Source organism: Paenibacillus sp. FSL H3-0302 (assembly GCF_037982245.1).
Lineage (GTDB): Bacteria > Bacillota > Bacilli > Paenibacillales > Paenibacillaceae > Paenibacillus_AQ > Paenibacillus_AQ odorifer.
The window spans coordinates 288,358-346,028 of record NZ_CP150284.1; the positions used below are offsets into that span (position 1 = coordinate 288,358).

The 57,671-nt window shown below is 45.7% G+C and carries 45 protein-coding genes and 1 pseudogene (2 of these 46 only partly in view); 30 read left to right on the top strand and 16 right to left on the bottom strand.

The features are described from left to right. The 4 genes in view from MHH50_RS01325 to MHH50_RS01340 are tightly spaced (at most 19 nt apart) and all read right to left on the bottom strand, a layout consistent with a single transcriptional unit that may run on beyond the window. Positions 1-502, bottom strand: the 5' end (the start) of a protein-coding gene (locus MHH50_RS01325; protein ID WP_076126977.1) for a glycosyltransferase family A protein. The gene continues 815 nt to the left of window position 1, outside the view; 502 of the gene's 1,317 nt are visible here — the first part of the coding sequence; the start codon lies at positions 500-502; its stop codon lies beyond the left edge, outside the window. 19 nt (positions 503-521) lie between these two features. Further along, positions 522-2,069 (bottom strand): sugar isomerase, encoded by a 1,548-nt coding sequence (locus tag MHH50_RS01330; protein ID WP_076126979.1) that lies wholly within the window; start codon positions 2,067-2,069, stop codon positions 522-524. Next, complete coding sequence (locus tag MHH50_RS01335; protein ID WP_076126981.1) at positions 2,044-3,171, bottom strand: polysaccharide pyruvyl transferase family protein; 1,128 nt, start codon at positions 3,169-3,171, stop codon at positions 2,044-2,046. The genes MHH50_RS01330 and MHH50_RS01335 overlap by 26 nt, the downstream gene beginning before the upstream one ends. Further along, the gene (locus MHH50_RS01340) at positions 3,168-4,226 is read right to left on the bottom strand and encodes a glycosyltransferase family A protein (protein ID WP_076126983.1); all 1,059 of its coding nucleotides are present in this window, start codon (positions 4,224-4,226) and stop codon (positions 3,168-3,170) included. Before MHH50_RS01340 ends, MHH50_RS01335 begins: the two co-directional genes overlap by 4 nt. A gap of 220 nt (positions 4,227-4,446) precedes the next feature. On the opposite strand from MHH50_RS01340, the gene MHH50_RS01345 reads away from it, so the two are divergent. The 4 genes from MHH50_RS01345 (at position 4,447) to MHH50_RS01360 (ending at position 9,871) form a co-directional block, all read left to right on the top strand. Then, the gene (locus MHH50_RS01345) at positions 4,447-5,673 is read left to right on the top strand and encodes a Zn-dependent hydrolase (RefSeq protein WP_340033867.1); all 1,227 of its coding nucleotides are present in this window, start codon (positions 4,447-4,449) and stop codon (positions 5,671-5,673) included. A gap of 281 nt (positions 5,674-5,954) precedes the next feature. After that, complete coding sequence (gene ald / locus MHH50_RS01350) at positions 5,955-7,088, top strand: alanine dehydrogenase (RefSeq protein ID WP_076282656.1); 1,134 nt, start codon at positions 5,955-5,957, stop codon at positions 7,086-7,088. Between the two features lie 716 nt (positions 7,089-7,804). Next, positions 7,805-9,067 (top strand): helix-turn-helix domain-containing protein, encoded by a 1,263-nt coding sequence (locus tag MHH50_RS01355; protein WP_076275928.1) that lies wholly within the window; start codon positions 7,805-7,807, stop codon positions 9,065-9,067. Between the two features lie 75 nt (positions 9,068-9,142). Beyond that, entirely contained in the window at positions 9,143-9,871 is a 729-nt protein-coding gene (locus MHH50_RS01360) for a protein-glutamine gamma-glutamyltransferase (protein WP_312150747.1), read from the top strand. Positions 9,872-10,027: 156 nt separating this feature from the next. Here MHH50_RS01360 and hflX read toward each other — a convergent pair whose 3' ends face one another. Beyond that, complete coding sequence (gene hflX / locus MHH50_RS01365; RefSeq protein ID WP_076282395.1) at positions 10,028-11,293, bottom strand: GTPase HflX; 1,266 nt, start codon at positions 11,291-11,293, stop codon at positions 10,028-10,030. Between the two features lie 527 nt (positions 11,294-11,820). On the opposite strand from hflX, the gene MHH50_RS01370 reads away from it, so the two are divergent. Continuing rightward, positions 11,821-12,621: a hypothetical protein gene (locus MHH50_RS01370; RefSeq protein WP_076303188.1), complete on the top strand. Its 801-nt coding sequence runs from the start codon at positions 11,821-11,823 to the stop codon at positions 12,619-12,621. Between the two features lie 50 nt (positions 12,622-12,671). Here MHH50_RS01370 and MHH50_RS01375 read toward each other — a convergent pair whose 3' ends face one another. After that, on the bottom strand, positions 12,672-15,692 hold the full coding sequence (locus MHH50_RS01375; RefSeq protein WP_076306811.1) for a DEAD/DEAH box helicase: 3,021 nt from the start codon (positions 15,690-15,692) through the stop codon (positions 12,672-12,674). Then, positions 15,689-17,335: an SWIM zinc finger family protein gene (locus MHH50_RS01380; RefSeq protein ID WP_340033868.1), complete on the bottom strand. Its 1,647-nt coding sequence runs from the start codon at positions 17,333-17,335 to the stop codon at positions 15,689-15,691. Before MHH50_RS01380 ends, MHH50_RS01375 begins: the two co-directional genes overlap by 4 nt. Positions 17,336-17,744: 409 nt before the next feature. Here MHH50_RS01380 and MHH50_RS01385 point away from each other — a divergent pair, with 409 nt between their 5' ends. From MHH50_RS01385 to clpB, 4 genes are all read left to right on the top strand, one after another. Continuing rightward, a complete protein-coding gene (locus MHH50_RS01385) occupies positions 17,745-18,218 on the top strand; it encodes an Hsp20/alpha crystallin family protein (RefSeq protein WP_340033869.1) in 474 nt (157 codons plus the stop codon). 175 nt (positions 18,219-18,393) lie between these two features. After that, on the top strand, positions 18,394-19,392 hold the full coding sequence (locus MHH50_RS01390; RefSeq protein WP_175618984.1) for a DnaJ C-terminal domain-containing protein: 999 nt from the start codon (positions 18,394-18,396) through the stop codon (positions 19,390-19,392). A gap of 220 nt (positions 19,393-19,612) precedes the next feature. Next, on the top strand, positions 19,613-19,921 hold the full coding sequence (locus MHH50_RS01395) for a hypothetical protein (RefSeq protein WP_340033870.1): 309 nt from the start codon (positions 19,613-19,615) through the stop codon (positions 19,919-19,921). Between the two features lie 607 nt (positions 19,922-20,528). Further along, the gene (gene clpB, locus MHH50_RS01400) at positions 20,529-23,183 is read left to right on the top strand and encodes an ATP-dependent chaperone ClpB (protein WP_340033871.1); all 2,655 of its coding nucleotides are present in this window, start codon (positions 20,529-20,531) and stop codon (positions 23,181-23,183) included. Between the two features lie 56 nt (positions 23,184-23,239). On the opposite strand, the gene MHH50_RS01405 is transcribed toward clpB, so the two are convergent. Further along, positions 23,240-24,817 carry a glycosyltransferase gene (locus MHH50_RS01405; protein ID WP_076302286.1) on the bottom strand — a complete coding sequence of 526 codons (1,578 nt, stop codon included), beginning with the start codon at positions 24,815-24,817 and terminating at the stop codon, positions 23,240-23,242. 435 nt (positions 24,818-25,252) lie between these two features. Here MHH50_RS01405 and MHH50_RS01410 point away from each other — a divergent pair. The 7 genes and pseudogenes from MHH50_RS01410 to MHH50_RS01440 all read left to right on the top strand — a co-directional run. Next, positions 25,253-25,366, top strand: a pseudogene (locus tag MHH50_RS01410) (peptidylprolyl isomerase); the annotation flags it as partial. 82 nt (positions 25,367-25,448) lie between these two features. After that, positions 25,449-27,065, top strand: a complete 1,617-nt coding sequence (locus tag MHH50_RS01415) for an ABC transporter substrate-binding protein (RefSeq protein WP_076282388.1) — start codon at positions 25,449-25,451, stop codon at positions 27,063-27,065. Between the two features lie 69 nt (positions 27,066-27,134). Further along, the gene (locus MHH50_RS01420; protein ID WP_076127007.1) at positions 27,135-28,085 is read left to right on the top strand and encodes an ABC transporter permease; all 951 of its coding nucleotides are present in this window, start codon (positions 27,135-27,137) and stop codon (positions 28,083-28,085) included. A 4-nt stretch (positions 28,086-28,089) separates the two neighbouring features. After that, positions 28,090-28,935: an ABC transporter permease gene (locus MHH50_RS01425; protein ID WP_036687295.1), complete on the top strand. Its 846-nt coding sequence runs from the start codon at positions 28,090-28,092 to the stop codon at positions 28,933-28,935. Between the two features lie 15 nt (positions 28,936-28,950). Further along, complete coding sequence (locus tag MHH50_RS01430; RefSeq protein WP_076192532.1) at positions 28,951-29,970, top strand: ABC transporter ATP-binding protein; 1,020 nt, start codon at positions 28,951-28,953, stop codon at positions 29,968-29,970. After that, positions 29,963-30,880, top strand: coding sequence for an ATP-binding cassette domain-containing protein (locus MHH50_RS01435; protein WP_305954156.1), 918 nt, complete (start codon positions 29,963-29,965; stop codon positions 30,878-30,880). The genes MHH50_RS01430 and MHH50_RS01435 overlap by 8 nt, the downstream gene beginning before the upstream one ends. Before the next feature lie 33 nt (positions 30,881-30,913). After that, positions 30,914-31,363: a hypothetical protein gene (locus MHH50_RS01440; protein ID WP_076192528.1), complete on the top strand. Its 450-nt coding sequence runs from the start codon at positions 30,914-30,916 to the stop codon at positions 31,361-31,363. A 93-nt stretch (positions 31,364-31,456) separates the two neighbouring features. Here the strand turns inward: MHH50_RS01440 and MHH50_RS01445 are convergent, their stop codons facing one another. From MHH50_RS01445 to MHH50_RS01470, 6 genes are read right to left on the bottom strand one after another with little or no spacing between them, the layout of a single operon-like run. Continuing rightward, positions 31,457-32,326, bottom strand: a complete 870-nt coding sequence (locus MHH50_RS01445) for a metallophosphoesterase (protein ID WP_076192526.1) — start codon at positions 32,324-32,326, stop codon at positions 31,457-31,459. Between the two features lie 51 nt (positions 32,327-32,377). Further along, positions 32,378-32,692, bottom strand: coding sequence for a multidrug efflux SMR transporter (locus tag MHH50_RS01450; RefSeq protein WP_076127015.1), 315 nt, complete (start codon positions 32,690-32,692; stop codon positions 32,378-32,380). 23 nt (positions 32,693-32,715) lie between these two features. After that, positions 32,716-33,504, bottom strand: a complete 789-nt coding sequence (locus MHH50_RS01455; protein ID WP_076192524.1) for an HAD family hydrolase — start codon at positions 33,502-33,504, stop codon at positions 32,716-32,718. A 15-nt stretch (positions 33,505-33,519) separates the two neighbouring features. After that, positions 33,520-34,866 carry an ABC transporter substrate-binding protein gene (locus MHH50_RS01460; protein WP_081386373.1) on the bottom strand — a complete coding sequence of 449 codons (1,347 nt, stop codon included), beginning with the start codon at positions 34,864-34,866 and terminating at the stop codon, positions 33,520-33,522. A gap of 35 nt (positions 34,867-34,901) precedes the next feature. Next, positions 34,902-35,747, bottom strand: a complete 846-nt coding sequence (locus MHH50_RS01465; RefSeq protein ID WP_076127021.1) for a carbohydrate ABC transporter permease — start codon at positions 35,745-35,747, stop codon at positions 34,902-34,904. A gap of 25 nt (positions 35,748-35,772) precedes the next feature. Then, positions 35,773-36,678 carry a sugar ABC transporter permease gene (locus tag MHH50_RS01470; protein WP_254848744.1) on the bottom strand — a complete coding sequence of 302 codons (906 nt, stop codon included), beginning with the start codon at positions 36,676-36,678 and terminating at the stop codon, positions 35,773-35,775. A 195-nt stretch (positions 36,679-36,873) separates the two neighbouring features. Here MHH50_RS01470 and MHH50_RS01475 point away from each other — a divergent pair, with 195 nt between their 5' ends. From MHH50_RS01475 to MHH50_RS01485, 3 genes are all read left to right on the top strand, one after another. After that, positions 36,874-37,431 (top strand): transcriptional regulator, encoded by a 558-nt coding sequence (locus MHH50_RS01475; RefSeq protein ID WP_076101159.1) that lies wholly within the window; start codon positions 36,874-36,876, stop codon positions 37,429-37,431. A gap of 209 nt (positions 37,432-37,640) precedes the next feature. After that, the gene (locus MHH50_RS01480; RefSeq protein ID WP_340033872.1) at positions 37,641-38,825 is read left to right on the top strand and encodes a polysaccharide deacetylase family protein; all 1,185 of its coding nucleotides are present in this window, start codon (positions 37,641-37,643) and stop codon (positions 38,823-38,825) included. Between the two features lie 140 nt (positions 38,826-38,965). Beyond that, positions 38,966-39,982, top strand: coding sequence for an AI-2E family transporter (locus tag MHH50_RS01485; protein WP_036687315.1), 1,017 nt, complete (start codon positions 38,966-38,968; stop codon positions 39,980-39,982). Positions 39,983-40,087: 105 nt separating this feature from the next. Here MHH50_RS01485 and MHH50_RS01490 read toward each other — a convergent pair whose 3' ends face one another. Beyond that, entirely contained in the window at positions 40,088-40,474 is a 387-nt protein-coding gene (locus tag MHH50_RS01490; protein WP_038568262.1) for a hypothetical protein, read from the bottom strand. Positions 40,475-40,730: 256 nt separating this feature from the next. On the opposite strand from MHH50_RS01490, the gene MHH50_RS01495 reads away from it, so the two are divergent. From MHH50_RS01495 to MHH50_RS01520, 6 genes are all read left to right on the top strand, one after another. Continuing rightward, the gene (locus MHH50_RS01495; RefSeq protein WP_340033873.1) at positions 40,731-46,610 is read left to right on the top strand and encodes an S-layer homology domain-containing protein; all 5,880 of its coding nucleotides are present in this window, start codon (positions 40,731-40,733) and stop codon (positions 46,608-46,610) included. A gap of 579 nt (positions 46,611-47,189) precedes the next feature. Beyond that, positions 47,190-47,729, top strand: a complete 540-nt coding sequence (locus MHH50_RS01500; protein ID WP_076127028.1) for a MarR family transcriptional regulator — start codon at positions 47,190-47,192, stop codon at positions 47,727-47,729. Between the two features lie 25 nt (positions 47,730-47,754). After that, complete coding sequence (locus MHH50_RS01505; RefSeq protein WP_076186164.1) at positions 47,755-49,209, top strand: aryl-sulfate sulfotransferase; 1,455 nt, start codon at positions 47,755-47,757, stop codon at positions 49,207-49,209. A 22-nt stretch (positions 49,210-49,231) separates the two neighbouring features. Then, positions 49,232-50,272, top strand: a complete 1,041-nt coding sequence (locus MHH50_RS01510; protein WP_340033874.1) for an ABC transporter substrate-binding protein — start codon at positions 49,232-49,234, stop codon at positions 50,270-50,272. Between the two features lie 11 nt (positions 50,273-50,283). Continuing rightward, positions 50,284-51,060: an ABC transporter ATP-binding protein gene (locus MHH50_RS01515; RefSeq protein WP_340033875.1), complete on the top strand. Its 777-nt coding sequence runs from the start codon at positions 50,284-50,286 to the stop codon at positions 51,058-51,060. 15 nt (positions 51,061-51,075) lie between these two features. Beyond that, positions 51,076-51,855 (top strand): ABC transporter permease, encoded by a 780-nt coding sequence (locus MHH50_RS01520; protein ID WP_036687327.1) that lies wholly within the window; start codon positions 51,076-51,078, stop codon positions 51,853-51,855. 45 nt (positions 51,856-51,900) lie between these two features. On the opposite strand, the gene MHH50_RS01525 is transcribed toward MHH50_RS01520, so the two are convergent. Beyond that, complete coding sequence (locus tag MHH50_RS01525; protein ID WP_340033876.1) at positions 51,901-52,668, bottom strand: hypothetical protein; 768 nt, start codon at positions 52,666-52,668, stop codon at positions 51,901-51,903. 279 nt (positions 52,669-52,947) lie between these two features. Here MHH50_RS01525 and MHH50_RS01530 point away from each other — a divergent pair, with 279 nt between their 5' ends. The 5 genes from MHH50_RS01530 to MHH50_RS01550 form a co-directional block, all read left to right on the top strand. Beyond that, positions 52,948-54,060, top strand: coding sequence for an extracellular solute-binding protein (locus MHH50_RS01530; RefSeq protein WP_340033877.1), 1,113 nt, complete (start codon positions 52,948-52,950; stop codon positions 54,058-54,060). 91 nt (positions 54,061-54,151) lie between these two features. Beyond that, positions 54,152-55,072: an ABC transporter permease subunit gene (locus tag MHH50_RS01535; RefSeq protein WP_076278952.1), complete on the top strand. Its 921-nt coding sequence runs from the start codon at positions 54,152-54,154 to the stop codon at positions 55,070-55,072. Continuing rightward, on the top strand, positions 55,069-55,872 hold the full coding sequence (locus MHH50_RS01540; RefSeq protein WP_076186152.1) for an ABC transporter permease subunit: 804 nt from the start codon (positions 55,069-55,071) through the stop codon (positions 55,870-55,872). Before MHH50_RS01535 ends, MHH50_RS01540 begins: the two co-directional genes overlap by 4 nt. Then, positions 55,869-56,912, top strand: a complete 1,044-nt coding sequence (locus MHH50_RS01545; RefSeq protein WP_076127045.1) for an ABC transporter ATP-binding protein — start codon at positions 55,869-55,871, stop codon at positions 56,910-56,912. Before MHH50_RS01540 ends, MHH50_RS01545 begins: the two co-directional genes overlap by 4 nt. A 4-nt stretch (positions 56,913-56,916) precedes the next feature. Then, positions 56,917-57,671: the 5' portion of an alkaline phosphatase family protein gene (locus tag MHH50_RS01550; protein WP_340033878.1), read on the top strand. Its footprint extends 121 nt past the window's final position; only the first 755 of its 876 coding nucleotides appear in the window; it begins with the start codon at positions 56,917-56,919; its stop codon lies off the right edge, out of view.

Here is a 57,671-nt window from a genome sequence, read left to right on the forward strand (position 1 = left end):
TTAACTCTTTCGTGCCATCTGTAGAACAATCATCAATCACTGTAATCTCTTTATTGGGATAGTCCTGCATTAAGATACTTTGGATCGCTTGATATAGGAATTCTTTTCTATTATAGGTGGTGATAATGACACTGATCTTGGGAGAATCGGATAAGGATTGGACTGCTGGGTAGGAAATTTCCGTATCCGAAATGCGGCTTTCCATTTTAACCAACCCCTGAATTAAACCTGCGATATCACTGGCAACAATGTTGAATTGTTCAGACAGATAGAATTTCAAAGTATCCTCTGAAGCCCTCCCAGTCAGAAAGGCATGAATAACCTCAGATAAGGTTTCCAGATAAGGTTTGATTTGTACATTTTGTTCTTGATCTATGATCTGGCGGCATCTTTGCAATAGTTCTGTATCCTCTATTTGGATGGTGGGTGAATGGTTTATTTCATCATTTAGGTCGTTTAGAAAGACGTAACAGGCTTGCTGCAAAACCTCGCTATGATCCATTTCCAGTCCTCCTGTTGTGTTATTTGGATAAACCACTTACCTCAGGCTGAGCGTTAATTTTATTTTTGAGTTTGTATCGATACTTTTTGAGATGTTCCCATGTATAGAGGAAGACTTCCCGTTCCATTAAAGAGCCGATTACAAAATATACAGGCAAGATCACTAGTCCTAGAAGTACACCCCAGATCATAAGCCCCAGATAGGAATGGATCGGGATGTCGATGGCAGTTGTGATGAGAATAATGCCTACAAAAACTACTGCATTCGTAAGCCATCTTCTAAAAGTGACCCATGGACTGCGGTCCAGCAAATGTTTGCTGGCATAGATCACAATATCTATGGAGCGGTATAGGAGGGCAACTATCGTTCCCATCAGTACACCGTAAATTCCCATGAAGATTACGAAGACAACAGAAGCCACCAGATTAATGGCGGATTCCAGAATGGAACGGTTTTGTGTTTTTTTGAAATGTCCAGCGATGGTAATCACATTATTGGAAGACGTTCTGGCATTGGTTAATAATTTGATGACTACGAACAAGACCGGCAGCCACATATCAATGTAATTTACGTCGTTTACCCCAGCGGTATACAATTTCATAAAGGGTAAAATCAAAATGTAAGCCACCGTTAAAATCGAGAAGATAAGCCCCATAAAATACACTTCGTAAGCATCATAAAATTTAATAAATGCTTCTTTACTCTCATGGTAGCTTTGCCCGAGGGCAGCCTTCACACTTCCGTTTATGGTCTGGACGATATTATCCACGATCGTAAAAATCATATTGTACATAACATAGATACTGACGATTTTTAGATTCGTAAAGATAGTTAATATAAGTACGTCAGTATTTCTAAACACCAAATAGGAGATTTCATGGACTAATACGGAATTCTTTTGACCAATGGCTTCATAGTCTGGTTTGAGATTCAGGTTGATCCACTTGTAATTCTTATTCATATAAATATAGAAAGCGATGATTTGAAGTAAAGTTAAGATAAAATAGGAAGCTTGAACCGCAATAATGTCCACACCTTGCAGTAATAACAGAATCCGGATCAGGCTGTTCATAATATTAGCCACAGTGACAATGGAAGTCTCTACATAGCTTTTTCCCTCCGCAGCGAGCAGAACCTTGAATTTCCCCTGAAAATAATAATTGATTGCTCCGCCCATCCCCGTAAGCAAAATAATGACCATAATCGATAATTTATCGATCTCAGATGAGATCACTAGCGGGTACACGATGGCGAGTAGCAGTACGGCGAAGAAATAGTAAATACCTGTTTTTTTATAATAGCTGGAGGTGGCAGCCAGAATAGAGTTGATATTGTTTTTATTATCCGAAGCTACCGGCTTGTAAAGTGCTTGGATCGAGGCCGCCCCAACACCTGCTTCCAGCAGCGCCAAATAACTAATAATCTGCACAATCGAAGCGATCAACCCATTGGCCTCAGAGCCATAGTTGACCATTATCAGTCTGGGTATAAAAAAACCGAGGATAATCGTGATGAGTTGACTTCCCAGTCCAAAGGATAAGTTAAGAATGCTCCGCTTGGCTTTCATAACGAATCCCCCTTTCGTAAAGCGGTAAATACGTATCTAGATGCTCGAAATGTCTTTCGGCTTGTTTTGCTTGCAGTGTGACATCCATAGAGCAGGTGATCATACTTTCAAAAATCTGTGCAGGCTGGACCTGTTCCAGCGTGTTGAAATCGGCATACAGACCTGTGAATCCAACATCTTCCATTACATTGACCATTTTTTTGCTGTAGGCTACAGGGAATACCGGTTTATTAAATACCCAGCCCAGAATCATTGCATGGAATCTTGAAGCCACAATAGAACTGGCATTAGCTAACACGGACAACACTTCTTCCATGTTCGTTTTATATAAATGCACTTGAATAGCATCCTTGTAGGAGGGACCGATAAGGCGCTGAATCTCTTCAATCGCCAGTTGATCGCCTTCGTGTTCGCAAAATGACATGAAATGAACCGCGTAACCTTTTTCAATGAAATAAATTGCGAGTTCTTTCATTTTTTCATAATAGAGGTTGTCAAAACCGTTCAGACCTTTCGCAGAAGGTTTAATAACGGATAAGACGATGTAATCCTCCGGTTCGTTTGGAATATCTGGCGGGTCTAGCTGAAAAATAATATCTGGGGCTAAGCGGACATTATCCAGATCCTTAAATAAATCATAAGAGTACTGTTCTCTGAAACATATATCTGTATAATCCTTGAAAATCCGCTTGTGCTCATCATAGTATTCTTGATTTGTAAAAGGGCCAAAATTAGATCCTAACAGATAGTAAGGCTTATTTTGATTACGAATGACTTCTGCATTCTTGAAATGCTCTGCCCAGTGGTCTGCTTCCATGAAAATTGAGCCGCCGATATGAACGACGCCATCTGAGTGATCTGCCAGATATTTGTGAGCCACATTATGTATCTTTAGCTTCCTGCAAATATAGCCAATGCCTCTTAGAAGAAGGGAATCGGAAGGATACACTTTGAGGTTAGGGAGCTCTTTGAAACATTGTTTATAGAGGCGTGGTGCGCAAATTCTGAATTTGGTATCCGGATATCTTTCGCACAGCACCTTAATGAATAGATCATCGCCCAGATTAAATTCGGTATAGGCGTATATCAGCATCTTTTTCATATTCTAGATTCCTTTCGGGTTCCGTTCCCTTTAAGTAGGTTTCGCTTGAACCGGGATAAGCCTCTCTCCACAGAGATGAATCTGTGATATAGAAGCGGGGAGATTAAAAATGTTCTGATATAAAGGGTTAATCTGCGATTATCTCCTCTATAACGTCTTATGAGTTCATCCATTTCTTGATTGAGCTTGGGATAGGTATGGTTGATGTCACGAAGTAATTCCTGAATGCTTACCCCTTCCGTACCATTTAGACAGGTTTTGAGGTTGAAAAAGTAGTTCTCAATCAGCTCCCGGTTCATTAACAAAGGGGAGATCGTGTCTAGTTCAGCAAAGGGATAGGTTTTGAAATATTCATCCACCCTTTTGAAAGCATCCACTACATCGAATTTATTCACGTTATAGCTGTTGGAGATGGAGGAGTTTCTCTGTAAATAAAAGGATAGTATATCCGGGATTGAGATGACTCTGGCCGCTCTGGACAAGGCTTTGTAGATGAACTCTTGATCCTCTCCATTCACACAGCGTTCTGTATAACCTAACCCGTGGAGAAGTAAGAATTCTCGCTTATAAGCGATACTCCCTGTCCATATTCGCAAGCTTTTGTTCACGAAAATCCGCGCCAGTGCTTCACTTCCCGTCACGTCGCTGAAATCAGAGGTACAGCTTAATAGAGTTTCTCTGCCTTCTGAGACATGATTATAACCCCAGCAAATAATCTCGGGTTGTTCATCTTGAGTATAAGAATGAATGGTTGAGACCAAGTCTGCGGAGACATAATCATCTCCATCGACAAAAAGAACATAATTACCTGTGGCTTCAGCTAAACCCCTATTTCTAGCCGCGCTTACTCCATGATTCTCCGTTCGAATGACTTTACAGAAAAGGGCGGGATTACGCGAAAGAATCTTTTCTATAACGTTGTAAGTGTTATCCGTAGAACCATCATCTACGATGATGACTTCGAAATGCGGATCGCTTTGGTCAAGCAGTGAATTAAACATAGGGGTTATATACTGCTCTATATTGTATACCGGGATCACAAGGCTTAGATTCATGGGTTCGCTCCTTTCCTGTGGAAAACTGGATGATAAGCTATCTTAAGCTTACCCCTCGTATGAAAAGATTGTATATACTACTTTAGTTTACTTATTGCTGGCTCTACTCGTTGTAGCATCATGTGAATAATAGTTATTACAATATGTAAAATGAAAATATTATGGTTTGGTTTAACATAGATAGAAAGCCAACAAAATGCTCGAAGCGGAGGGATCTGGGATGCAGCTGCAAAAAATATTCGTGAACGGTGAGAGACTGAAGAATACAATCGAGGCATTTGCCGATTATGGGCGTACAGATAAAAATGGCGTGACCCGATTATCGCTGACGGAAGAGGATCTTAAAGTTCGGGATTATTTTCGTGCCTGTTGTGAAGAGCTCGGAATGTCTGTGAAGATGGATGATATGGGGACGATGTATGCCACACTGGCAGGCGAAACTTCCGGGCCTCCGATTGTGATTGGCTCGCATATGGATACTGTGAAAAAAGGGGGCAGATTCGATGGCGTCCTGGGGGTTATCGCGGGTCTAGAGGTGGTGCGGACGCTTGTAGATTACGGGATTAAGCCGAAGGTTCCGGTGACGATTATGAATTTTACGAATGAAGAGGGGGCACGTTTTGAGCCATCGATGATGGCCTCTGGTGTGTTGTCCGGAAAGTTTGATAAAAGTGTTATGTTGAACAAAAAAGATCCAGCAGACATCACCTTTGGTGAAGCGCTGGAGAAGAGTGGATATAAGGGAGAAATGAGCAATCGTATCACCGAAGCCACCGCTTATTTGGAGCTTCATATCGAGCAAGGGCCTGTTCTTGAAAAAGAGGAGCTGACGATTGGGCTGGTTGACTGTGTAGTTGGTATGGCCTGTTACGAGATTGAGGTGACGGGAGAATCAGATCATGCGGGCACAACCCCTATGGCGATGCGCAAAGATGCTTTGTTTGCTGCCACAGATCTGATTATTGAGCTGCGGAGCAAGCTGGGGGCGCTCGATTCCGAGCTTGTGTATACCATGGGCAGAATGAATGTGCTTCCTAATATCCATACCGTCATTCCCAATAAAGTGATTTTCACCATTGAAGCCAGACATAAAGAGATGGAGATTGTGCGTGAAGTGGAAGCCATTATCAACGGTTTGCCAGAGCAACTGCTGGAATGTGAAGTAAGCAAGACTAAGCTTTGGGGCCGAGATACGGTGTGGTTTGATCAGAATGTGTGTGATTTGGTGGAGCAAGCGGCTCAAACCTTGGGTTATTCCAGTCGAAAGATCGCAAGTGGTGCAGGGCATGACGCACAATTCGTAGCCAGCTTTCTGCCATCCGCAATGGTGTTCGTGCCTAGCGTGAAGGGTAAAAGCCATTGTGAAGAGGAACTAACCTCTTATGAAGACTGCGAAAAAGGGGTAAATGTAGTGTTAGAAACAGTGATGTTGTTATTATCAAGATAGGTAATGTCACTTAATATAACATCATGCGATAAGGTAGTCGCTTTAATTTCATACAAAATCGTCAAAAAGGCACTCTATAGGGTGTCTTTTTTTATGAGATAATAAAGATGGTTGTGTTGAGTACCAAAATGGTTAAAGATTAATGGGCAGTTAAGTCTGATCCTTTGTGTAAAAACACAATCATGGTAGATAATATTTTAATTTTTTAACAAAATGGGAATGCTAATCATATGTTATCATTCTTTACATAAGGGATCTACATTAGATGGGAGAGATGAATGATGATTATCGGAGTACCTAAAGAAATTAAAAACAATGAAAATCGTGTTGCCATAACCCCTGCGGGTGTAGTTAGTTTAATTACTGAAGGTCATCAAGTGCTCGTAGAAGCTGGAGCCGGTGTGGGCAGCGGATTTCCTAACGAAGAGTATGTCTCTGCCGGAGCACAATTGATTGAGGATGCAGCAAAGGTCTGGAGCTCTGCTGAAATGGTGATGAAGGTAAAAGAACCATTAGCAACTGAGTACCCCTATTTCCGTCCAGGCCTTATTCTATTTACGTATCTTCATCTTGCTCCAGAGCCTGCCTTGGCTGCTGCGCTAAAAGACAAAGGCGTCTTTGCGATCGGATATGAGACGGTTGTTCATGGACGCACCTTGCCGCTGTTAACACCGATGAGCGAAGTAGCTGGCCGGATGTCCGTCCAATTGGGCGCGCAGTTCCTGCAAAAGAACTACGGCGGACAAGGTATTCTTCTTTCCGGAGTTCCTGGCGTTAGTCGAGGTAAAGTGAGTATCATTGGCGGCGGTGTAGTAGGTACTAATGCAGCTAAGATGGCTATTGGCTTAGGCGCAGATGTTACGATAGTTGACCTCAGTGCGGAGAGACTACGTCAATTAGATGATATTTTTGGAGCACAGATTAATACGTTGATCTCTAACCCTTATAATATTGCCAAAGCAGTGGCTGAAGCGGATCTGCTGGTAGGTGCCGTGTTAATTCCGGGTGCTAAAGCACCGAAGCTGGTTTCCGAAGAAATGGTCAAGACCATGAAGCCAGGATCAGTGATTGTTGACGTGGCCATTGACCAAGGTGGCATTGTAGAAACCATCGACAGAGTGACGACACATGATAATCCCGTGTTTGTGAAACACGGCGTGCTGCATTATTCCGTGGCTAATATGCCGGGTGCTGTCCCTAAGACCTCAACTATTGCCTTAACAAATGTTACAGTTCCATATGCCCTGCAAATTGCCAATAAAGGTGTGATCAAGGCGATTCAGGATAATGACGGCTTAAGAAGCGGCGTGAATGTAGCCAATGGCAGAATCACCTGCCAAGCTGTTGCCGAAGCGTTGGGTGAGACACCTTATTCGGTTGAGCAAGCCATGGAGCAGACATTCACATTGATCTAAAATAGACACGTTCCATAATGGAATGAGCCAAACAGCAAGCTCTCTGCGGGGAGCTTGCTGTTTGGCGTTTCTTGCGGTGGAGACCGGGTGGAAGTTGGTCAGTACGGCGTTAAAGTAAATAGATTGCGTTTCAGTGTAATTAGATACAGTAGTTGTTTGCTCGTGCGGTGCTATGGTGGATAGATTACGTAGTGAAGTTGGATGGATAGGGTGAAAGCTTTGATGGAGAGATGTTTTAGGGAAATTCTCCCTAAAAAAACGCAAAAATAGCTTTAAAATGCTGTTATTAGGGAATTCCTCCCTAAAAAACGAGGAATACGCCTGTTTATACGCAAAACAGAAAAAAATCAGGGAGTATTTCCCCAATTATGATCGTGTGATGCTTAAAGTGCAGAATATTAGGGAGAATTTCCCTAATTATGATCATGTGATGATTAAAACACAGAATTTCCGGGGGTTATTCCCTAAAAACCACTTATAACATTTGGTAATCACCAACAACTATTAAACCTTACCAAATACCCCGACAAAACTCCCCACACCCCCCAACAAAACCCCCACCAATCATCCCCGTCCCAAACACCTTCCTCACCTAGCCGATCTCGTCCCTCACCTACACCAGCTATTTATCTTATAGTCAGCTAGGGGGATGCATACTATAATGAAATCACTCTAGAGTACAGGATTTGGTTATTCTTCAGGTGGGAGTGAAGCTAGTGACAGATAAGGATCCATTATTTGATCGTTTCTTCGACAGTATGGAATCATTGGCGGATACGATAAGTGAATCGCTACAGTCTCAAGTTACCATCGAGGACAGCAATCATCATGTGATTGGCTACAGCTCGCATGAATTTGAGAGTGACTCCGCGCGGATTTCAACGATTATCGGGAAGCGTGTACCTAACGCTGTGATTATTGGCTTGCGCAAAAAAGGGATTATGCAGCAGCTGGAGAGCGCGGCACATCCCATTCGAATTCCTGCAGTGCTGGAGGTGGGACTTGGTCCCCGGTTGGCCATTTGTATTAAACATCAAAAGGAAATTCTCGGGTACATATGGGTAGTAGATACAGGCAACCTGGTAGAAGGGCATGCCGAAAATATCGTTGAGAAGGCGGCAGGTATCGTAGGCCGTTATTTACTTAAGCAGCGAGGTTGGAAAACGAAGCAGGACAAAACGCATGAGGACTTTTTCTGGAAGCTGATTACCTCCCACTACGACAACGAAGCAAATATTAAAAAGGATGCGGAATTTTGGTCCATTCTTTTGCCGGAAAAATATTATATTAGCGTGTTTGAAAGTGACAAGGTAATCGATGATCATTTAATACTCCGGTTTCGGCAGGTTATGGCATCTTATTCCGGACTGCAATTACTATTTCTGACGGCTGAGCATAATCGGCTGATTATTTTGTTTTCCTTCAGCTTTGTAATCGAAGGGGCGGGTGGATTATCTTCATTCCTGCATAAAACAATGGAGGATATGTATAAGAGTGAAGGCTGCACACTGGCTGCTGGCTGTAGTCTCGATTACACTGAATATATGTCCGCGGCTATTGCCTATTGGGAAGCGGTATCCATTGTGGAGATCAAAAAGCTGCTGCCTTTTCATGGGCGGGAGCTGCTATTGTACGAGGAGATTGGATTTTGGGCATATATACCGGCTATTATGGAGCAAAAGCGCAGTCGAATTCGTAAAAGCCCGTTGCTATATCCGCTAAAAGAACATGATCGCGAGCATAAAAGTGATTTTCTCAAAACCATCGCTGTCTATTTATCATTAAGCGGCAATTTAAAGGAATCCGCGGCTTTTTTACATATACACACTAATACATTGCTTTATAGATTAAACCGAATTGCAGAGATTACGGGCAAAAGCTTGAAGGATACGGGTTATCGCACTTCTATTTTCCTGGATATTTTGACGGAAGAGACACGGCAGCTTAACCAGTGGTTCGTGGATGCCAGGGAATCATGAGAATTAAGCACCAACCCGGTGACGAACACGTACAATAACCTATATTTAGAACCTATAACATTGGAGGGACTAAGCATGGTGAAGGAAGTTCGTTCACCCGATGCCCTTGACTTTGAGCACAAAATGAGAGAAAGCATCGTGGAATCGGCTGAAGCTTTAAATGAAAGTGGAGTGGATTTTGCAACATTTGATGATTCCCGCTGCAATCCGCAGTTTTGGACACGTACAGAGATTGGTGGACTTCAGCTGAACACTGGCGTAGAGCCCACAGTGGGAATTAAAGATATTTTTCGGAATGGTCATTTATATGCCTTTGAATGCGCGACAGCCATGGTCATTGTTATGTATCGGGCGACGATTGAAGCTATAGGTGAGGAAGCGTTTAATCAGTATTTCAAGGATTTGTTCTTATGGGACTGGAATTACGATGAGAATCTACGCTTAATTACAAACTACAACAAGGAACTAACGCAGCGGGGAGACGTTGTATATTTCAAGAATCCCGATCATGCTCCGAGCAAGCCAGAATGGCAGGGCGAGAATGCAATTAAACTCGAAAATGATCTGTTCTACGGCCATGGCATAGGGATTACTACTGGAGAGATCATCATAGACTCTCTGAATCAGGAAAGAGTATATGGGAGTGATATCTCGGCCTATTTAACGGATGAATCGGTGCATCCAGACTTTAATTACTTACAGCGGTTATCTGCAGGAACGGTTTTACCGGCAGCCAACAATAGAAGCTTCCGATACACTGTATGTTCAAGAATAGGGTCTAGAAACTATATTTATAAGATCTAGCGTCTGCCTATTTTATACTTACTGAGCAATGCAAAGAGAGGGCTCTTTTGTATTGTTCATTTTTTTATTCACAAAAGAAAGGGATAGAGCTTCAGATAACTCTGAAAACTCTATCCCTCTTTTTTAATTAAGGATTACCACGTCGTTTCTAATTTGTTATAGCTCAATAAAATCGTTGCGGAATTTCTCGAAATCAGATTTTCTGCATTCCAGCTCAAGGCGTGTGCCTGTTTCTTCATAGCTAGTAGATTGAACATGGGCGTGTTCATTGAAATAAGAGACTACATTACCCCGATCAAATGGAACCAGAATCTCACACTGGACATAGTCCGTAAAAACATGGCTGCGGATCAGAGCGGTAAGTTCAGCCATTCCACTATTTTGCTTGGCGGAAAGGTAGACATTGTCACCTTCAATTTGCGGGTAAGGCAAATCAGTCAGATCAGCTTTATTATAGGCATAGATCGTTGGAATCTGGTCAGCGCCGAGTGCTTTGAGCGTCTCATCTGTAACCGCCATATGCTGTTGATGCTGCGGATCGGAAATATCGACTACGTGAATCAATAAGTCCGCTTCGGTAACCTCTTCAAGAGTGGAGCGGAACGCTTTGACCAGATGATGGGGAAGCTGGCTGACGAATCCGACAGTATCTGTTAATAAAAAGGTTTTGTGATCAGGCAGCTCAATGCTGCGAACCGATGTCTCTAGTGTAGCGAACAGCATATCCTTGGCGAATACTTGTTTATGGGAACCCGGATGGTAAGTCTCTACCATGACATTCATTAAGCTGGATTTTCCGGTGTTCGTATAGCCTACCAGGCAGACGACGGGAACTTCATTTTTATGCCGTTGTTTCCGCTGGATTTGACGTCTTGCTACTTGTTGTTGCAGTTCAACCTGTAAAGCAGTAATCCGCTCTTCAATTCTTCTGCGGTCCAGCTCTAGCTTGGTTTCACCAGCACCTCTGTTTTTAAGTCCAGCTCCGCCACCTTGTCTGCCCAGCGACTCACGAAGACCTGTGAGGCGCGGCAGCATATATTGCAGCTTGGCTACTTCAACTTGCAGCTGGGCTTCCTTGGTCTTCGCTCTTTCCGCAAAAATATTCAAGATCAGAATGGTCCGGTCAATGACCTGACGATCCAGTGCGGACTCCAAATTGCGGATCTGTGAAGGTGACAGTTCGTCGTTAAAAATAACAATAGGAGCATCGTGTGCTTCTAAAAGTGCCGATAATTCCTCGATTTTACCTGTCCCGATATAATGGGAGGGGTTAATTCGACTTGCCTTTTGACTAAGCTCTCCTACGACTTCAAGGTCACAGGCAACTGCCAGATTGCTCAGCTCTTCCATCGAATAGGCGAAATTCGTTTCGTTCTGAAGCTGGACACCGACTATAATTGCTTTTTCTCGTATTTGTTCCATATATTTATTCATCCTCCAATAGTAAATAATAAACGCAAAAAAACACAGGCAATCTGCCTGTGCTTACGGTTCGTTAGAGGACGTCAGAGTTAGGGCCTTCCATAGGTAGAATGAATTAAACAACAGTCCAGTCGCAGGGAAGAGGCACTTTGACCCCTTGCGAGCAGCAGTTGGCTAATCGGCTTCTATGGATGTTCAATTCTTAAAGGAATGGAGGTGAAGAGAATCCTCCCTACACGCTGTTGTTAAATTATCGGGTTACCTTTAGAAATGGGTAGACCAATCCTGAGTCCTCTGCACATGGGCAGAGCTTTAGCGCTATTCAATTAGCCGCGCAAAGTTCTAACTCGGATAAAGTCTATCACACGTAACCCTCCGTTCATAAAAAGTTAAGTCGAGTTTACCACATTCGTTATTTAGTGGCAAATCTCTATTTATGCTCTGGAACATCTCTTGTATTTTAATTACACCCAATAATTCTAAACAATGTTTACATATCATATATGAATTGATATATAGGAGGTGTGATGACATTGCCTGTTCTGTCCACAAACACCATTATTAATTTACCAGTCGACGGTACTCGGCCAATAGATCAAGTAGTGATCAAAGTTGTCAACAATGGATCGGCTGGCGCGTTTTGTTATATTACGGGCTTATCCAATAGTGTCAGTCCCCAGGCCATTTTTGTTGAAGAGTTATTTGAGCTGCAATATCAGGAGACCTTAAGCAAGACCTATGTCATGGTAGAGGATTTATTCCAATTTAATTTTGTATATTCACAGGAGCAGATGAAGATTCAGGTTTTCCTTGTTGATGCGGAAGGTGTATGGACGGCCGTTGATCTTGAAGTGTTTCAAGTGAGCCGAATAACCTCGGAAATACGTGATAACGTGACCGTTACATCGACTGACTTCGCAGCGATCAGCTTTATGAGACGTCCTGGCTTTGCTATTCCACAAGGTCTTGCGGCTGAGATTCGACCGGCAGCTTTAGATGTTATGTCCAAAAGACCTGTGCGATATATGGTCGTTGCAGGCGGGACCCTTGATGGGGCCTTCGAGAATTATCCTACACCGACTACAAATATTCCTGTCACGGACACGGCGCTGCTAGTGAACTATACCTGCACTACGGTCACGGGTGGAAAAGTTATTATGCAAGGTACAGGATCAGGGATTTCTGGTGCGTATGCGAATCTGGCGGTCAATTTACTTAATGAGCGACTCTCATACGAGTTCCATGATGAACCTGTCACATTGGTGGTAAACTCCCTCTCGGGCGGGGACGATCTCGCAGTTACCTTTAAAATGTCCGAGCAATGGTAATTATTCTTGTGAAAAAGGAACATTCGCATTTACGCGAATGTTCCTTTTTGCTAGTCATTTAAGTCACGACGCAAGGTGAAGAGATCTTTCAGAGCCTCTGTGGACAGCTCGGTAATCCAGCCTTCCGAGCTGGAGATCACATTATCGCTGAGCTGCTGTTTATTCTCCAGCATCTCATCAATCCGTTCTTCGAGTGTGCCCAGGGCGATGAATTTATGCACCTGCACATCACGAGTCTGGCCCATGCGGTAAGCGCGGTCAGTTGCTTGATTCTCCACCGCTGGATTCCACCAGCGGTCGAAGTGGAATACGTGATTGGCTGCAGTTAAGTTCAGGCCAACTCCCCCAGCTTTGAGTGAAAGGATGAATACATTCGGCTGATCAGACGGCGATGTGTCTGGGCGTGTAGACCCATCTTCCGCCGAAGGGGCTGGTGTCTGAAACCGCTCGATCATGCGGTCGCGCGCCTGTTTGGAGGTACTTCCGTTCAAATAAAGGACGGGTTCGCCCAGCTCCTGCTGGAGAACCGCCTGAAGCATTTTTCCCATACCCACATATTGAGTAAAAATCAGGCAGCGCTCGTCTTCCGCGCGCAGCTCCTTAACCATGTCCAGCAGTCTTTCCAGTTTGGAGGAACGGTTAATAAGAAAGCTGGTATCCAGTTTATTGTCCGTATCAAGTTCAGGGATAGCTTCTTTTGTCACAAGCATCGGGTGATCGCATAGCTGCTTAAGCCCGGTCAGAGCCCCGAGAATTGCCCCTTTGCGCTCAATGCCTTCCAGCTTCTTCATCCGTTCCAACAGTCCGTTTACGGTTTGATCGTAAAGCGCCGCTTGTTCGGCTGTCAGATGAACATAGGTTTTCATTTCATTTTTATCAGGTAGATCGAGCTGTATATTAGGGTCTTTTTTCTTGCGGCGCAGCATGAAGGGTTTTACTAGATTTTGTAGGTCCGCTGTACGTTTCGCGTCGCGTTCCTTCTCAATAGCATTCGTGAATCGGTCATTAAAAGACTTGGCGCTGCCCAGATAACCTGGGGTTATAAAATCATAAATGGACCACAGCTCGGATAATCTGTTCTCTATCGGCGTCCCTGTTAAGGCGACCCGGTGAAGAGCTGGAAAACTACGTACAGCTGCGGATTGTTTGGTTTGGGCATTTTTGATATTTTGAGCTTCATCCAGGCAGATCGTCGCCCAAGTGAATTCCTTCAGCAGCTCTTGGTCAAGCGCAGCAGTCGCATAAGAGGTCAGTACCACATCGGCTTGCGAAGCTGCGCCATAGAAGAATCCCGCGTCCAGACGGCGGCTTCCGTAATGAAGCATAACATTCAACGAAGGCGCGAAGCGTTGCAGCTCCTTCTGCCAATTGCCTAACACAGAGGTCGGGCAGATGATCAATGAAGGCCAGCCTGGTGGGTCGGTCTGCCGCCGGGCTGAGCTTGCATCCGTGTTTTCTTGGATGTGTAGCAGATAGGCGATGAGCTGTACTGTTTTGCCTAGTCCCATATCATCGGCTAGACAGGCCCCCAGCCCAAAGCGGCGCAGAAAGGTCAGCCAAGCGAATCCTTCATGCTGATAGGTGCGCAGCTCCGCCTTAAGGCCTGCGGGTACGGGCGGCTTAGGCCATTCTGAGCGCTGGCCCAGCTGACCGATAAGGCTGATCAAATGCTCGTTCAGCTCTACCTCCAGACGCAGACGCGCGGCATCCTCTTGCAGCTGCTCTTCCGTAGCTTCAGCGTCTGCCTCTTCACCAGCTCCTAGCAAGTGGAGCTGAAGCACGTCTTGGAAGGACAAGCCTTGCGACTTGTCCATTCCCGCCATGGCTCTTTGGATTTGCGCCAGCAGAGCCGGATCGAGTGAGACCCATTTGCCCTTGAAGCGGACGAGCCGTTCCCCTCTTGCGACCAGCTCGGCAAATTCGGCTTCAGTGAGATCCGCATCGCCGATGGAGATTCGCCAATCGAAATCGATGATCGAATCGAGACCAAACAGCGACTCGCCACCGCTGCGTTTGTCTTCGCCGGAGCTGATCTTCGCTCGCAGGCGCGGCTTTTTCCGGCTGGCGGCTTCCCACCACGCCGGCAGCAGCACTTGCCAGCCTGCTTCCAGCAGCCGCTGGCTCTCGGCCGTCAAGAACCGCCAGGCGATGGCATCGCTCAGCGGTTCGGCCAGCACATCGCCGCCCGCCGCGAAGCGCTCGGGCGGCAGACTGCCGCGGAGGCGCTCCAGCCATCCCGCGGCCCGTTCATGCACGTGAGCCGACCACGCGGTCGGCCACAAGCCGTACGGCTCGCCGTTATCGGCGAGCCTGATGGGAACAAGCGCGGATTCATCGCGCTTGTCCTGAAGGATCAGCTGCAGCCGCCAATAGGATTCATCCTCATCGGGCTCCAGCAGCTGTAGAGCGGGCCGGAAAGGCGCGGTGTCCGCCTTCCAGCCAATGGCGATAAGCCACGCGGCGGTATCCATGCCCGCTGCAAGTGCTCCGCTTCTATCGAAGAGAAGCGGGAATTCGCTGCGGAGGTCGCCGGCCTCGGCCTCCGTGCTGTAATAGCGCTGCGATACGGCGGCAGAGAACGCCGCACGTAATCCACGGCTAAATTCGCTGCCGCCATTTAGCGCCTCAAGGGCTCCTTTAGCAGTGTCACTGTCCACTGCCACCTGCGCAAGAGCCCCCTCGTCCCAAGTCCATTGCAGCCTCCCGGCGCGGTAGGCGGAGATGTCGGGAATATACTGTTTGTGCTCCAGACATATAGCCAGAAGTGGCGCCAGTTCTGTGAGGTGGGCGGCATCGCCCTCCCAGCTCCATTCGATATGCGCCAAAAGCTTCTGCTCGGCAAAGAAGGGGATGACCTGCTCAGCAGGAAGAATCACTAGCTCCACGCCTTCGCCAGCGGGCTGCACGGTTAACTCCGTACCATAAAAAGACGCCTCATGCCAGGCGAAAAGCCGCTGCTTAAGCTGCAAGCCCGGCACGAGATCTTCGCGCTCATTCATTCCAAATATTAAAGCATCGCCATACTGGCTTAATGCAAGCCGGATGGTTAGCGTGCGTAAATGCATGTTCATGGTATTAGCTTTCCTTTCCGAAGCTCCTCTTGCAGCGCACGGAGCCTGCTATGCCTAATGGCGAAGGCAGTGAGGAACTCTTCCCAGCGTTCTTCTTGTTTCAGCTTTTTATACAGCTTGGATAATCGTTTCAATAATTTCACAGCCGCTTTGTAGCTATGTCTGTTCTTATCCAGCACGAATCTTTCGGCGGCCTGATGGTAAAAGGGCAGCAGAACCTCAGGTGCATTCTTTTCCACCGGTTGGAGGTCTTTGACACGAAATTCGGAGGGCTGTTTACCGATGGACAGCTGATAATCCATCCAGGTCTGCCATTTCTCATAGGTGATTAGCTTCTCTTCATAGACTTCGCCAGAGATAGGTAACATGGTGGCTAGTGTATCCCACATTTGTGGCTCAGCTTCAGGCAGGTGGCGAACAGCTTCTTCCCAACTGGTTGAATAGCTATTGAGATTATAGAGTCTGCTGCTCAGCAGTGGACCGATCTGAACAAGCCAACCCACCAACCGGGACCAATCCCCTGCATCCAGCAGCGGAGAGGTGAAGCTCATGAGCTCATCGGGATGGAGACCCGGGCGCTCGGCAGCCTTATTCAGTAAGTCCCAAGCCTTCTGGTCATCCATCAGATAGTAATACATGCGGCTCTGAGCTAACAGCCACGCATGTTGTGACAGGGAAGCGCCTAATTCACCTTCTGCTTGCTGCAGCTGTTCGATTTCATTCAGGTAAAGCTTAGTTCCACCTGTATTCGGATAAATCCAATTTCTCCACAGCAGATCATAGCTAAGAGAAAAAGAGGGTTGATCCCGTGAGCGATCCCGCGACTCCGTCAACATCTCGCGCCGCAGATAAGATAAAGTATCGATGACGTATGGCCATAGATCCTGCTCTTGCTCGGGGGACAGCGGAAGTGTCTTTTTTAAAAGACCTGTGATTACTTCCTGTAGCTCTGAGACTGCTACCTGTGTGTAATAACCAAGAGAAGGGGCGTAAGCGGCCTGACCGACGGATTGCGTGGAAGGCTTAGCGAGCTTTTCCAACAGATAAAGATGAGCATGCAGAGTGAACAGCTTCTCCGTTTCCGGAAGCATTTTTGGTTTGAATTTATTAATTGCAGACAAGGCCCGACTCACATATTCAGGATTTCGGGTAGTATGGGCTAGAGGGGAGATACAGAATTCAAAATACTCCCGCCACTCCATTATTTTTCCGCTAGCGATGCGGTTGGCCATCTCTTTCATTTGCTGCTGACGAGTTGCATCGGCTCCAATAGAAGTACTTGTTGCTGTACTTGATATTTTAGGCAAAAAGGATGCAGCTTTAGCGTTAGCCAAAACCTGTACAGATCTATTTTGTTGTTCGGCATAATTCAACAGCACGGCAGCCATATGCTTGCAATGACCTGATACTGGACAATTACAATGACAATTGGTGAAGCCGTCGAGATCAATGGTGACGCGGTAATCCTCTCTACCTTTAACTAGAGCGTTAATCTTACGAGGCTCCGTCATGGTAAACGGCTGCACTCGATTTTGTTTATAATATTGGAACCCCCGCTTGAGGGTAAGATCATCGAAATAATAGGCGACATTTTGGATGAGCTTACTCCACTGCGTATCATCCATAGGATAGGTTGGTTGCATACAATTGGTCTCCTGTAACGAAAATGGTCTTTAGTTGTCTTTCATTATATCACTTCTGCTGGCTTCATCTTTAAATCGTTAAATTTTGATAGATCGTAAGAAAACTCTGTTTAAAAGCTGGCGTGAAGATGATTAGAAGCTAATGGCTTGTATTGAACGGAAGGTCTGAACATATAATAATCGTACTGCAAGTTGGATCATGATTATATAGGTGTCATTTACGAAAGATCAAACAAAGGTCAAAATTAGTCAAATAAATAAAAAGAACTAATTTCGTTGTGGAAAATCAGCTAATTCGCCTGAATTTGAGCGATAATCGGCTTAAATCGGTTTTGTTATTCCTCGGGTGGGGGACTATAATAAGGTCATAGGTCAAATAAAGTCAAAGTCAATGAGAGGAGAATGGATAATGTTTGATATGGTTCCTTTTGGTAAACGTAGAGATGATGCTTTTGGTGTGCTGGCTAAGTCCTTGAATGAAGTTTTTAATGATGATTTTTTTGCACCGATTAAGAGCTCCACGATGTCCTTCAGAACAGATATTCGTGAGAGTGAGCAGGCTTACCTGATTGAAGCTGAACTTCCTGGTTTGAAAAAAGAAGAAATCGACATTGATTATGCCAGTCCTTATTTGACGATTAAAGCGGTACGTAAGGAAGAAAATGCCGAGGAGAACAAGGAACATCAGATTGTACGCAGAGAACGTCGATATGGTGAATATGTGCGCAGATTCTATGTTCAAGATATTGCCGAGGAAGAAATTCGCGCGTCTTTGAAAGATGGAGTGCTGAAGCTGGAAGTTCCCAAACGGCAAAAAATGCAAGGTAAACGCATCGAGATTCAAGACGGAGATTCTAATTCTACGGGTTCGCAGTCTGAATAAGCATAAATTAAGCGGAATGAACTTCCGCTCAGTCTTTTAGAGATGGCAGCGGGCTTTTAATATAGTGTTATGAATAGAAGGCGCATTGTAGTGGAGGATTCCGGCTATGGTGCGTCTTTTCTCGGAGTGCAATGGTGGTCAATATGAGAATAGGGATGGAAAGGAGGAAGCGCGAGTGGCTAGTAAAAGCTATTATGATGCTTTGGGTGTGAGCAAAAAAGCTACTAAACAGGAAATTAAAAAGGCTTATCAGAAGCTTGCCAAGAAGTGGCATCCCGATGTTAACAAAGCCCCTGAGGCAGAGGCGAAATTCAAAGAAGCAGCTGAAGCCTATGAAGTGCTTGGTAATGAGGATAAACGGAAACTCTATGATGAAGAGCTGCTTTATGGAGCTCAACGTGGCAGAGCTAGTGGAGGGGCGGCGAGTGGAGCCTCCTCTTGGGATTCAAACTTTGGTGGAAGTGGAAGCTGGAACGGTGGAACTTATTCAACAGGAGGTTCTGGTATTTCGGAGGAAGATTTATTCGGGATGTTTTTTGGGAATCGGGGCTCGGCGGATCGGGCTGGCTTTGATTTTTTCTCGGGAAGTGGAACGGGACGTGCGAATGGCAATCCGTGGGGCGAGGCCCGTAGTACCATGCAGGCGCAGCTGGATATTACCTTGGAGCAGGCTTATAAAGGCGCTACTGTAAGAGTACAGGTCAGTGACAAAACGGTGGATGTGAACATTCCGCCTAGATCCTATGAGGGTACAATTATTAAAATCGCGGGAAACACTCCGGGTGGCGACGTGCTGCTGGCACTTCATATTCTTCCTCATGATATTTATGAGATTCGCGATGGCGACTTATATGGCATGGTTGAAATCGCTCCTTGGCAAGCGGTATTGGGTGGAGAAGTGAAGGTTCCATTACCGGGGGGCGGCGCCGTGAAATTGAAGATTCCAGCAGGAATTCAGAGCGGCAAAACGCTACGTATCCCCGGCAAGGGCTTAAAACGTGAGAATGGTGCGAACGGCGATATTTTATTTGGAATTGAGATTGTTATCCCTGAACCTATCAGCGAAGCGGAGAAAAATCTCTACCGAAAGCTGGCAGACTCCAGCCCTTTCGAAGCCAGAGCTAAACGTCAAAGCACTGGCACCCAGCGGCAGAAGGCGAAAGTGGGTAATTAATAGATAGGTAGAAGAGGTAGAGGTGAGGTGATTACACTCGTTTGTGATCAACTCTGGTTGGTGAATAAGGTGATTTGAATGCTAGTAGCAGAACAGTAACTTATTTAGCCACTAACTATAAATGAACGTTTCGCTCAAACGGTGAAAGTCGGCACTATGGTGGGAAAAGAGAGTCAAAAGTGCTTTCGAAAGTGCCTTCGAGAGTGCCAAACTGGGATCGATGGTCGAAAAGAAAGGCAAAAATGCCTTAGAAAGCGCTGAATTAAGCTCGTTGGTCGAAAAGAAAGGCAAAAGTGCCTTCGAAAGTGCCGAATTAGGCTCGATGTGCGAAAAGAGAAGCAAAAGTGCCTTAGAAAGTGCCGGATGGAGATCGTTGGTCGAAAAGAGAAGCAAAAGTGCCTTAGAAAGCGCTGAAATTGGCTCGATGTGCGAAAAAAGAAGCAAAAATGCCTTAGAAAGTGCCGGATGGAGATCGTTGGTCGAAAAGAGAAGCAAAAGTGTCTTCGAAAGTGCCGAATGGGGCTCGTAGGTCGAAAAGAACGGTAAAAATCCCGTAGAATGAGCGCAAACCAGCTAGTTACTCGAAAAGAGCGGCAAAAATCCCGTAGAATGAGCGCAAACCAACTAGTTACTTGAAAAGAACAGTATAAATCCCGCAGAATGAGTGCAAACCAGCTAGTTACTCGAAAAGAGCGGTAAAAATCCCGTAGAATGAGTGAAAACCAACTAGTTACTCGAAAAGAACGGTAAAAATCCCGTAGAATGAGCGCAAACCAGCTAGTTACTCGAAAAGAGCGGCAAAAATCCCGTAGAATGAGCGCAAACCAACTAGTTACTCGAAAAGAACGGTATAAATCCCGTAGAATGAGTGCAAACCGACTAGTTACTCGAAAAGAACGGTAAAAATCCCGTAGAATGAGTGCAAACCAACTAGTTACTCGAAAAGAACGGTAAAAATCCCGCAGAATGAGCGCAAACCAGCCAGTTACTCGAAAAGTACGGTATAAATCCCGTAGAATGAGCGCAAACCAGCCAGTTACTCGAAATAAGCGGGATAAATCCCGCTAAGTTAACCTATCCCCGGCCCAAAAGGCCGATTTAATATAATCACTCTTAAATAGAAAGGTGAGAGAGCTATGGATTTCAATAAATTAACTCAAAAGCTGCAGGAAGCAGTAGCTGCGGCGCAGTCGCTGGCATCAGACAGCGGTCATCAGGAGATCGATAATCTCCATCTGTTAAAAGCGTTGCTTCAGCAGCAAGAAGGATTGCTGCCAAGATTGCTGCAAAAGATGAATATCCCTGTGGCTGAGCTGATGCGCAGCACAGATGAACTGCTTCAACGCAAGCCGAGCATCAGCGGGTCAGGAGCAAGCACGGTAAGGCGTTACGCCTCGCAATCGCTGATTCATCTGCTGGAGCAGGCGGAGAAGGAAGCGGCGAAGATGCAGGATGAGTTTGTTTCTGTGGAGCATGCGGTGCTGGCCATGGTGTCAGATTCGAGCGGGGAGAATCGTGAGCTAAGGGATCTTTTTGTCCGCCGTGGGCTGACCCGTGAGAAGCTGATGTCGGTGCTTGCTGAGATTCGTGGACATCAGCGGGTAACCAGCCGGGAGCCAGAAGCTACTTATGAGGTGCTGGAGAAATACGGCCGTGATCTTGTAGCAGAGGTTCGCGCGGGCAAGATTGATCCAGTCATTGGTCGTGATGGCGAGATCCGCCGGGTAATCCGGATTTTGTCCCGTAAAACGAAAAATAACCCTGTGCTGATCGGTGAACCAGGTGTAGGGAAAACAGCCATTGTGGAAGGCTTGGCCCACCGGATAGTACGCAAAGACGTACCAGAGGGGCTGAAGGATAAGACGATTTTTTCACTGGATATGAGTTCACTTGTGGCAGGCGCGAAGTTCCGTGGTGAATTCGAAGAACGCCTGCAGGCGGTATTGAGGGAGGTTCGCGAAAGTAACGGCCGCATTATTCTTTTTATTGATGAGCTGCATACGATTGTGGGCGCAGGTAAAACCGAAGGCTCGATGGATGCGGGCAATATGCTGAAGCCGATGTTGGCCCGGGGTGAGCTGCACTGTATCGGTGCCACAACGCTCGATGAATATCGCAAATATATAGAGAAGGACCCTGCGCTGGAGCGCCGTTTCCAACAGGTGCTCGTGAGCGAACCCGATGTAGAGGATACGATCTCCATTTTGCGTGGTCTGAAGGAGCGGTTTGAAGTTCACCACGGGGTCAAAATCCATGACAGCGCACTGGTAGCCGCAGGGGTATTGTCCAATCGATATATTACGGATCGATTTTTACCGGATAAGGCGATTGACCTAGTGGACGAGGCTTGCGCCATGATCCGCACAGAGATAGACTCTATGCCGGGTGAGATGGATGAAGTGACCCGCCGCCTGATGCAGATGGAGATTGAAGAAGCAGCGCTAAAAAAAGAAACCGATGACGCCAGCAAACGCCGTCTCGAAATATTGCAGCGCGAGCTCGCTGACCTGAAGGAGAAACAGCTAGGAATGACGGCGCGCTGGGAGAAAGAGAAGTCGGCCATCCAAGGGATTCGCGACCTCAAAAAACGGCTGGAGCAAGCGCGCAAGGATCTGGTCGATGCACAGGAGGAATATGATCTTAATAAGTCAGCCGAACTGAGCTACGGCATTATTCCTGATCTGGAGCGTCAGCTGAAAACAGCGGAAGAAGCGGCACAGCAGGACCAGGATACAAGATTGCTACGTGAGGCTGTTACTGAAGAGGAAATCGCAGATATTGTCTCCCGCTGGACCGGCGTTCCAGTTAGCCGACTGGTAGAAGGTGAGCGGGATAAGCTGCTGCGTCTGGAGGATACGCTGCATGAACGGGTAGTGGGCCAAGACGAAGCAGTCAGCTTGGTGGCCGATGCAGTGCTTCGGGCAAGAGCAGGAATCAAAGATCCGAATCGCCCGATTGGTTCATTCCTGTTCCTTGGCCCGACGGGTGTAGGGAAGACTGAGCTGGCTAAGTCGCTTGCGGTATCTCTGTTTGACCGCGAAGATGGCATGATCCGTATAGATATGTCGGAGTATATGGAAAAGCATAGTGTCTCTCGTCTCGTCGGCGCACCTCCAGGATATGTTGGATATGAGGAAGGCGGGCAGCTCACGGAAGCTGTGCGGCGTCAGCCTTATACTGTAGTGCTGCTCGATGAAGTGGAGAAGGCGCATCCCGATGTGTTTAACATTCTGTTGCAGCTGCTTGATGATGGACGGCTGACTGATTCACAAGGCCGAATGGTTGACTTCAAGAATACAATCATCATTATGACTTCCAATATCGGTTCACCTCATCTGATTCAAGGCACCGATGAAAACGGTCAGCTCACGGAAGCTGCCAAGGATAGAGTGATGAAGGAACTGAGTGGTCATTTCCGTCCAGAGTTCCTGAACCGGGTGGATGACATTGTAATGTTCAAGCCGCTGACACTGGGTGAGATCGAGAAAATTGTGGACAAACTGGTGGATGGATTGCGTCTACGTCTGGCAGAACGGGAGATCGGGCTGGCATTAACTGAATCGGCGGTGCGTTTTATCGCTAAGGAAGGTTTTGATCCTGTGTATGGGGCAAGACCGTTGAAAAGATTTATCCAGCGCAGCTTGGAGACACGTGTGGCGCGTGCGATTATTGCTGGTGAAGCCGCAGAGGGATCAGTTATTCAGGTGGATGAATCCGGCAACGAGCTGACGGTAACCATTCTGAAGCCAGAAGTCGATGGACCACAGAGTTCTGAATTGAGTTCTGAATAAAAAAAGGCGTCCACAAAACCCTAACAGTTTTGTGAACGCCCTTTTTATTGTAAGCCTCACTCCACCCAAGGGATTAGATGAGGCTGTTCATCCAAAATGGACATGTACTGCTCTTTCCAGCCGTATTTGCCGTCGGGGTCGAGGAGCATATAACGCAGATATTTTTCCAGCCGGAACTCGGCTTTGGACCAACCGAGATGCTTGAGCCGCAGGTTGCTTAGCTGATGAGACAGCTCAAAGATATTTTCCGGGAACCGCCCACAGTGCTGTGGGGATTCATTCCATACATAGTTGAAGTCTTCTTTATAGCGAAGCAAAAAAGGGCGATAGTTCAGATGAGAGCGCCAGTAGGTATCCTCCCTGTAATGGTTCGCGTTCCATAAATCGTAAAGGCGGAAGCAGAACAGATCGACCCCATCTGCATACAGCAAGGTATCTATATTTTCCGCAAAGCTGGCTTCAAAGATCTCATCCGCGTCCAGACTCAGAATCCACTCGGGATTTGTCTTTAGGACTTCCTCCCACTGCTGTTTTCGCAGCTCAATTTCATTGCTGAACTTGGATTCGGTATTATGCACAAGATGAACGGGAATGCCTTCAAGTGCTTCCAGACAGACAGCTGCCGTATTGTCGGTGCTGCCGTCATCAATAATGACAGCCTCATCGATATATTTGCGGTGTTCCTCCAGAACCTGTCGCAGGAAGCGCCCGCTTTCATTTTTTACAACCATGGTAAGGGTTAGCTTGGGACGCTTTTTGGTTATAGGAGCAGCTGCAACCTCATTGGAATTTTCCTCGATGGGTGTGGGTGCCGATTCAGCTTTTACCCCTGTTGTTTCTCTGATAAAATCTTCAACCTTGTTCAAATCACTATCTCTGTACAAATGAAGGGCAGGATAATGGGTGTCAACAAATAGCGGAATGCCAAGGGCCGCGGCACGAATGCAGAAATGGCGATCCTCGCCCCAGTATGATATGTTCCGGATCTGATTGTAGCTCACCCCGGCTTTTATCGCATGCTGGCTAATCAATGTACAAGCGCCGAGACCCCCCACTTCATAGATTCCAGGATAGCGGAGTTTGGCTATGAATTCATGAAATCTGCGGTTGATCTCCTCGGGTTGCAGTTTTTCGCCGGGAAGTATCTCCCACTGATTATATTCGTCATGCATCCAGACCTGCGGCTGAAACATGGTATCTGGCTGCCACTGTGTCCAAAATACCTCTGAAATAATATCTTTGTTCGTCCCTATTAGATGTCTTAGCGTATCGGGGTGGAGGATGAGGTCTGAGTCGATCAGGAACAGGTAGTCGTAGTTCAGGGTTTGCGCTCGGTTAATCATGAGGTTTTTGAAGTTGGCGACTTTCCAGACTAAATCAGAATTCCAATAGTGAGTCGTATCATTGCGGATGTACACATCGTTAAAGCCGGAGCTTTGAATAAAAATATGCTCGCCCTTGCTTTTAAATTCCTGGAGCAGCCGGCTGGATTCCTCATCATCATTGTCATCAATCAGATGGAAATCCAGTTCGATTTGCTCGATATTCAAGCGCAGCAGGGAATTCAGAAATTCCCGTAATACATTGGGCTTTTGATGGATCGGGCTGCCGATTAATACGCGTGTCTTATTCATTGCGGCCTCCTTGGGGGACTCTCCCTTTCTTCCGAGAGGTATAGGTATGTTCTCAATATATTTACAGTGAGAGAGTAATAATCCTTATTTCGCAAAGTTCTTATAGTAAATGAGAAATGAGAGTTGGATAAATTGAACTTTTTAGATATATTAATTTTGATGAATCTGCTGTACAATTACCGGATAATTAGATAAGAATGCAGCCAGATGAGCACAGGAATGAGACTATGGATAAATCACCACTAAAAGTTCAGTAGTTAATCAATCTGTTACTGGCCATGAATCCTCGTGCGGATGTGTTCTGGGATGATGGAAAGGGTGAATACCGACCTCTGCTGAATGAGGATGCTGAGGAAATTGATTGCACCGGAAGAGAAAGCGAAGACTGAAGCTCATATTGGTGGCTGAACAGAGTTTGATTATTGCGACCCTTGGCATACTGTATTCGGAAGAGTCATTTCAGGTATGGACCCTGTGGATACTTTAAGGCGTGGGGATGTCATGAAAAAGGTCGAAACTATCAGTTCCCTCAATATTACATTAATGTGAAATGCTATCCATTGTAATTCCTAGTATCCCGATATACAATATAAAAACAAACAAAGACAATATAGACACGGGGGAGAAACTTATGCGTAGAGGATTATCTGGAGTTATTACTTTGGTTTTGTTAACATTTTTGATTAGCGCGTGCTCCGGGGGAAATAACGCCGCTTCCACAAATACAAATCAGACGCCTACGGCTACTGAAGGATCGACAGCAAGCACTGAACCAAAAGATGGCGGCAACTTAATTATTGGGGTCGCTGCAGATCCTGTCATTCTAAATCCGAACTATGCAGGTGATCGTGTCAGTCTGACGATTGACCAAGCGCTCTACGCGCCATTGTTCCAAGTGAATAACGGAGAGAAGACCTTCTACTTGGCAGACAGCCTGACACTTTCCGAAGATAACCTGACTTATACATTGAAACTGAAAAGTGGACTAACTTGGCATGACGGAGAAAAGCTTACAGCTGACGATGTCGTGTTCACGATTGATAGCATCCTCGATGAGAAGCAAAACAGCATGCTGAGAGCGAACTTATTCATCGGTGATAAACCCGTTAAGGCAGTTAAGGTGGATGATCTGACTGTAGAGTTCAAGCTTCCGCAGGTCAGCCCAGCTTTTGAAGCTACACTAGTGCAAGTGTTTCCGATTCCAAAGCATATTTTCGAGAATGAGACGGATCTAGAGAAAAGCACCAAGAATGCTGCTCCGGTTGGATCTGGCCCATTTAAATTTAAAGAATACAAAGCAGGCGAATATGTTACACTCGAGAGATTTGATAACTACTTTGGCGGCAAACCACATCTTGATTCTATAACGTACCGGATTGCTAAAGATACGAATGCTGCGAATCTCGCACTTCAGAATGGTGAGATCAACATTAAGTATCTAGATCCACAGGATGTTGGAACGATTGAGGCTTCGAACAATTTCGAAATCCTGCCTTATAGTGAAGGCCGATTGTCCTACCTGTTGTTCAATGCAAACAGTGATAGAGGTGCTCTTGCTAAAAAAGAAGTTCGTCAAGCCTTGTCTTTAGCCCTAAATCGTGATGAAATCATTCAGGCTGCTTATACTTCTAACGAGTATGCAGACCCGGCGAAGTCCTTTTTGACTCCGGATGCATTGTTCTATACTAATGACGTACCTTCTTTTGATAATGATGTAGAAAAAGCCAAAGAGCTTCTGCAATCGGCAGGGGTTAGCGATCTGAAATTGAGATTGATTGTATCGAGCGGTAATAAAGCTCAGGAAGCCATTTCACTATACGTGCAGCAAAAGCTAAAGGCCATTGGCGCTGAAGTTGAACTGCAAAATATGGATGCCTCGGCATATGGCCAGAAGTTCAGTGATATGAATTCAACAGATTTTGAACTTGCGATTGCAGGTTATATTATGGGTTACGATCCTGATGCTTACAGAATTTTGTATACTTCTACTGCAGACTCTAACTACTCGCATTATAATAATGCTGAAGTCGATAAGTTGTTCAATGATGGTGCAGGAGAAGCAGATGCAACTAAACGTGGTGAGATCTATAAGAAGATCCAAGAGATCATTGCTGACGATGCACCGATTTATCCAATTGCTAATACTAAGACTATTGTAGCTGTCTCCAAGAACTACGGCGGTCTAGAAGAAGCAGTCTTGAAGCCTGTCGTTATTTTTGAAGATTTATCGAAAATCTACCTTAAATAAGAACGGGAAAAAATAAGCTGGTCAATCCAGCTTATTTTTTTACCGATATAGAACTGGGAGAATATACGTATGAGACAACTTATCGTCCGAAGATTACTGCAAACCCTGCCGATGCTGTTTTTTGTCTCGGTTGTGTGCTTTGCGATGATTAAGCTGGCTCCGGGGGATCCGGTACTATCCTTCGTTACGCCGAATATGCACGCGGATGATATTGAGCGCATCCGGCATAACCTTGGGCTGGATAAGCCAGCCTACATTCAATATTTTATATGGATCAAAGAAGTACTGCAGGGCAACTTCGGTTATTCCCTTGTGAATCATCAGCCTGTATTGGAGCAAATTCTAGAACGTTTACCTGCAACAGCAGGTTTGATGGGCAGTGCAATCGGCTTAGCCGTTCTGTTGGCGATCCCGATGGGTCTGCTTGCTGGAGCTAACCGGAACCGCTGGGTGGATAAAGTAATTAATTTTTTATCCTATATCGGAATTTCAGTGCCTTTATTTTGGCTGGCCATCTTACTTATGTACTTATTCGCAATTAAGCTGCACCTGCTGCCTATAATGGGGATGCGAACCATTGGTGTGGAATCAGCGGTTGATGTATTGAAGCATGGTATTTTGCCTTGCGCCGTATTGGCGTTTGGATTTCTGGCCGGTTACGTACGATACATCCGCTCTAGTACGATTGGACAGCTAAAAGAAGAATATGTGCAGATTCAATATGCTTTTGGATCCAGCAAGACAACGATTCTGTTCCGTCACGTGCTAAAGCATGTACTGTTGCCAGTAATTACATTGCTCGGGATGTCGATGGGTGATCTGGTGGCGGGTGCAATTGTAACGGAGACGGTATTTTCATGGCCGGGTATTGGCTCTTTAGGGATGACTGCGGTTAAAGGGATGGATTATCCCGTAATTATGGGAATAACTTTGTTCTCTTCTTTAATGCTGATCATCGGCAATCTGGTCGCGGATATTCTATATAGCTTCGTGGACCCACGAATTAAATTAACGAGGTGACCTCATGAATCGCAGTAAATGGAAAAGTGTTGGAGATGAGCTATTTACGAATAAATTGGGTGTCGCAGCCCTCATTACTTTAATCGTCTTCACACTAGGCTCTATATTTGCTTTTTTATCCGGACATGATCCGAATGCAATGGATGTTTTGGCACGTTTGAAGGCACCCGGGGCGGATCATTGGTTTGGTACGGATGATTACGGCCGGGATTATTTTGCCCGAGCTTTGTATGGTGGCCGGGTATCTTTGCTAGTTGGTTTTGCTTCAATGATCATTGCCACGGGTATAGGTGTGACGGTGGGCGTAATCAGTGGATATTTTGGCGGATGGATTGATAATCTATTGATGCGGATGCTTGATGTAGTGATGTCCATTCCATCTTTCCTTGTGCTGCTGCTGCTCAGCGTATTTTTGAAGCCGAGTGTAGGAAACATCATTTTAATCATTGCTCTATTAATGTGGATGAACATTGCCCGTGTGATTCGTGCGGAGACGATGACGATTAAAGAACGGGAATATGTACTGTATGCAAAAGCTTCCGGCCAGAGCAACTTCGGAATTATTTGGCGTCATATTCTTCCGGGGCTAGTACCTGTTGTGATTGTAGGTGCGACGAATAATATCGCTTCCGCGATTATGATGGAGTCGTCCCTAAGCTTTCTTGGGTTCGGGGTACAACCTCCGAATGCCACTTGGGGCAGTATGCTTAACAATGCGCAGGGATATATCGCTCAGGCACCTTATTTGGCATTGTTCCCGGGGTTATTGATACTATTAACGGTTCTGAGCTTTAATGTTCTGGGCGATATTTTGCGGGTTGGCTTTGAACCGAAGCTGATCCGAAGATAGGAGTGTGAAGACATCATGACGGAACGGCTATTGTCTGTTGAGAATTTGAAGGTTTCCTTCCAAACTCGGGATGGAGAGAATCAGGCAGTTCGTGGCGTTAGCTTTCATATAGATGCTGGAGAAACGGTAGGGATTGTTGGTGAATCCGGAAGTGGGAAAAGTGTAACTGCGAAGGCGATTATGTCGTTGATTACACCTCCGGGTAAAATTATCGCTGGAAATATTAATTTTCGTGGTGACAATTTATCTAACCTTTCGGAAAAAGAGTGGAGAAAACTGCGCGGTAACCGCATAGCGATGGTGTTTCAGGACCCCATGACTTCTCTTAATCCTGTGAAAAAAATCGGCCAGCAGCTTACGGAGGTCATCCGGCGGCATCGCGGCTTAAATAAGGAAGCAGCGTTTAAAGAGGCAGCAAGTATCCTGCGGCAGGTGGGCATTAATAATCCTGAGCAGCGGCTGCAGCAGTATCCGCATGAATTCAGCGGCGGGATGCGGCAGCGGGTTATGATCGCTATGGCGCTTTCCTGCCAGCCAGAGCTATTGATTGCGGATGAGCCGACAACTGCGCTTGATGTAACAATACAGGCCCAAATTCTTGATCTTTTTAAAGAGCTAAAAAATAATACCAGTACAGCTATAGCACTGATCACTCATGATTTGGGTGTGGTGGCTCAGGTATGTACACGGGTTATCGTAATGTATGGTGGACTAGTGATGGAGGAAGGTACGGTGGAGGATATTTTTTATCGCCCACAGCATCCTTACACGAAAGGTCTGCTTCGCTCCATTCCGAAACGTGACGGCAAATCGCGTGAACGTCTAATTCCAATCGAAGGCACACCTCCGGATTTGTTGAATCCTCCTTCTGGCTGTCCCTTTATGGAACGTTGCCCTAATGCTTTTACCCGTTGCAGCGAACGTCCTCCGGTAATCGAATTATCGCCCGGTCACCGTTCGATGTGCTGGTTAGCAGATGGTGTGCAGGAGACTCCAGCTGTAGCTGGCGTTGAAGGGAGCGGTTCGGTTGAGTGACAATAAGATTCTAGTGGACGTAAATAATCTCAAAAAACATTTCTCCAAAGGCAAGGATATGTGGGGACGCGATACATCGGTGCTTAAGGCAGTAGATGGCGTAAGCTTTCAGATTCGTCAGGGAGAGACCTTTGGGCTGGTTGGAGAGTCGGGAAGCGGCAAGTCCACGGTTGGACGCTGCTTGCTGCGCTTATATGACTACACAGACGGTGAAGTGTCTTTTGACGGGCAGCCGCTGAGCAAGCTTGGAGAGAAGCAGCTAAAACCTTTTCGCAGACGCATTCAGTCGATCTTCCAAGATCCCTATTCATCACTTAATCCAAGCTTAAGTGTGCTTGATCTGATCAGTGAGCCGATGAAAATCCACGGCATCCACGAAGGTGAAGAACGCAAAGAAGCTGTTGCGGCATTGCTGGAAAAGGTAGGTTTAAAAAGAGAACATCTCTACCGTTTCCCGCATGAATTCAGCGGTGGCCAACGCCAGCGGATTTCGATTGCCAGAGCATTGTCCGTAAGACCTGAGTTTGTCGTGTGTGATGAACCGATCTCAGCGCTGGACGTGTCTGTCCAGGCTCAGGTAGTGAACATGCTGGAGGATTTGCAGTCCGAATTCGGCTTGACCTATCTCTTTGTCGCACATGATCTGTCGATGGTACGGCATATTTCTGACCGGATCGGCGTGATGTATGGCGGTCGTCTAGTAGAGGTAGCCGAAAGTGATGAGCTGTACGAGAATCCTATTCATCCTTATACAAAAGCGCTGCTGTCTTCCATCTTGGAGACGGATCCCCGGCGGGCCAATCAGAGAATTATTTTAGACGGATATTCGCAAGAGTATGGCAGAGCTGAGACTTCCACACTACAGGAAGTAAGTACGGGCCATTATGTTGCTTATGATTTTAAGGTATGATTAGACTCTATATATAGATTGGGAGGGATCAGAATGTCAGAGAACTTAAACCGGGTAAAGTTATCCCAGTGGGATGCGTTATTGGTGGAATCACTCCGCTCCTTGGGGTGGTCTGATGAGGATATTCTTCGTAAAGTGGCAGAGGGCGATTTGCCCGTTGACAAGAGCGAATACCAATTTGATTATAAGCAGCTGACTACGTTGCAGTCAGAGCAGCCCGAGTTGTTCGGGCAAGCGGTGAAGACAGGCTATCAGATTAAATACAACACGATTCGTGGGATTCGCAGCTGGATATGGGTAGCTCTGGGCAAAGAAGCGGCTCTGGAGCTTGAGGAAGGTAAGGAAGCCGCTGAGGTGGCTTTAACCTTGGCCGAGAAGGAACGTTTGGCTTCTGTGTTATCCTTCGGTTGGCAGATCGAGAGCGATACGAAGGCAGCGGTTGGAGATACAGCTGTCTACCGGATTGCACCGATTGGACGTTAAGCTGAATAGCTACAGTAAAAAACGATTGTTGCGGGGAAGGACTCCCTGTGCACAATCGTTTTTTTGTTATAATTCTCGCTTAAATGCTTATCGTTAATATACGTTTACCGCTGGGTAAGCTACCTCATATTGTGCAGCCTCAATCCAGCTTCCTGTCTTAAAATCTCTGCCCCGGACAAGCACTTTATCGCTATACACTTCTACATAGAAGCCTTGGCTGCCCTCTTTATGTTTATCTTCATTAGTCCAAAGATAGGCGACAGAAGCAGCATTAAACATCGTTGCGATCTCTCCATCGCCAGGGAACATAGTGTTGTCTACCTCCAGCTCCCAATGGGTATGTCCAGTGAATAACAAGGTCTGAGGGTATCTCGACAGGATTTCTTTTAATTCCTTATCTTGTGTGACACCATACCAATCTTGCGATTCCAGCGATCCGGCTACGGTGTCTTTAAGCGGTTGATGCAGGAAGAGAAAGATAGGCTGATCTGGTGAAGCTTGTTCTCCAAGCTTATGCTCCAGCCAATCAAGCTGTTCAGAAGAAAGATCGCAGAATTTGGGCAATCCTTGTTCTGTCCCTAGCATAATAAAATGATAGCCATTGACCCAGTGATCATGATAGGGTCCGGACATTCCGGTCTGTGACGTATACATTCCTAAACGTGATTCCCAATTTCCGAGGCCCACATCATGATTGCCTAAGGTAAAGGTAATCCCGGGCAGTTCGGTTTTGTATTGTTTGAGGATACGAAGCATTTCTTCGTATTCAGCAGGGAAGCCGTGGTCTGTGACATCACCGATATGCATAATCCCGCTGCTGCCTTCCCCATGCGCTGCTATATCACGGAGAGCCAGCTCGAAGTTAAGATTGTACTCATGATTGCGGTCAGCAGTGACATGGGTATCCGTAATGATCTGAAAGGTGATAACTGGTTTATCTTCAGGTGATGTGTTCGTACTCATGTTTGGGCATCCTCCTTCATCTATGAACCTATCCAATACTGTTGCTGTTCGCTAATGCGTCTTGCCGCTAATATTCAGTCCTATGATCCCGACAATGATGACGGCTATCCAAAGTAGTGAGGATAGGGTTAGCTTTTCTTCAAAGAACAGGGTTCCTATGAAGGAAATCAGGATGATTCCCGCTCCTGACCATATCGCATAAGCTACGCCTACCTTAATAGAGGTGAGAGCATAATTCAGGGAGGTGAAGCTGGCTCCATAGAACAGGAACATAAGCACGGAAGGCCAGAGCTGGGTGAACCCTTGAGATATTTTCATTGAGAGGGTCCCTGAGAGTTCGAACACAATAGCCAGCGCCAGAAACATCCATGCCCATATTCCTTCTATTCTCACAGGGGAGTAACCTCAATTCTGAGCTCAGCATAAGATTGTACAATGAGATCTGCATCCGGGAGAATATGTGTTGAAGCACTAGTACCGTCGCTTTCTGCTAGGCCGATAGCTACCTGTACACCCGCTGCTTTAGCCATTCGCATATCCCCGTTAGTATCGCCGATAACCGCTGTGTACGCGGGTTCCACGGCTAACCTTTTGCAGGCAAGCTGCACCATGTCGGGGAAAGGTTTACCCTGATCCACAAGATCTGTTCCAATTACCTCGGAGAAATAATGCCGTATGCCCAGCCATTGGAGATGTTTGTCTGCGGCCTCTGTTTCATCTGCGGTCACCACGGCGAGAGGAATGCCTGCACTCACACACTCATCAAGAAAACGATGAAGTCCCGGAAGGGAGTGAACGGGGCGTTTCTCTTCTAACCTAACATCCGCTTCGAGACGGCATTGATGGACAAGCTCCATGGACTCCGCCCAAGATAAACCTTGCAGATAACCCTGCCATGACAGAATGGCATAAAGATCACTCATAGTCCCCATAGCCAGCGGTCCGTTGCGATCATAATCGGTAATGCTCCCCTGGGCATTGTGTACAGTTCCCATTAATGCAGGGAGCTGCTCTTCTGCAATCTGTAGTCCTTTTTCCTTCATATACTTCGTGAATCTCTCTAAAAAACATTCGCCCCAGCTGCCCCAGAGGGATACGAACTGGAGCAGCGTACCATCCTTATCGAATAGAATAGCTGCTACAGCATATCTGCCTTGTGGAGTGATGAGCTCAGACATGAAGTCCACCGCCCTTTATTTTAATTTATCAAGCGCTGCTTGTGCCGTTTCTTGTGCTTCCTTAAGTGCTTGTGCTGCTGGGATATTCTCAATCTGCACCTTATCTGCGGCGATTGTCAACGCATCGTTAATTTTGCCGCCAGTTGGGTCTTGGAAAGGTGCAGAACCATGAGAAGCTTGCATCAATGGAACCTTAATCTGTGGATTACTTTCGCTGAATGACACAAACGCCGGGTCTTGCAATGCGGATTGGCGCACCGAAATATATCCCGTATTAATGGACCAGGACGCAGTATTCTCAGCATTCGTGAAGTAGGTTAGCCATTTCATAGCTGCTTCCTTTTCACTGTCGCTGGCTTTGGATAGAATGCCGGCCATAAGGGCTTGGGCTACGGGTTTGCCCTCACCGATCCCTGCCCAGCCTGGCTGCTCCATAGCCGAAACAATGCTGAAGTCCAAGTCGCCCTGATCGCCGCTGGAGCCAGTGTAGCCTGCGGCTTGACCCTTCATTACATCGTCAATCGTCTTGTACCAATACTCCCAGCCTTGACCGCCGGAATGAATCCGCATGATCTTATCCTCGTGAATCCACTTGCGGAACAAATCCCAGGTTTCAATCCACTCTTTAGAGTCGACCATAACTTGTTTTCCATCCTCACTAAGGATAGTGCCTCCTTTGCTGAGTACGGCATCAATCATGTTCCCTGAACCCCACATAGGCTCCCAACCATAAAAGGTGGTTTTGCCGCCGTCCTTCACTGTCATTTTCGCAGCTGCGGCAGCCAGATCTTCCCAAGTATTTAATGTGCTCGCATCAATTCCATTCTTCTCAAAAACATCTTTGTGGTAGTACATGACCTGCGTTGTTCCATACATCGGCAGGAAGTATTGCTTACCATCAACCTGGCCCTGATTTAGAAAGGTTTGGACAAAATCCTCTTTATTAAAATCTGGCTGCAGTGCCATAAGCTCGTCTATCGGAGCGAAATATCCTTTACGGGCCCAATCTACATTGGAGGAGAGAGCAGCCGCAGGTACTTTTCCTGTAGCGATAGCTGCTTGCAGCTTCTGTTCGGTTTCCGTGTAGTCTGCCTGCGCGATACCTTTGACGATGACCTCTTGCTGAGAGGTATTAAATTTCTGAATCAGTGCCTCCATATTCTCACCAAGCTTGCCGCCGAGACCATACCAGAATTCAATTGTTACCGGTGCATTTTGTGTGGGCGCAGCCTCTGTGGAGGGGGAGGAAGAAGCTCCATTCGCCGCTGTAACATTGCCTGTATTCGCATTTCCTCCGCAAGCTGTTAACATTGTAAATCCGGCAACTAAAGACAGGGTGGACAGTCTCTTCAATACGTTCATCATCATTCTCCTCTTATTAAAATAGAATTGTTAGCTTATCCTTTGCTGGAACCAGCGGTCATATTGACACTTTGCATGATCGTTTTCTGAGCTAGTAGAAATACTAGCAGCAACGGGGCGATGGTGAATGCGCTAGCGGCCATGATCAGCGGCCATTTTAATCCGTAGGCACCTCCTTGAGTAAAGAAACTACGCAGACCCGCCGAGACTAGCTGTAGATTCGGGTCTTTGGTGATCAGCATCGGCCAGAAATAGTTATTGTACTGATCAATGAAGGTGATCAGGGCTAGCACAGCAAAGGAAGAACGTGTAATGGGGACAAGAATGGTCCACAGAATCCGCATATGTGAGGAACCGTCCACTTCTCCAGCCTCCACCAGCTCATGGGGAACCTGAAGGAAGGCTTGGCGAATTAGAAAGATGGAGAAGACACTTACACAGTTGGATAGAATTAATCCGGCATATGAATCCAGTAGATGGAGCTGGGACAATACCAAATATCCGGGAAGATAAACAGCGGTGGCTGGAACCATATAGCCGAAAAGAATAACGCCTGAGAACAGCCCTCTGAAGCGGAATTTCATATGCGTAAGCGCATAGGCCATCATCCCGGAATTTATGACCTGCAGAATAACAATCGACACAGCGACAAATATGCTATTGCCCATATATCTGAAGAAAGGGGCTTCGTGCCAGGCGGCTGAAAAATTACTCCACAGCGCATCCTTAGGCCAGATTGTGGGCGGAGACTGCCAGATTTCATCATTGGTTTTTAAGGCGCTGGTGACCATCCAATAGAAGGGGAAGGCCATGATCAGTGCAATAGCTGTAAAAAATAGATGGCGGGTCAGCTTGCCCACGCGTACGATCGTTGCATTCATCAGTCGTTCTCCTTTACAGCAGTTGTTATTGATAATGGGTTGTCCGTTTACTAACCTCTAGCGAGACTACGGATAGCAGCATACATATAAATACCAGAACCATTGCGACACTAGAGGCTTCTCCAATCTGAAAGGCTTCAAAGGCAGACTGATAATACATATAGAGCAAGGTGCGTGTTGATCCAGAGGGTCCACCTTGTGTAAGTACGTTAATCTGGTCGTAAGCCTGTAACGCCCCGATGATCTGTACGATGAACAGAAACAGTGTCGTTGGCGAGATTAGCGGTAAAGTAATACGGCTGAATTTTTGAACAGCATTTGCTCCATCCAGTTGAGCTGCTTCCAGCAGATCCGTAGGGACATTGCGTAGTGCCACCAAGTAAAAAATCATCGCCCAGCCTACCGATTTCCATATTGTCACGAGCAGAACGCCAAGCAGCGCCCATTTAGGGTCTTGAAGCCAACCGATTTTTTCTAGACCTAAGAGGTCAAGTACAGTATTGGCAAGGCCGATTTCGGGTTCATAGATCCAGGACCAGACAATGGATACAGCCACGGTCGGCGTGACCCAAGGGGAGAACAGCAATACCTGATATAGGGTGGAGCCTTTCAGCTTCCCGTTCATCAGGAGTGCTAGTCCAAGTCCGATCAGAATAACGGGCAGCACACTTCCGGCACAGAATAACAGAGTCACTCTAAGTGCTTTATAGAAGGCAGGGTTGCTGAACAGATCCAGATAGTTGGTTAGTCCGACAAAGGTTTTCTCAGGGCTCATGAAGTCCCATTCGGTAAAGCTGAGATAAAATACATAAAGTAATGGCGCTAGCCAAAATACAACGAATGGAATCATTGCCGGCAAGGTGAAGAGCACCGGTTTCAACTCCCCTATAAATCTCGAACGTTTCATTATTCTGTCGATACCCCATTCCATCTTCTGTTTTTTGCGGTATAATTCTGAGGAAAGCTCTTTCGTTCAAAAAAAATTGTACACTCATCGAGCGGCTGCGTGGTCAAGTGGACGTAAAGATCGATGCGAGATTATGTAAAAATTTAAGAGATTAGCGCAGGTAGTTGCTATTTTGTGTAAAATAGAAGGGTAGATTCTAAGTGGAATGAAGGTGCAGCTATGAAACAGGTAGCCTTTGGTGAAGAGAATAAAGACTTATCTCCACGCGAGCAGCTGCTGCGTCCGATGATCGATGCGATTGCTCAGACGATGGACCTATATGGTGCGAATTATTCATTCGGGCAGCTGTATGGAATTATGTTCTTTGAAGACCGTCCGATGACGCTTGAAGAGATGAAGAATGTGATGAATATGAGCAAGAGTAATATGAGCTATGGAGTCCGTTCTTTGATGGCCTCCAAGATGGTCACTAAGCTGGAGGAGAAGCGGGACCGAAAGGATCTGTATGCAGTGGAAACAGATTTCTTTCAGACCTTTAAGAATTTTTTTGGGATGAAGCTACAGCGGGAGATTGATGTCATGAAGCACGCTTTAGACGTTGTCATTCCTGAGCTGGAGGGATTGGTTCAAGCCGTAGATACATCTGAGGAGGAGCGGCAATTCTGCCTGAAGGATCTGGAGAAGCTGGAGCATGCCGTCCAATATTATCATTGGCTGCAGCAGTTCGTGGACGAGCTTGGGGAAGAGAATTACTTCGCAGATAAGAGAAGGTCCTAGACCGTCTACAATCACATATAGATGTACATAATTGTAAATAGATCTCCATTTTGCGGGGTGTTCCTTAAGCCGGTTCAGGCTTGAGGTTCGCCCTCTTTTTTATGATAAAGAAACAAAAATAAGAAGAAAATGTAACCAATAGCAGGTGGAACTTCCATAAAATATATAGTTACATAGGGACAAGAAATGTTGTTAAGGAGATTCTGAGATTGAAAACAAAAAAATATATGCTGCTTGTTGTCATAGTTCTACTGCTGAGCCTTGCTGCTATTTTGAATACACAACGTGAACCTTCAACAATTATTATTAACGTAAATGGTCAAATGATAAAGACGATAGCTGCCAACCCTGCCTCGCCTGATGATCTTATGATCCCGAAGGCGGTAGCTGAACAGGCACTAAATACACAAATCGGCTGGCAGAAATCCGGACCTCTTCCAAAAGGTATTTACTACAGAGATCAGGTGGCTGTGCTGATGTATCATCATCTTTCTGAGAAGCCCATGCCACAGTTTCCTTGGGTGTTATCGGTTGATCGGTTTGATGATCAAATGAATCTGCTGAAGCAGGAAGGTTTTCATGTGATCAACATGGCGGAATACCGTGAATTTATGCTGAATAACGGCGCAGTTCCGGACAATGCAGTGCTGCTGACCTTTGATGATGGATATGAGAGTTTCTATAAATTGGCGTTCCCCGTTTTGCAAAAATACGGATATACAGCCGTTAATTTTGTTATCGTATCTACAATAGATCACCCAGATCCGAATAGCGTACCGAAGCTCACTTGGGAGCAAATGCGGGAAATGAAGCATGCTGGGATGGGATTTTATAGTCATACCTATGATTTGCACCATTATGGGATTGTCGATGCCGAGGGCGGGCAGCGGCCAGCTGCAAGTGCCTTGTTATATGTTGATGATGAGAACAGGAATGAGATGAATGTCGAATACTACAGCAGAGTTACACGTGATCTGGCTAAGGCGGAGCAAAGGCTGAAGAAAGAATTGGGCAATACGGATTCGGCGATTGCTTTTCCTTATGGGTCCTACAATGACAGATTGCTGGCTGTTTGTGATTCGCTGGGGATTTCACTGACCTTCAAAATTGAGGATGGGATTAACACCAGAGCGGATCGGAATGCCGCACGAATTAACGGGGGAAGTGAGACACTTACCGCTGCGTTGACGCTTGATCAGATGAAGCATATCGATTTGCCTATGGAATTGACCTTGAACAACCAAAAGGTGAATATGGTAAGAAATTCTCCTGAAATGAGGAAGGGAACCTTGATGGTTCCATTTCATCAATTATGCAAAGATCTGCATATAGATATGAAATATGATCCGAAACGCCGAATCGTTGAATTGACTCATATGGATGCAGGAGCATGAAAAGTGTCACTTTTATTGATGATGAGATTACAAAAAGTGAGTAAATTCGTCATTTTAGGCGAATCACTAGTTGCTATAAGTGAATTCCTTACTGTAGACTATAAACAGAGTACTAATTGGTAAGCGAATGGAGAGAACTGATGGAATTGTTTAAGCGTTATTACGCAAATTTAACGGTCCGGCGTTTTTTGATTTTAGGATTGGTTGCTCTACTGCTATTCAGTATTAGAGATATGCTTAATTTGGTACTGTTGACGTTTTTGATTGCGTATGTAATGAATAGCTTTCAAGTGCTGCTCACGAAGCGCATTAACAAATATGTAGCAGTTAACAGCAAAGTGATTATTGTTATTCTATACCTTGCCTTAATCGCTGTAATTGTCATAACCCTCGTTAATTATCTGCCTAAGGTTTTCATACAGATTAAACAGTTAACGAATTTTTTGACCAATTTGACCCCTGAGAACATCCCGCAGAATGATATTGTGCAGTATATATTCGCCCAGCTTAAGGATTTGAACTATCAGTCGTATATGAAAGACGGTATTGAATATGTCTTGAAAATAAGCAATTGGGGCACCAGCTTTGTTTTATCAACCATTTTGAGCTTTGTATTTATACTTGAGAAGAACAGGATCGTTAGTTTCACTTCCCGCCTTAAAGAGAGCAAAATCTCTTGGTTCTATGTAGAGCTTGAGTATTTTGGCAGAAAATTTATCTCCTCTTTCGGAAAAGTGATCGAAGCACAAATTCTGATCGCGTTGTTTAATACATGCTTTACGGTGATCGGACTCTGGATTTTAGGTTTTCCTTACCTTTTCGCATTATCCATTATGATCTTCTTGCTTAGTTTAATTCCGGTTGTAGGTTTTGTTATCTCGCTAATCCCACTTTGTATTATTGGTTACAATATTGGTGGCCTAGTCATGACTATCTATGTACTGGCAATGATTGCCGTGCTTCATTTTGTAGAAGGCTACTTCCTAAATCCTAAACTGATGTCATCCAAAATGAATTTGCCTATGTTCTATACGTTTATCGTGTTGTTATTCTCTGAGCATTATCTCGGGGTTTGGGGTCTGATTCTGGGGATTCCGATCTTTGTATTCTTCCTTGATATTCTGGAGATTAACAGAGAGAACAAGATAGGGACTTAGGGATTCTGTTATAAAATAAGTATTAAATATACAAAACCCGGCTAAATGGAAGATCCATTTAGCCGGGTTTTTTGTGTATGTTACAGCGTCGCTGTATGTATTCCCTTAACCGAAGGAAGTATGGACACTATCTGAAACGATGTCCCTCAGCTCCGCTTTATATGCCGCATACTGCTCGGTTGTTATGCTTCCAGCGGCTAACCGTGAATCCAATTGATCCGTTAGCTGGGCAACCTGTAGATCGATTACAGCTTCAATATCTTGGCCTTGTTCTGATGCAATATCTTGAAGTGACTTACCGTCATATATGGCCTCGTATAGATCCTCGTCCGTTGGCTGGTTAAGTACCTCCAATAATTCGTCTTGATCCGCGACCTCTGCGGTGGACCATTTTACAGGCGAACTTGCATTAGCGGTAAGACTAGTCCAAGCATTTCCGAAAGACATCACTACAACTACCGTTCCGACTATGATCACTCTTTTTATATCCATTAGAGTCCTCTTTTCTTGTTCTGCAATAACTTATCTTGCTTAAGCATCCGTCTAAAGTATCGTTTAAAATGGGTTCTAACTAGTTATATTGTAACCCGCGAAGCTGAACTGAAGCTTAAGCAATATTAAAAATAACCTAAAGATTTAACACGGCTATGATATAGCGATAATACACCGCAGGTATACTTTCCAGATGAGCTTCATTGCATATTTATGCATTGAATCACAATCAAACAAATGGGGAGTGTTCGGAGTTTTGAGAATAACAGCAAAAGCTAAACGTTTATTTTCCAGCATAATTGCCAGCAGTTTGATGTTGGGAATCATGGCTCCAGCAGGATATGCCGAAGAGCAGCAGCTGGAGACGGAGCAGACATCTTCCGAATTAGAGGCGCATTTTGATGAACAGGTTGAGCTCGACACGCTTTTAAGTCAACCGACTGTAATGGCAGAGGTGTACGCGGTACCTCATAATCCAGGAGCGCTACTGATTACAGAAGTTGTTCCGGATACTAAAAATGTAAAAGGGACAGATGGAACCTCTGTAGATGGTTACGAGTTTGTTGAAGTCTACAATAATACGGACAAGCCGGTTAATTTTAAGGATTATTATTTCTTTTATAATGACAAAGATACATGGGCACCTAATGGTGATGCTGTAATACCGGCGCATGGAAATATTGTTTTCTGGATTATGAATGGCAATAATCTGAATGTTCCTACGGAGGATTTCATCAAAAACTTTAATCCTTCTGCAGCTTTGCAGGAAGGAGTGAATCTGTTCCGGATCAACGGTGGCGGGGGGATGGCTAACACTTCTGCGCGTAATTTACAAATTAAAAGCAAAGCAGGAGATACGCTAATTGTTTCTGCTTCCTATGGAAAAGAACAGGTGAAGGAGAATAACGGGATCTTCTATCAATACTTGCAAGCAGATAGCTCCGTTATGAACCTCATGGTGAATTCGGGAACGGTTGTGGCTACGCCTGGAACCGTAGAGGCAGAACAAGTGCCTGAGCTAGTTCCTGGGAACAAGCAGCCAGTGATTGAACATATTGCACAGAGTAGTGTCGATCCAGACGATCTCCCTATCAGTGCGAAGATTACTAATCTGGAAAGCGGGGCAGATGGATCACTGCCTGTAGTGAAGCTACAGTATGGCTCTCCTTCTCAGGCGAAAGATACGGTAATCACCATGACTTCAAAAGGTGGGGATGAATATGCGGCAATGATTCCTGCAGCTGCGCTGGAAGAGCCGGAGCTGCATTACAGCATCCGCGTTAATAATGTGACAGAGAGTTATTCTGTTCATGTGAACCTGCCGGCGTTCGATTCGAATAATGTGCCGCCGTTGTTAATCACAGAGCTGCTGCCGAATTCGACGAATGTAAAAGGAACGAGCAGCGACGCTTTTGAATTCATTGAGATCTATAACAATACTGATGCACCTGTTAATTTCAAGGACTACAAGGTCTATTATCGTTATCCTGATAAAGGTAACGCTTCCGATGTGAAGTGGCCTTCGACGCCAGAGAACTTTCTGATTCCTGCACAGCAGTCCGTGGTGTTCTGGGTTATTAATAGTGCCAATAGTACTTACACTGCTGATGATTTCAATACAGAATTCAACACAAACTTAATTGAAGGCACCAATCTCTTTTTGATCAAAAGCGATGGTATGGCGAACTCTGGCCGCCGGGCAGTCGTAATCAAGAGCAATACGGAGAAGGAGATTTCCTCTGCGTATTATGATGCTGACCTCACCTACGATGGTGGAGCTAAAGGTGATGACACCAAAGAGAATAAAGCCCTTCTATATAAGTATCCTGTGAATGGGCTGAGCAAAATGCTCAAGATCAGTACGGGGTCAGCCGTTCCGTCACCAGGCCAGACGGATGTAACACAACTTCCAAACACACCGATCCATGTGGAGCCGGATACAGAGAAACCAACAGTAGAAGATCTGACCGGCGTAACGGAGATTGATCAGTCGCTGGGTCTCGATTTGAAGGCTTTTGCTGATGACAATAAAGCTGTTACTTCTGTGGAAGTTAGAGTGTCTTCGGACAAGCAGCCGGAAGCTGTTAGCCACAATCTATCCCAAGACTTCAACGACAGCTTGTATCACTTTAATTTGACCTCTGCGGATTTGATTGGCAGAAATGAGATCCAGTATTACTTTGTTGTTTCTGATGGAACGAATGAAACACAATCTCCAGTAATGAAAGTAAAAGTTACAGGAGGACAGGATCAATCACCCCTTCGTTTGAATGTGAAGGAAGGGCAGTTGATCAATGGCTCCGTGACCGTAAAGGGAACCTCTGCCACCGCTAAGGCTGATGTCTTAGGCTTGAGCATTGACAGTAAGTTACTGGGCAATAACGAGGCATATAATGCACTGGAGAATGATGCCTACTTTGTATTTGAAGCTAAAAATGTGGACTATTATTTTAAAAATGCGATCACGATGGGACCGGAAGAACTAGGAGATGCCAGTATTCTGTATACCTTTATGGACCCGATTACTACGTATACTACATTGACTTTTCCTATTTCTTCTGCCGCTTTAAAAAAGGGTACGGATAATGTGATTTACATTCGGGCGGGCTCTAAATCATCTCCATTTGATCCTCGTCCTGAGGAGAATAAGGATGATTTTGAAGTGAAAAATGTTCGTCTCCTGCTGGCAGATGGTACCGAAATTTGGGATCCGGCTTATGCAGAACGTGATAAGGAAATCAAGATGGGGGACAGCGCAGGTAAGCATGAATCCCTCGGCTTCCAGTTTGATCTAAAAGCGGATTTGTTCCGTTCAAAGGCGTACAACTGGAATACTAAGGAAGCAACTGACGGAGAACATAAAGTAACGCTTACCGAAGGTGGAACGAAAGTATCATCAAACGTAATTGTCGACAACACGCCACCATCCATCAAAGCATCAATAGAAGAAGGACAAACTTACCGTGGCAATTTTGAAATTGCTGCTGAAGTTAAGGATACTTATGCGGGTGTAGATAAGGTCAGCGTGAAGCTGGATGGTAATGTTATTGAACTGCCCTATGCTACTTCATCCGGGAAGTTATCGGCTGGGGAGCATACGCTTTCTATCATAGCCTTAGATAGGATTGGCAATCAGGCAGAAAAGGTCATTACATTCCATGTACCGAATGAGAATCCATTTGCGCCACTGCTTATTTCTCCTACAAACTGGGAGACCGCTGTAGGTACTAATCCGACTTTAAAGGTTAAGGTTGAAGATCCTAATCAGGATAAGATAAACGTTACCTTCTTTAGAGGATTTAAGTACGATGCTAACCATCCGGAGCAAGGCTTTGCTGGATTTATAAACGCATCCGATACAGAGCCGCCGAAACAATCCGTACCTGCGGGCGAACAAGCGCTTAGCAGTGATGACTACAGTAAAATAAGTGCGGTGGACGGACAATATTTAATTAATGATGCTGTCGATCAATTCCCTTATCAGCGTTATGAAATTAAGCTGGATGAGTCGGTTAAGGCGTCAGATCGTGTAGATATTGAATGGAAAGGGAATTCGTTGCCGGGACGTAAAGTAAGTCTCTACGCATGGAGTCCAACTCAACAAAAATGGGTACAGCTGGATCATTTAATCGCTGGAACAGAGGATTTTGAGCTGAAATCCACGGTTACAGCTGGAGAATATGCTAATGGAAATAGCATTGCAGTAATGGTTCAGGACGAAATTGCTTCGGTGGCTAAGACAGCACCAACAGTAACACAAGATACGTATGACTTTTCTTTTGTATGGATGTCTGATACACAGTATTATTCACAGAGCTACCCTTACATTTACCGTAAAAATGTAGAATGGATAGCTGACAACAAAGAGAGCTTGAACCTGAAGTATGTTATTCATACAGGAGATATCGTGGATAAATCCTATCAGGAGTATGAGTGGAAGGAAGCTGACCGGGACATGAAGGTTCTGGAGGAAGCTAACATTCCTTATGGTGTTCTTGCGGGTAATCATGACGTAGGTCATCAAACCGGGGATTACACGAAATTCTGGGAGTATTTTGGAGAGTGGAGATTCAAGAATATGCCGACCTTCGGTGGCTCTTATGACAACAACAGGGGCCATTACGATTTAGTGTCTGCGAACGGAAATGATTTTGTTATTGTATACATGGGCTGGGGATTGGCTGAGGAAGAAATCGAATGGATGAATGAGATCGTTGCCCGTTATCCAGAGCGTAAAGCGATTCTTTGTCTCCATGAATACTTGCTGGTTTCTAATAACCGTGCACCTATTGCAGATAAGATTTTTGAGATGGTTGTGAAACCTAACAAAAACGTAATCGCAGCACTGTCCGGCCATTATCATGATGCTGAGCTTAAGGTAGACGAGCTGGATGATAACGGTGACGGTATTCCAGACCGCAGTGTCTATCAAATGCTGGCAGATTACCAAGGCGCTGAAGAAGGGGGACTTGGCTATATCCGTCTGCTTCAGTTCGATGTTGCTAATAACAAACTTCGCGTGAAGACTTATTCGCCTTATTTGGATGATTATAACTACTATGATGAAGACGAATATCCAGGCAAAGATGAGTTCGTTCTGGATCTGGATTTACAGCCTGTGACTAAACGTGTGGCTACCGACTATATCGGAGTCAAGGTTTACAGCGACCAGGAAATTGCGGCCAATCCACAAGTAGAGAGTGGCGCGGAGACTCAGGTCACTTGGAGTAAGCTGAATCCGGATAGCTACTACCAATGGTATACAAAGGTTGAGGATGATCACTCCGGTAGTGTGCTTTCAGATATCTGGGGCTTTTACACTGGAAAAGAGGATGTGATGCCGACACCAGAGGTGACACCAACACCAACACCGACACCAGAGGTATCGCCATCGCCAGAAGTGACGCCGACACCAGCACCTGAGGTGACAACGGCACCTCCAGTAGTTTCACCAGTACCAACAGTGACTCCAACGCCTACAGCCACACCTGGAGCGGGAAAAGGAAACATTGAACTGGCATTAGGAAGTAATGGAACGTATACAGCTGATCCGTCAGCTTTGAAGAAACTGATAGAGGAAGCTGCTACAGGGGGAAGCCTAAAGATTAGCGCAGGCGGAGCAACCTCGGCTCAAGATCAGATTAGAATTGCTCTTGATGCAGCCGCTGTTCAACAGGCTGTCGATAAGAAGTTGAATTTGAATATTGTTTCATCTAACGTTACCTTGAGCGTACCAACAAGCTCCTTACCAGCCATTCCGGCAGGCAGTGATATGCTGCTACTAAGCATTGATACGAGTATGATATCTGTACAGGCCAATGACGCTGGAATGAGTCCATTCAGAGCTAACGTTACGCTGAACCTCAGTACATCTGCAGGAGGCAAAGAAACGGCTATCCACCAGCTTAAAGGTGCTGTTACGATTACCTTGACGCTGACTAAGGAACAGCTTGCTAAGCTCGATACAGATTTTGCGGGTGTCTATTATGTAAATGGCAGCACGTTGGAATATTTGGGTGGAGTGTTTAAGGATAATACCGTTACCTTCACAACAAATCACTTTTCCTCCTTTGCGGTACTGGAATACCATAAGCAATTTAGGGATACTACTGGTCACTGGGCAGAGTCGTATATTTCCAAGCTGACGGCTAAGCATGTGATTAAAGGGATCGACGATACGCATTATGGACCACAGGCGAATGTAACCCGTGCAGATTTTGTTACACTGGCCGTTCGTTCTCTCGGATTGGATGAAGCAAATGGGGCTATCGTACAGAGTGCTTTTGCAGATGTATCTAAAGATGCTTATTATGCACAGTCGATAGAAAAAGCTGTCCAGCTTGGATTGATCCAAGGCAGTGATGGCAAGTTCCGACCGAAAGATGCGATTACTCGTGAGGAGGCGGCAGTTGTCCTGCAGAAACTGATGCAGTATAAAGCAGGATTGCAAGCTTCCGTTGCTGCTGCTGCAAGCTTTAAGGATATGAATAGTGTATCTGAGTGGGCGAAGCAAGCGGTAATTGATTTGCAAGCAAAGGGAATCCTTGACGGCAAGGGCGACAATAACTTTGACCCTCGTGGCAAAGTGACCCGTGCTGAAATCGCAAAACTGTTATATGGAATAATCAAATTATAAGATAGGTTGGCAAAGGCAGGCAGAGGTGACTCTGGCCTGCTTTTTGTCTTTTTTGCGTGTAGTCTCCTTTTTCTTCTATGTAAAAAGGAAATTTCCACTATTCATATGATTTTTCATATATAATATTTTTGAATTAATTTTAAATTTTCAGAATCTTTCAAAATAAAAGGTAAATTGCAAGGAGTGCAAGTGAAATTAAATATCTCCAATCTGCCAATTCAGGAGTCGGGTAAAATATATTTACCAGTTAGAGCGTTATTTACCGGCCGTATCATCTTTTATGCAGGTTTATGATGAAGACAGCCATGCGCTTGTACTGGAAAGTGGTCTATAAGCTTCCGAGTTGGAGGACACCTTTGAAGGTGTTCTTTTTTTGAATATATAAAATACTTACTTGACAGGTAGGAATAAAGGGGTATATGATATCACCAATACTTAAACAGTAATTAAATGAACAGTGAAATAATTCAACTGAGCTGATTGGACCACCAAAGGCTCCCGTACTTTTCCCTTGTCAGGGGTAGGTGCTGGGAGTCTTTTTTTATGGGCTGATTGGGAGAAAGCAGAGGTTAGTAAGCCATGAATGAACAATATTGGAGACAGCTGGAGGAGACAGATTGGGCATTTCGCAAGGCGGTTCGCAGATTCGTGAAAGAGCGGGATAAAGTCGCCGTAGCAGGTATCTCCTTACCAGGCATGCTGATTCTGCACAAAATCATTCGCGATGGTGAACAAAGGCTAGGAGATTTAGCGGATGAACTAGACTTCACCTCAGGTGCGATTACCGCATTGAGCGATAAGCTTGAGGCGGGTGGATATACCGTGCGCAGACGTAAAGAAGGCGACCGTAGAACGGTAATGCTGGATATTACGGATAAAGGCCGCAAGCTGGCGGAGCAGAACAGCAACATCGGAGAACGATGTATTTCGCTTTTGTTTGAGGGGTTTACGGAGGAGGAATTGGCGCAGCAAAATGACTTTTATCAGCGGATCATTAGCAATTTGGAAGGATTCTCGGATATCCTGCTGAAGCTCGCCAAGGAGAATGCAGAGACCTCTCCAACCCTTGAACAGAAGCCACGAACAACCACCAAAAAAAGTAATTATCTTAGCTACTAAAAATTGAACGTAGGAGAGATGAACGATGGGACATTCAACCATTTATCCAACTGGAGCAACCGTATATAACCCTAACAAAGCCTGGAGTGGCTATACCGTATTTCAAGCTGGTGAAGAAGGTGTTGTACTGATTGATATGAACGGTAAAGAGGTGCATTTGTGGAAGGGGCTGCTTGGATTTCCGGCTAAAATCTTCCCGGGTGGTTATGTGCTGGGCAGCACAGGAAGAAGAGATCCTAAATTCGGAATACAGGATAATGTAGATCTGGTACAGGTGGACTGGGATGGGAACATCGTGTGGAAATATAACAGCTATGAACATATAGAAGATCCGGGTTATGAACCCCTCTGGTATGCCCGCCAGCATCATGACTATCAGCGCGAAGGCAATCCGGTCGGATATTTTGCACCGGGGCTTGAACCCAAGGTAGACAGTGGAAAAACGCTAATTCTTGCTCATAAAAATATCTACAATCCTCAAATCTCCGACAAACAATTGCTTGATGACACGATCCTTGAGGTGGACTGGGAGGGGAATATCGTCTGGGAGTGGGCTCCAAATGAACATTTTGATGAGCTAGGCTTTGATGAAGCGGCCAAAAATGTACTATTTCGTGATCCTAACTCACGCTCTTTCGGAAATCTAGGTGGTGGTGTTGGAGACTGGCTGCATATCAATTCGGCTTCTTATGTAGGACCCAATAAGTTTTACGATGCAGGGGATGAGCGTTTCCATCCGGATAACGTGATCTGGGATGCGCGTGAAGCAAATATTATTGCGATCACGGATAAGCGTACCGGAGCCATCGTTTGGAGAATCGGTCCGGATTACTCGCTGCCAGAAGTGAAGCATATCGACTGGATCATTGGCCAGCATCATGCGCACATCATTCCGAAAGGTTTGCCGGGAGAAGGCAACTTACTTGTATTCGATAACGGGGGCTGGGGCGGTTATGGTCTTCCAAATCCATCTTCTCCTTTTGGGCAAAAAAATGCACTCCGCGACCACTCGCGAATTCTGGAGATTAATCCCGTAACCCTTGAGATTGAGTGGCAATATACAGCGGCAGAAGCAGGTTTCTCTGTCCCAACCGATTCTTATAAATTCTACAGTCCATATATCAGCTCAGCTCAACGGCTTCCGAATGGCAACACCTTAATTACAGAAGGTTCTAACGGCAGACTCTTTGAGGTTACGCCAGAACATGAACTGGTATGGGAATATATTTCGCCATTTACGGACTCCAGAAATACCAACATGGTCTATCGTTCCTACCGTGTGCCTTATGCATGGGTACCACAGCTGGAAACGCCAGTTGAACAAGCGATTGAGCCAATAGACGTAACGCAGTTCAGAGTCCCGGGGTCTGCACCTAAAGGATCGGATTCTGTGGTAAGTGTGGCGACAACCCTGCCATTTGTTGAAGGAGCTGCTTGTGTGGCGACGACGGATGAAGGCAGCAGCCGCAAGGTAAATTAACAAATTTGAGGAGATGTGTCGGTTGAAAAAATCATGGATCAGCTCAAGCTTTCTGCTCTTATCTTTATCAGTGGTTATCCTTTTATCGGGCTGCAGCTCCAAGGGCGACGCGGCTGCCTCTAATGCCGCTAAAGAGGGAGCGGCGAACAGCAAAGCAGAGACATTAAAGATAAAAATTGCTGACATCAGTACGAATCCCACTTTTCGGGTGGCACTAGATAAAGGCATCTTTGCCAAACACGGGATTGACGCTGAACTGGTCAACTTTGGTTCCCCTGCGGAAGGTGTAAATGCCCTTTTTATTAAACAGGTGGATGTGGCTTTCGGGGCAGACTTCCCCTTGCTGAACGCAGTGGCGAAGGGCGATTATGCTATTATCGCCTCGGCGGGATTAGCGACTGATGAAGCGTCCACTGAATGGAAATTGTTCGTACAGGACGATATTCAGAAGGCTGAAGATTTGAAAGGGAAAAAGCTGAGTTTCATACGCGGCACCTTCATTCCGTACCTTTGGGATGAATATTTGAAAGAGCATAATGCTGCTCTCGGTGATGTGGAGTTAATAGGACAGGGTGCCTTTGATGAAGCTTATATCGCTTTGAAGCAAGGTGCTGTGGATGGAGCATGGTTTTATGGTTCGGTTCTGAATGATAAGCTCTATGCACTTAAAGGTGTTCATGAACTGACGGATATGTCTAAAACCACGGTTCGATTGGGGATGGGGATTGTAACGGGAAATGATTTTGCGGCTAAGAATCCGCAAGGTATAGCGAATTTCCTAGCAGCGGTGGATGAAGCCGGAGCCTATGCTCAGGCTCACCCAGATGAGGTTGCTGATCTGATGTATAAGGAAGTGAAGCAGCCTAAGGAATCAACGATAAAAGATCTGCCGAATAATCCGTGGGCACTAGGATTTACTCAAGCAGCGTATGACAGTTTGACCAAGCAGAAGACATATATGGTCGACAACGGAATCATTGAGAAGGATTTCGATCTGGATAGTAAACTGAATCTCGAGCCGCTGGCGAAGGCATTGCCAGAAGAGGTTACGTACAAGAAATAGGGGGGTTCAGCATGTCATTACCTGCTAAGCAGCATACCATTCATATTGAGCAGCTCCGTAAAAGCTACAGCGAACCGACTGCTGGGGACGTTCACTACATTATAAAAGATGTAGATCTCGTAATTAAAGGTGGGCAATTCTTCGTTCTGCTCGGGCCGAGTGGTTGCGGGAAATCAACACTGCTGAATATGATCGCCGGGTTTGTCTCCAAATCCGGTGGGCATCTACGGGTGGATAATGTAGAGGTGAATAAGCCTGGCAGAGATCGGGCGGTTGTGTTCCAGCAGGCGGATTCCTCCTTATTCCCTTGGTTAACCGTCCGTCAGAATGTGGAGTTCGGATTGCGGATGAAGAAAATCGCAAAGGGGGAACGGCACACAATATCGGATAAGTTCATCGGGCTTGTTGGGCTGAACGGGCATGAGGAGAAGTTCCCGAAGGAGCTGTCTGGGGGGATGAAGCAGCGTGTTCAGCTGGCTCGGGTGCTGGCGAATGATCCAGCGATTCTGCTGATGGATGAGCCATTTGGTGCGCTGGATGCGATGACGCGCCGAACGATGCAGAAGGAATTGGTCAACATTTGGTGCCAGACACATAAGACGGTGATTTTTGTAACTCATGATATTCAGGAGGCGTTATTGCTGGGAGAACGAATTGGTATTATGTCAGTAGGACCGTCCTCTAATATTACGGATATTTATGACAATACACTGCCGTATCCGCGGGACGTAACCTCACCGGAATTCTACTCGTTATACAATCAAATTCAAGGTCATTTCGAAGAATAGGATAGGGTGAGACAGATGAGGAAATGGGTGGAGAAGAAGTGGGTTTCCGTAACCCTTCTATGGATTACCGCGCTCTGCGTCTGGCAGCTTGGAGCTGTAATCTATGGCCCCGATGTGATCCCCGGACCATGGAGTACACTTAAAGGCGGACGGGAGCTGCTGGAAGACGGAACCTTGCTGCAATATATCGGGATTAGCTTTTACCGGGTGCTCATTGGTTGGGTACTCGGCAGTTTACTGGCGATTCCCGTAGGACTAATCATTGGGAAGGTGAACTTGATCCGTATTTTTGCGGAGCCTTTCCTGAACTTTATCCGTTTTATCCCGCCGATTGCATTCATTACTTTGTTCCTAGTATGGTTTGGTATTGGGGAGCAGTCGAAGATTGCGTTAATTATGTACGCCACCTTTTTTATCGTGGTGCTGAATACTTTAACCGGTGTGATGTCCGTGGAAGAGGACAAAATCCGCTCAGCCCGCAGTATGGGCGCCAGTGAGTGGCAAATTCTGATTCATGTGGTCGTTCCGGCGACGATCCCTTATATTTTTACGGGTATCCGGTTAGCGATGGGCACCTCATATATGGCGATTATCGGCGCGGAAATGATTGCTTCGAACGAAGGTGTAGGTTATCTGATCTGGAATTCCCGGTTGTTTTTCCGTACGGATTGGATCTTTGTCGGGTTATTCTGCCTTGGCTTTATGGGCTTCTTTACGGATCGGCTTTTTGGCTGGTTCGGTAAGAAGGTGCTTTACAGATACGGTGTTGTCAGTGTGGCAGCGCGTAGACGGTAGTTATATTCATACATGTAAAACTGCCTGGAAATGTCGGGCGGTTTTTTACTTGGACTGAAGTTTATACGAATATTTTTTGTCATTGTAAGTAAATTGGATGGAATCCAGTGATGAGGGATTAAGAGAATAATCATTTATTTTTTCTTTGTTGCCAGTCAAAAGATTATAAATATAAACTTCGTAACTATAGCTACCATCTGCATTTCCAGGAAGTATGGAAACCGATAGATAAAGTTTTTCTTTTTCATTAACTGCATAACTATAAAATTTACCTCCAGATGAATGGAATTGAGCAATTTCTTTATTAGATGTTGGATCGTCTACCTTCATCACCCAAGCTTGTTCTCGTATCGGCTGAGCGCCATCAGTGAAAATGGAAAAGGTATGATAGAGGATATAATCATCTAATCCAAAAACGCCGCTAACCACCAGAACAGCATCGCCATCATTTAAAGGTAACGTCAATAGCTTCTTGGACTTTTCTACAGCTAGTGATTTTTCATTAGGAGAACTTAAATAGAAAGTGAATGGCTCTGTTGGAAAATAAAATGGATTTGCTTCTGTTCCAGAGGCAATGTTCATTTTTGGGGCTGGCAACCATACGATACCGGCAGAGGTTTTGACAGCGTAGTTGTATTGTTCTGTATTCTGATCACGTAATGGGAGGGTGTAAAGATCACTGTTTATTTGAATGATTTTATTACTTGTATCTGGCGTGTTATTTTTAGGAGGAGTAGCTGCATTGTTGCAAGCTGAGATAAGCAAAGTACATAGAAATAAACCTGTTACCATCTGAATTTTTGTAAACGGCATTTTTCAAGCTCCTCTGAGGGTCATTTCTTATTATGAATAAATACTACTATACATCAGTAAAGTTCTATTTTAGTGTAATTAATGTAATTATTTTCATAAAAACATTTCTAAGGGAAACGGCGGTCATCTAAAAAAGACGACAGGTCGTTTCTTTTTATTTACAAATATTCCTATTCTCCTTAATGCCGCGAAAATAGTACACGCCTATACTGCAATTGGGTGCCTAACAGTTGGAGCATAAAGAGCCCGCAAATAAGAAATAGGAGTGAAGGGGAAATCATGAAAAAAGGGATCAACAATCAATTATCGATGGGTCTAATGTTATCCTTGCTCGTCCTGTTGCTTGCTGCTTGTGGAAATTCGGCCAAGGCTGAAGAAACAACGAATGGAAAGGCTGGCACCAAAGAATTAAGTCTGACTGAGATCGAGAGTAAAGCTAAAGAAGAGGGCAGTATCATCAGTGTAGGAATGCCGGATTCCTGGGCGAACTGGAAAGATACATGGAGTGATATGAACAGTAAGTATGGTCTTACACATTCGGATACCGATATGTCGAGCGCGGAGGAAATTGCCAAGTTTGATGCGGAAAAAGACAAACCAACGGCCGACATCGGAGATGTGGGGATTGCGTTTGGATCGGTTGCTGTGGATAAAGGGGTAACCCAGCCTTATAAAACATCCTACTGGGATGAAATCCCCGATTGGGCTAAGGATAAGGACGGGAATTGGATCGTCGGCTATCAAGGCACCATTTCTTTTCTGACTAACACTAAGCTCGTGGCGAATCCACCGAAGAGCTGGGAAGATCTGAAGAACGGTAACTACAAAATCATCGTTGGTGATGTAACCAAGGCTGCTCAAGCACAGATGGCTGTATTGGCCGCAGCGATGGCCTTTGGTGGCGACGAGTCGAACATTGAACCGGGGATTGCTTTTTTCGAGGATTTAGCTAAAAACGGACGTCTCTCCAATGCAGAAGCTTCCCTTGCCAACATTGAAAAAGGGGAAGTAGAAGTTACCCTGCTGTGGGATTTCAACGCTTTGAACTATAGAGATCAGATCAACAAAGATGGCTTCGCAGTAGCCATTCCCCAGGAAGGCAGTGTCGTGAGCGGGTATGCCACGATCATCAACAAATATGCGCCGCATCCTAACGCGGCGAAGCTTACACGTCAATACATCCTTAGCGATGAAGGACAGATTAATCTTGCCAAAGGTTATGCTCGTCCGATCCGTGACAGTGTAACGTTGCCGGATGATGTTGCAGCTAAGCTGCTGCCAAAAGAAGAATACGTCAACGCTAAGCCTGTTGATGATTACAAGGTATGGGAAGAGACGGCAAAAACCATTCCTCAATTGTGGCAGGAACGTGTGCTTGTGCATTTGAATTAGTATTCATTTCTCCCTAAAAAAGAAGCAGGGCGCCTTCGTCATGATGCCGTAAGGCGCCTTTGTTCTATTCCTGCGACAAGGAGCGAGTAAGATGAAACAAAGAAGCCGCGGTGTGATCCTGGCACTTATTCCATTTGCACTAATGGTGTTAGCCTTTCAACTGGTACCTATACTATCCATGTTGACGGGAAGCTTACGCACAGCGGACGGAACGGGATTTACGTTAGGCAATTATCTGCATGCGTTGCAAAGTGCCTATTACATGCAGGCGATTAAGAACAGTCTGCTAATCTCCATAACCTCAAGTCTGATAGGGATCATTGTCGGACTTTTTTGTGCTTATTGCATTACCCGGTTTACCCCGAGAGTACGCGATAGACTTCTGATGCTGTCGAATATGACCTCTAACTTCGCAGGTGTTCCGCTGGCTTTTGCTTATATCATTTTGCTCGGAAATAATGGGGTGTTTACACTCTTATTTAAACAGTGGGGCTGGAGTGTTTTTGCCGATTTTGATCTATATAGCTGGTCAGGTCTAATACTGGTGTATGTATACTTTCAGGTTCCGTTAGCCTTACTGCTTTTGTACCCGTCCTTTTACGGAATTCGTGAGCAGTGGAGAGAGGCAGCGTCCTTACTGGGGGCTGGGCCTTGGCAGTTCTGGAAGACGATTGGCCTGCCTATTCTAACTCCGGCGATCTTCGGCACACTTGGAATTCTTTTTGCTAATGCAATGGGGGCTTATGCCACGGCTTACGCATTGGTTGGCGGAAATTACAATCTGTTGGCGGTACGTATCGGTTCACTGGTTGCCGGAGATGTGGTTACACAGCCACAAATGGGGAGTACGCTTGCTGTTCTGCTTGGTCTGACTACGATTTTGGCGGTTTATCTGAACCATTTAATGGTGCGGCGTGCGGAGAGGTTCGGAACGAAAGCACTCAGTAAACCGGATGTGAAAATCAAAGCTTCCCGGCGTTTATGGACAGCTCGTGAGGAGGCAGGGCAATGAATATACGTAAAGCAGGCTTTGCTCCACGCACCTTCATGCTGCTGCTCATGGTGTATTTGCTGCTTCCTCTTTTGGCAACGGGCATTTATGCTTTTGCACAAGATTGGCAGAATACCTTGCTGCCCCGGGCTTGGACGCTGAATTGGTTCGGGGAAATGTTTGAGGATATTCGCTTTCTGGAGGCGCTTTGGACCTCGCTTTATTTATGCCTGATCAGCGTGGTGCTGAGTCTAGCCGTGATGCTGCCAGCTGTTTTTGTCATCACCCTCTATTTTCCGCGTTGGGAGAGCTTTATGAAAGGTATTGTTGTTTTGCCTTATGCGGTGCCTGGTGTTGTGGCTGCGGTAGGTCTTATTCGTACCTATTCTTCTGGTCCCTTTGATATCGCTGGAACAGCGTATTTATTAGTGGGGGCATATTTTGTGGTCATCCTTCCCTATATGTATCAGGGCATTCGCAATAGTCTGTTAACGGTTAATGCCGTTGAACTGCTGCATGCTGCGGAGCTGCTTGGTGCCCGCCGAAGAACGGCCTTCGTGAATGTGATTTTGCCTAATATATGGCCTGGGGTTATCGTCTCTACACTGTTATCATTTTCAGTTCTATTCGGCGAATTTGTCCTTACGAACATGTTAGTTGGCGGACATATTCAGACGATTCAGGTATATCTATATCAAAGGGTTGGTGAAAGTGGACATTTAGCCAGCGCGATTGCGATCTCTTATTTTCTGTTTATTCTAATTCTTTCGATGGTACTCATGAAGCTCGGTAAAAAGATGGGAGGGGGCGTTAAGGGATGAATGATTATCTAAAGCTGCAGGGTGTACGCAAAATGTTTGGGAATACCTGTGTGTTAGACAATGTTGATTTGGAGATCCGTGAAGGTGAACTTGTGACACTGCTAGGCCCCTCCGGTTGTGGAAAAAGCACATTGCTACGCTGCATAGCCGGTCTTTCAGAGCTGGATGGCGGCAGAATTCTTTTGGAAAATAAAGATCTGGGAAGTTTGCCGCCCCGTAAGCGCGAGGTAGGAATGGTGTTTCAGTCTTATGCCTTGTTCCCCAATCTGACGGTGAGCCAAAATATCGAGTATGGAATGAAAATGCGGGGATTATCGAAATCAGCCCGCCATCATCGCTGCGCGGAATTGCTGGCATTGGTCGATCTGGAAGATAAACGGGATGTATATCCGCAGTCCCTCTCCGGTGGACAGCAGCAGCGGGTAGCGCTGGCTCGTTCTCTAGCGGTGCAGCCCAAAGTATTGCTGCTGGATGAACCCTTAAGCGCACTAGATGCTAAGATACGCAAGAATTTACGTGCAGAAATTCGTGATATCCAAAAAAGGTTTAACATGACGACACTATTCGTGACACATGATCAGGAGGAAGCGCTGATTCTTTCTGACCGCATCTGTATTATGAACGGTGGCCGGATTGTGCAGGATGGCACACCTGAGGGGTTGTACTCCGCACCACGAACAGAGTTCGTTGCCCGGTTTATGGGCAGTTACAATGTATTGACCCGATCAGAAGTGATGACGTTGTTCCGGGGGATAGATAGCACACAGGACCGCTTTGCTATTCGGCCTGAGGCGGTTACGCTGCTGCATGAGGGCGCGGGACTTCACGAGGTTGCTGCCGGAGTGCAACTGGTGGATGGCATCATTAAATCTGTCTCCGTGTTGGGCAATATTATTAGGTGTACGGTAGAGGTAGAAGACATTTGCTTAACGGTTGATCTTTTAAATGACGGACGCTGGCTGAGGCTGGTGGAAGGGGCTAACGTCACCTTGGCTCTGAACCCTTCTGAGCTGCTGCATCTGGAACGAGAGGGAGCGTAATAAGATGACTGAAATGAACAATAAACTTATTGTGGTAGTGTTGGACGGACTTAGATATGAGGCCGCACGTGAATATATGGGGTATATGGAGCATTTGGTGGAGCAGGGGAAAATATCATGTCACCGAGTGAAGTCGGAATTGCCTAGTCTGTCACGCCCGCTTTATGAAGTACTCTTGACGGGGACACCTGTGACCAAAAATGGAATTACGGCTAACCATATTGTGAGACCAAGCCATGAAGAGAGCGTATTCCATCTGGCAGTGGCCGCTAATTTGCGCACAGCTGCTGTCGCCTATCATTGGGTCAGTGAGCTTTATAATTCGGCCCCTTTTGATCCGCTGGCTGATCGCCATCAGCACAATGTGATGAAGCCCATTCAGCATGGCAGCTTTTATTTCGAGGATCACTATCCCGACAGTCATGTGTTTGCCGACGCGGTGTATTTACGGAGTGCCTATGATCCGCATTTCCTATACATTCACTCCATGAATATAGATGACGCCGGGCATCGTTATGGCGGCGAGAGTAAAGAATATGAGCTTTCAGTGCGTAATGCCGACGGTCTGCTGGCCACTGTTTTGCCTATTTGGATGGAACAGGGCTATAAGATTATGATTACGGCAGATCACGGAATGAACGCAAATGGGTACCACGGCGGGATAACCCCTTCCGAGCGAGATGTGCCATTATATACGTTTGGGGTAGATGTATTATCTTCAGAAAAAGAGGAAGAAATGCTGCCACAGCTGCGAATGGC

What these genes read in the sequence shown, in the direction of transcription:
- MHH50_RS01330 (WP_076126979.1), bottom strand. Translation starts at nt 2,069, where the DNA reads ATGAAAGCCAAGCGGAGCATTCTTAACTTATCCTTTGGACTGGGAAGT.
- MHH50_RS01335 (WP_076126981.1), bottom strand. Translation starts at nt 3,171, where the DNA reads ATGAAAAAGATGCTGATATACGCCTATACCGAATTTAATCTGGGCGAT.
- MHH50_RS01340 (WP_076126983.1), bottom strand. Translation starts at nt 4,226, where the DNA reads ATGAATCTAAGCCTTGTGATCCCGGTATACAATATAGAGCAGTATATA.
- MHH50_RS01345 (WP_340033867.1), top strand. Translation starts at nt 4,447, where the DNA reads ATGCAGCTGCAAAAAATATTCGTGAACGGTGAGAGACTGAAGAATACA.
- ald (WP_076282656.1), top strand. Translation starts at nt 5,955, where the DNA reads ATGATTATCGGAGTACCTAAAGAAATTAAAAACAATGAAAATCGTGTT.
- MHH50_RS01360 (WP_312150747.1), top strand. Translation starts at nt 9,143, where the DNA reads ATGGTGAAGGAAGTTCGTTCACCCGATGCCCTTGACTTTGAGCACAAA.
- hflX (WP_076282395.1), bottom strand. Translation starts at nt 11,293, where the DNA reads ATGGAACAAATACGAGAAAAAGCAATTATAGTCGGTGTCCAGCTTCAG.
- MHH50_RS01370 (WP_076303188.1), top strand. Translation starts at nt 11,821, where the DNA reads ATGACATTGCCTGTTCTGTCCACAAACACCATTATTAATTTACCAGTC.
- MHH50_RS01375 (WP_076306811.1), bottom strand. Translation starts at nt 15,692, where the DNA reads ATGAACATGCATTTACGCACGCTAACCATCCGGCTTGCATTAAGCCAG.
- MHH50_RS01380 (WP_340033868.1), bottom strand. Translation starts at nt 17,335, where the DNA reads ATGCAACCAACCTATCCTATGGATGATACGCAGTGGAGTAAGCTCATC.
- MHH50_RS01385 (WP_340033869.1), top strand. Translation starts at nt 17,745, where the DNA reads ATGTTTGATATGGTTCCTTTTGGTAAACGTAGAGATGATGCTTTTGGT.
- MHH50_RS01395 (WP_340033870.1), top strand. Translation starts at nt 19,613, where the DNA reads ATGGTCGAAAAGAAAGGCAAAAATGCCTTAGAAAGCGCTGAATTAAGC.
- clpB (WP_340033871.1), top strand. Translation starts at nt 20,529, where the DNA reads ATGGATTTCAATAAATTAACTCAAAAGCTGCAGGAAGCAGTAGCTGCG.
- MHH50_RS01405 (WP_076302286.1), bottom strand. Translation starts at nt 24,817, where the DNA reads ATGAATAAGACACGCGTATTAATCGGCAGCCCGATCCATCAAAAGCCC.
- MHH50_RS01415 (WP_076282388.1), top strand. Translation starts at nt 25,449, where the DNA reads ATGCGTAGAGGATTATCTGGAGTTATTACTTTGGTTTTGTTAACATTT.
- MHH50_RS01420 (WP_076127007.1), top strand. Translation starts at nt 27,135, where the DNA reads ATGAGACAACTTATCGTCCGAAGATTACTGCAAACCCTGCCGATGCTG.
- MHH50_RS01425 (WP_036687295.1), top strand. Translation starts at nt 28,090, where the DNA reads ATGAATCGCAGTAAATGGAAAAGTGTTGGAGATGAGCTATTTACGAAT.
- MHH50_RS01430 (WP_076192532.1), top strand. Translation starts at nt 28,951, where the DNA reads ATGACGGAACGGCTATTGTCTGTTGAGAATTTGAAGGTTTCCTTCCAA.
- MHH50_RS01440 (WP_076192528.1), top strand. Translation starts at nt 30,914, where the DNA reads ATGTCAGAGAACTTAAACCGGGTAAAGTTATCCCAGTGGGATGCGTTA.
- MHH50_RS01445 (WP_076192526.1), bottom strand. Translation starts at nt 32,326, where the DNA reads ATGAGTACGAACACATCACCTGAAGATAAACCAGTTATCACCTTTCAG.
- MHH50_RS01450 (WP_076127015.1), bottom strand. Translation starts at nt 32,692, where the DNA reads ATGTTTCTGGCGCTGGCTATTGTGTTCGAACTCTCAGGGACCCTCTCA.
- MHH50_RS01455 (WP_076192524.1), bottom strand. Translation starts at nt 33,504, where the DNA reads ATGTCTGAGCTCATCACTCCACAAGGCAGATATGCTGTAGCAGCTATT.
- MHH50_RS01460 (WP_081386373.1), bottom strand. Translation starts at nt 34,866, where the DNA reads ATGAACGTATTGAAGAGACTGTCCACCCTGTCTTTAGTTGCCGGATTT.
- MHH50_RS01465 (WP_076127021.1), bottom strand. Translation starts at nt 35,747, where the DNA reads ATGAATGCAACGATCGTACGCGTGGGCAAGCTGACCCGCCATCTATTT.
- MHH50_RS01470 (WP_254848744.1), bottom strand. Translation starts at nt 36,678, where the DNA reads ATGGAATGGGGTATCGACAGAATAATGAAACGTTCGAGATTTATAGGG.
- MHH50_RS01475 (WP_076101159.1), top strand. Translation starts at nt 36,874, where the DNA reads ATGAAACAGGTAGCCTTTGGTGAAGAGAATAAAGACTTATCTCCACGC.
- MHH50_RS01485 (WP_036687315.1), top strand. Translation starts at nt 38,966, where the DNA reads ATGGAATTGTTTAAGCGTTATTACGCAAATTTAACGGTCCGGCGTTTT.
- MHH50_RS01490 (WP_038568262.1), bottom strand. Translation starts at nt 40,474, where the DNA reads ATGGATATAAAAAGAGTGATCATAGTCGGAACGGTAGTTGTAGTGATG.
- MHH50_RS01500 (WP_076127028.1), top strand. Translation starts at nt 47,190, where the DNA reads ATGAATGAACAATATTGGAGACAGCTGGAGGAGACAGATTGGGCATTT.
- MHH50_RS01505 (WP_076186164.1), top strand. Translation starts at nt 47,755, where the DNA reads ATGGGACATTCAACCATTTATCCAACTGGAGCAACCGTATATAACCCT.
- MHH50_RS01515 (WP_340033875.1), top strand. Translation starts at nt 50,284, where the DNA reads ATGTCATTACCTGCTAAGCAGCATACCATTCATATTGAGCAGCTCCGT.
- MHH50_RS01520 (WP_036687327.1), top strand. Translation starts at nt 51,076, where the DNA reads ATGAGGAAATGGGTGGAGAAGAAGTGGGTTTCCGTAACCCTTCTATGG.
- MHH50_RS01525 (WP_340033876.1), bottom strand. Translation starts at nt 52,668, where the DNA reads ATGCCGTTTACAAAAATTCAGATGGTAACAGGTTTATTTCTATGTACT.
- MHH50_RS01530 (WP_340033877.1), top strand. Translation starts at nt 52,948, where the DNA reads ATGAAAAAAGGGATCAACAATCAATTATCGATGGGTCTAATGTTATCC.
- MHH50_RS01535 (WP_076278952.1), top strand. Translation starts at nt 54,152, where the DNA reads ATGAAACAAAGAAGCCGCGGTGTGATCCTGGCACTTATTCCATTTGCA.
- MHH50_RS01540 (WP_076186152.1), top strand. Translation starts at nt 55,069, where the DNA reads ATGAATATACGTAAAGCAGGCTTTGCTCCACGCACCTTCATGCTGCTG.
- MHH50_RS01545 (WP_076127045.1), top strand. Translation starts at nt 55,869, where the DNA reads ATGAATGATTATCTAAAGCTGCAGGGTGTACGCAAAATGTTTGGGAAT.